Source organism: Thiothrix eikelboomii (genome assembly GCF_900167255.1).
In the GTDB taxonomy this organism is placed as follows: domain Bacteria; phylum Pseudomonadota; class Gammaproteobacteria; order Thiotrichales; family Thiotrichaceae; genus Thiolinea; species Thiolinea eikelboomii.
This window is the reverse complement of the sequence record NZ_FUYB01000020.1, coordinates 1-56204: the sequence shown is the minus strand read 5'-3', so window position 1 is coordinate 56204 and position 56204 is coordinate 1. Positions and strand designations below refer to the sequence as shown.

Sequence of the window (56204 nt, the reverse complement as noted above, 5' to 3'; positions counted from 1 at the left end):
ATTCGAGAAACTATTTTAGAAATGACGCGACATGGTTTCGGTATGACTGCCATTGTCGATGCAAGTGAATATTTGCTAGGTGTCTTCACCGATGGTGATTTACGGCGCTCGTTTGATCATGGTCGTGATTTGCAAGGTCGCCCCATCGCTGAGTTAATGACCACCAGCTCACATACCATTGCCCCAGATGAACTCGCGGTCACCGCCTTAAATCTAATGCAAGAGCATAGTATCACGGTGTTGCCTGTAGTGCAGGCAGGGCAAATAGTGGGTATTATCCATATGCATGATTTATTACGCGCAGGAATTGTTTAATGAAAGTAACTAAAGAGCTGGCCAGCCAGATTCAACTCTTGATCCTTGATGTGGATGGCGTACTCACTGATGGCAGCCTGTTTTATGATAATCATGGTCAAGAATATAAAGCCTTTAACTCACGCGATGGTCACGGTCTACGCATGTTGCAAGAGGCAGGTATAAAAGTTGCCTTGCTCACCGGGCGACAATCTGAACTAGTTCAACATCGAGCGCGCAACTTAAATATTCCGGCTGAACTAGTTTTTCAAGGCTTTCGGGATAAACGCCCTGCCTTTGAAGCCTTACTTGCGCAAACAGGTCTTACCGCCGATCAGATTGCTTATATCGGTGATGATGTGGTGGATCTACCCGTGATGACCAAAGTCGGCTTAGCGATTGCGGTTGCAGATGCCCATCCTTTTGTGAAGCAACATGCCGCTTGGGTTAGTCATTTATCCGGCGGGCGCGGTGCAGTACGTGAGGCCTGTGAAATGTTATTGGACGCACGAGGTGAACTACAGACGATTTTAGACCGTTATTTGCAATGAGATTTTTGCTAGTTCTAGTCAGTGTCTTATTAGTTGTCATCCTGCTGCATAATTTAGAAGATTATTTAGCCCGCCCTGACCTCGAGCCGACCCAGCAAGATTATGTGGCAGTGGATTATTATCTCACCGACTTTAGCTTAAGTGCGATCACGGCTAGTGGGAGCGTCAGTCATACAGTAGATGGCTTGTATCTAGCGTATTCGCAAGACACGAAGGTCAGTCAGATTGTGATGCCGCGCATTATCAGTAAAGACACCCAAGCCACGCAAGCAGTCGATGCAGCCACGTTAACCGCTGATGAAGCGGTGCTACATCATGCTACCCAAGAGGCCGATCTGAATGGGAATGTGCGCTTACAGATGGCGAGTCAGGCAGAGCATGCTTTTGATTTGCAAACCTCTTTTTTACATTACCGCTTTGCTGATCAACAGGTCAGTACCGATCAAGCGGTGAGCATCACTAGCCCACAATTGGTTTTACAAGGAACCGGGCTAGAAGCTAAACTGGACGAGGCTTATTTGAGACTAAATGCTAATGTTAAATCAACCTATCAAGCGGCCCCTTAAACTACTCGTTTGCCTACTATTCTGCACCGGCTTAACGGCCCAAGCACTCAGCACCGATGTCGAAAAACCGGTGACGATTGAGTCAGACTCGGGGGTGTTTAATAAAGAAGCGGGCACGGCTGTGTATGCAGGCAATGTAGAAATTAAACAAGGTACTCTGAGTATTCGTGCCAGCCGGATTGAAATTTCTGCCCCCGGCAATGAAATCCAACTGATTAAAGCCACCGGTTCGCCAGTTAATTTTCAACAAACCATGGACAGTGGCAAGCAGACCCTAGGGCGTGCGAAAACGGTGCAATATTTGGTCACTCAAAAGAAATTAGTCATGGATGGGGATGCAAGCCTCAGCCAAGATCGAGATAATTTTGCGAGTAATCACATTGAATATTCTATTGCAAGTGGCGAACTCAAAGCCGGAGGTCAAGCCACAGCGGCGGGCGAAAAGCCGGGACGAGTCCGAGCTATTTTCTACCCTACGAATAAAGCACAATAATTTGCTATGGCTATTTTACGGGCTGAACACTTACAAAAAAACTATAAAAAACGCCAAATTCTCAAGGATGTTAATCTAGCAGTACATAGTGCCGAAGTGGTGGGTTTATTAGGTCCGAATGGGGCGGGTAAAACCACATGCTTTTATATGATTGTCGGCTTAGTGGGGGTTGATGGCGGCAAAATTTTTATTAATGATCATGATATTACCCAAGCACCGATGCATAAGCGGGCGCGAGCAGGTCTTGGGTATTTAGCACAAGAAGCGAGTGTATTTCGCAAACTAACGGTGACGCAAAATATTCTTGCCATCCTCGAACTACGCAAAGATCTTAATCGCAACCAGCGCCAAGCAAAACTGGAGCAACTCTTAGCCGAATTTCAAATTAATCATTTACGCGACAGCTTAGGCATTAGCTTATCAGGCGGTGAGCGTCGCCGTCTTGAAATCGCCCGCGCCTTAGCTACCGAACCCGAATTTATTTTACTGGACGAACCCTTCGCTGGAGTTGATCCGATTTCTGTTTTAGAAATCCAAAAAATCATTCGCCATTTAGTAGCGCGGAATATTGGCGTGCTCATCACAGATCATAATGTGCGCGAAACCCTTGGTATTTGCCACAGAGCCTATATCCTCAGTGAAGGACGTATCCTCACTGAAGGTTCACCGGATGAGATTTTAAACAATGAACAAGCCCGTAAAGTTTATTTAGGTGATAAGTTTCAACTTTAACCCCCGCTGCTTCACTGAGGATTTACCACCGATGCGGCATTTTTGCAGTTGTGTGGATTTAGGGCTACCATGTGACTTATGGTGCGACCCAACTGTTCAATCTGGAAAAAAGAATAACTAATGCTCAGACAAGGACTCGATATTCGTATTGGACAAACATTGTCCATGACCCCTCAGTTGCAGCAGGCTATTCGCTTGTTACAACTTTCCTCTATCGAACTACAGGAAGAAATTCAGCAAGCCCTTGAAGAAAACCCCTTATTGCAACTGGCTGAGGACGCTGATTCAAACGGCGATGTGTACTTAGCAGAAGCCTCCACTCAGGCTGAACTCCCAGCTGCCAGCACTGAAAGCCTCAGTGAGCATGATCCAGAGCAAGAACTAACTGCCCTCAGTGAGCTTGACACTAGCAGCCAGATGGAGAGCGATATTCCCGAAGATTTGAGTCTGGATACTGCTTGGGATGATGTTTATGACAGCAGCACAGGAGCAGGCAGCCATCAAGATAGTGACAGTGATAACCAGTCTTTCTTAGAAAACCAAGGTAGCTTTTCTGAAGATTTGCAAGAACACTTATTGTGGCAAATCACCATGAGCCAACTCTCCGATATCGATAAACGCATCGCCTTGACTATTGTGCAGTCATTGGATGAAGCAGGCTATTTATGCGAATCTATTGAGGATATTTTAGCAAGCCTAGTGGATGAGCTACCCATCGAATTAGAGGATGTGGCCTCGGTTTTAAAATATATTCAACATCTTGATCCGCTCGGTGTTGCTGCGCGTAATTTACGTGAGTGTTTACTGATTCAATTGTATCGGCAGCCCGCCAGTGAGTTACAAAAACTAGCGGTCAGTTTAGTCGAAAAGCATCTAGACTTATTAGAGAAACGCGACTATAAAGAAATACAGAAGAGATTAAAAATCAATCAAGACACTTTCGAGGCAACGATTACTTTGCTAAGAACCTTACAACCGAAACCCGGCAATGCCTTCTCTGACACCGCCACCGACTACATCACACCAGATGTATTTGTGCATAAATTGCGTAATGCTTGGGTTGTGTCGTTGAATCAGCGAGTCACGCCTGAGCTGCAAATCAATCAAATGTATGCAGACCTGATTGGGCAGGTTAAGACCAGTAGCGACTCACATTATCTAAAAAACAATCTTCAGCAAGCACGCTGGCTCATTCGTAGCCTTGAAAGCCGTAACACGACAATCTTGAATGTGGCAAAAGCGATAGTTGAACGCCAATCAGCTTTCATGCAATATGGAGAACAGGCCATGAAGCCGCTGATTTTACGTGATATTGCTGAAGAGTTGGAAATGCACGAATCGACTATTTCTCGCGTCACCACGAACAAATACATGTATACCCCTCGGGGGATCTTTGAATTCAAATATTTCTTTTCTAGTCAACTAGACACCGATACCGGATCTAGTTGCTCATCCACTGCCATTCGCGCCATGATCAAACAATTAATTGCGAAAGAAGATGCACGCTCACCTTTGAGCGATAGCGGCCTCACTCAGCTACTCAAGGAGCAAGGCATCAATGTCGCACGGCGCACAGTTACCAAGTATCGTGAAGCCATGTCTATACCGTCCTCGCATGAACGGAAGGGCCTGGTGACGACCTGAGTCAGCCCCCTAAGGGGTTGGCTATTTTTATAGACCTTGTTTTAAGGAGTCTGCACATGCAACTAGAAATTACCGGTCATCACATTGAAGTAACTCCTGCTTTAAATAGCTATATCAAAGAGAAATTTGAGCGCATCAAGCGCCATTTTGATCAAGTCCTCAATGTGCACGTTATTCTGGAAGTAGAAAATAAGACCCTGCATAGTGCTGAAGCGACCATTCACGTCAGTGGTAATCAGATTTACGCCAATGCTAAAGAAGATAATATGTATGCCTCCATTGATGCACTCTGCGACAAACTGGATCGCCAAGTGCTGAAACACAAAGACAAGCTCAAAAATCATCATCGTGATGAAAACCTACGGACGATTCAACTGCAAGCCGCAGATTAAACGAGACTAAAAGATGGATATTGTTACCCTATTATCGACGGATCGAATTGTATGTGAACGCGAGTTATCGAGTAAAAAGCGTGCTTTTGAAAAACTTGCCGCATTGCTCAGCCATGAAGGTCACGAAGACGGCTTTGAAAATGAAGCTGTTTTTAATGCGCTGATCGCCCGCGAAAAATTGGGTAGCACGGCATTGGGGAATGGCATTGTCCTTCCCCATGCCTCTTTAAGAGTCAGCTATGCTAAAGCAGCCCTCTTACTTTTAGATGAAAGCATCGACATGGATACACCGGATAAAAAGCCGGTGCATTTATTATTGGCGCTGATCGTCCCTAAAGGCCAAGCCGAAAGTTATCAACCCTTGTTAAGCGAGTTAGCCATCGTTTTAAATCGTAAAGGTTTGGCTAAGTCCTTACTCGAGTTGGGTGAGCCGGAACTTATTTTGAGTTATTTAAGCTCGTTATTTGAGCAGAAAATTGCCGCCTAAGCGGATACCACATGCAGATCGTCATTATTAGCGGAATGTCAGGAGCAGGTAAGAGTTATGCCCTCCAAACTTTGGAGGATACCGGCTATTACTGTATTGATAATCTACCCTCGCAACTGATTGAAGCACTGATTCAAACCCCACAGATCACCCACTTAGAGCGCTTAGCGATTGGTATTGATATTCGTGGTGGCAAATCCAGTCTGCAAGAAATTCCAATGACCATCGCACGGATTCGCCAGCAATATCCTAAAACCCATTTGATTTATCTCTATGCGCAACGCGCTATTATTCAAAAACGCTACAATGAAACCCGTCGCAGCCATCCTCTTATCCACGAAGAAAAAGAGCTGGCTAAAGCGATTGAATTAGAAGAAAACTTGCTAGGCTTCTTGGCAGAGCAGGCCGATTGGCGAGTGGACACCTCACAGACTAATGTCTATGAACTAGGACTATTATTGCGCACCCGCTTAGGTGAGGCGCATTTGCGCAATTTCTCGCTCATGTTTCAATCCTTTGGCTATAAACACGAAGCCCCTTCTGACTCTGATTTTGTGTTTGATGTCCGTTGCTTGCCTAATCCTTATTGGATACCTGAATTGCGACCCCTCACCGGTCGTGACCCCGCCATTATCACTTGGCTACAACAGCATCCACGGGTGCACGAATTATATACAGGTATTCAGGATTTTTTAGAGCTATGGATGGCTGATCCAGAATCCTGCCAACGTACCTATTTAACGGTTTCGATTGGCTGTACAGGGGGGCGACATCGCTCCGTTTATATCGCTGAAGCCCTCTATCAACATTTCCGCCAAAAACTCGGCGAATGTGTGCTACTGCGCCATCGAGAGCTTAACTATTTGAGCTAAGCAGAATAAGCACTTGATTATTTGTGATTTATTTCTGTCTAGTTTATCATCCCCTCCCCGATCTTTGGTTGGTAGAGCAACTGGCTTAATGACTAGATCTTCATCATTAAGCTTAATACCAGCTTAACAATCTCTATTTGCATCTTAAGCAATTGATTATTAAAAAGATGATAGGTATTCGTAATACTTAAGCAAATTCATTAGCGAATACTAGTTTTATTTTTAAGCAGAGAGAACTTATGGATAAGTTAAACCCTTACACGGCTAGCTTTGTACTGGCTACCGCTTTTGTGTTCACCCAAAGTTTCCAGACGGCCACCGCCGCTGGTTGCCAAGTGTTGAGCAAAGAAACTTTAGAAAAAAAAGCTGATCCTTATGATCAGTCGATCCGCTCAGCAGCACAAAAATATGGCGTTAAAGAAGATTTAGTCAAAGCAGTGATCACGGTTGAGAGCTGTTTTAAAAAAACCGCCCGAGGCAGTTCAGGTGAAAAAGGCTTAATGCAATTGATGCCTGCCACTGCACGCCGCTTTAATCTGAAAAATGGCTACAGTGCTTGGCAAAATGTGCATGCAGGTACGAAATATTTAAGCTACTTATTAGCCCGTTATGACGGAGATTTAAGCCGTACCGTCGCGGCTTATAATGCGGGCGAAGGCAATGTGCGTCCCGGTGGAAAAATTCGTAACCATTACTATGTCAGCAAAGTGATGAGTGCGTATGGAAAATTTAGAGGCGGCAAATCGACTCCACGCCTGCTCAAAGCTAAAGCTGAAACCCTAACGACCAGCAGCAAAAAAAGAGGTAAAACGAGTCTAAAACTTACTCAAGCAGACATCAGTGTGTTGCCTTGGTCAGAAAAAGTTAAACATCGCACCGCTGATGCCTCAAAAGTTCGTACTAGCGGGTTTAAAGTAAAACCGGGGTATACCGTGTATGAGGTCATGCGCCAAACTGGGGTTCCGGTTAAACGTCTGATTCGTTTGAATAAACTTACCTTACCTTATCACTTACAAGCAGGGCAAACCCTACGTTTGAAATAAACCCAGTCTTGAAACTTACTCCCATCAGCCGAGTTTTTAACTCGGCTGATGGTGACTCAAACGCTAAAATAAACCTTCAATCTGCCCTTGTGCGTTAATCCCAATCTGATTGGCCGCTGGCAATCTTGGTAAACCCGGCATGGTCATAATATCGCCGCAAATCACGACCACAAACTCAGCACCTGCAGCTAAACGCAGCTCACGAATCCCCACCATATGCCCACTGGGCGCACCCCGTAATTGTGGATCGGTGGAAAAGCTGTATTGAGTTTTGGCGATACACACGGGTAAATGGCCAAATCCCTCCTCTTCAAACCGAGCAAATTCAGCACGGACTTTTTTATCGGCAATAATATCATCCGCACCATACAGTTGAGTCGCAATCGTTCGTACCTTCTGCCACAGCGATAAACTATCATCATACAGCGGCGCAAACTGACTGGCTCCACTCTCGGCTAGAGCAACGACTTTATGAGCTAACTGTTCAGCGCCCTTTCCACCGTCTGACCAATGCGTACACACGATAGCCTCGACACCATAAGCAGCTGCTGATTCTCTAATCGCGGCCAATTCAGCATCCGTATCGGTATTAAAACGATTGATCCCCACCACCACCGGTACGCCAAAGCTTTTCACATTACGAATATGCCGCGCTAAGTTGGCACAACCTTTTTTTACCGCTTCGACATTTTCTTGACCCACCTCGGTAAAGGCAATTCCGCCATTCATTTTTAAAGCTCGCACTGTTGCTACGATCACAGCAGCAGCAGGCGATAACTTGGCTTTGCGGCATTTAATATCAAAGAACTTCTCGGCACCTAGGTCTGCACCAAAGCCTGCTTCTGTGACTACATAATCAGCTAATTTTAAAGCTGTTTTCGTGGCCATTACAGAGTTACAACCATGCGCAATATTGGCAAACGGACCGCCATGAATAAAGGCTGGATTATTTTCTAAGGTTTGTACCAAATTAGGTTGTAAAGCATCTTTTAAGAGAGCCGCCATTGCGCCATCGGCTTGCAAATCACGGGCACGAACGGGCTGCTTTTGACGATTAACACCGATAATAATATTGCCTAGGCGCTTGCGTAGATCCTCTAAGCTAGTGGCTAAACAGAGAATAGCCATCACCTCAGAAGCCACCGTAATATCAAAACCATCTTCACGCGGATAACCATTGGCAGCACCACCTAATGAGCTGACAATATTGCGAAGTGCACGATCATTCATATCCATCACGCGCTTCCAAGTCACCCGCCGTGCATCAATGTGTAGTTCATTGCCCCAGTGAATATGGTTATCAATCAAGGCAGCTAACAAATTATGCGCTGAAGTAATCGCATGGAAATCACCCGTGAAATGTAAATTAATATCCTCCATCGGAATGACTTGTGCATAACCTCCGCCTGCAGCCCCCCCTTTCATTCCAAAACAAGGCCCAAGGCTTGGCTCACGTAAGCAAATGGCTGCTTTTTTACCAATATAGTTCAGCGCATCACCTAAACCGACGGTAGTCGTAGTCTTACCCTCACCCGCAGGCGTGGGGCTAATGGCAGTCACCAAGATCAATTTACCATTCGGTTTATCTTGCAAGCTGTTAATAAAGTCGAGGTTAATTTTGGCTTTGCTATGTCCAAAAGGGCTGAGAACTTCCCAAGGAATATCTAAGTTTTCGCCAATTTTTTTAATCGCTAACGGTTTAGCGGCACGGGCAATATCAATATCGCTGTTAGACATCAGACTCGATCCTGTGGTGGTATGGATGAGCCTCACTATACACTTAAAATTTTATTGATTGAACAGTCAATCAAAGTAGAGACTCATCATTCTAAACGACCTTCAGCTCGTCGAGCTGCACGCTCAAATGGGTTATCTAAATAAAAACATTTACCTTGGCTGAGTACCCACAAACCTGCCGCCAAATAGATCAAAGGGAAGAAAAATCCCCAGCGTTCAAATTGGCGTACATGCTCACGTTCATGCACTCGGGTTCGATTCAGATAATCAGGCGAGATACCGATCACAATATGCCCTAAGGTAATCGCCGCCACAGCCCCCAATAAGGGCAAACCTCGATTTAAGCCCTGTCCTAATTTGCCACCCCAAATTTCTAAGACACCGGAATGCAGCGCATAAGCTCCCCCGGTGCAACTTGCTAACCAAGCCAAAGGTAAAAATAATACCGTAACCGGAGCTACCCACAGATATTTAAGAACCCGCAAACCCTGAGCACTTAATCCTTGCAACATCGAGGACTATCCTCTTGAAAGAGATTGACAGAAATGAACATTCATTCTAGCTTAATCAGTTTAAGCAGCCATCAGTCTATAATAGACTTTATCCTTCTCTAACTAATAAGGAGCTACTCTTATGAAATGTAAAGCCGCCGTCGCTTGGGAACCCAAAAAACCATTAGAAATTGAAGAGGTTGAAGTTGAAGGGCCTCGTTCAGGTGAAGTACTCCTCAAAGTTCATGCCTCGGGCGTTTGCCATACCGATGCTTTCACTTTATCCGGTGATGATCCAGAAGGCGCCTTCCCCTGCATCCTTGGCCATGAAGGTGGCTGTGAAGTCGTTGAATGCGGCCCTGAAGTTAAAGGTTTAAAACCCGGCGATCATGTCATTCCTTTGTATATTCCAGAATGCGGTGTTTGTGAATATTGTCTCTCCACTAAATCGAATCTTTGCCAGTCGATTGCATCGACCGTTTGGACGGGATACATGCCTGATGGTACGCGCCGTTTCTCAAAAAATGGACAAGCCATTTATCATTATATGGGTTGCTCGACCTTCTCAGAATATACCGTTGTTCCAGAAATCGCCCTCGCTAAAATCAACCCCACCGCTCCATTGGATAAAGTTTGCCTATTAGGTTGTGGCGTCACGACAGGGATTGGAGCGGTGTTGAATACCGCTAAAGTTCACCCCGGCGCTACCGTTGCTATCTTTGGCTTGGGTGGTATTGGTTTGTCCTGCATTCAAGGTGCAGTGATGGCACAAGCAGGACGGATTATCGCGGTAGACATTAATCCTGATAAATGGCCGATTGCCCAAGCTTTAGGAGCTACTGATTTTGTAAATCCTAAAGGAATCACTGGCTCAGTCACGGATGCGATTAAAGAAATGACCCATGGTGGCGTCGATTACTCGTTTGAATGCATCGGCAATGTGCACGTCATGCGCGAAGCCTTAGAATGTACCCATATGGGTTGGGGCGTTTCGACTATTATTGGGGTTGCAGGGGCAGGTCAGGAAATTTCTACTCGACCCTTCCAATTAGTCACAGGGCGTACTTGGAAAGGCACCGCTTTTGGTGGAGTCAAAGGGCGTACTGAACTACCCGGTTATGTTGATCGTTATCTGCAGGGTGATATTGAACTCGATCGGATGGTGACACATACCATGCCCTTAGAAGATATTAACCGTGCTTTTGACCTGATGCATGAGGGTGAAAGTATTCGCTCTGTGATTATTTTCTAAGGAGGCGGCATGAAGCAGATCGAACAAATCAAAGAATGGGGTGGCTATCTAAATCGCTATACCCATTATGCTAATACCTGTCAGTGTGAGATGACTTTCTCAGTTTATTTGCCTCCTCAGGCTGCTACACAGCGCGTCCCTGCACTGTATTGGCTGTCAGGCTTAACCTGTACAGATGATAATTTCCGCGTCAAAGCGGGTGCTCAACGCTATGCTGCCGACTATGGCATTGCCTTGATTATTCCTGATACCAGCCCACGAGGTGACTCGGTACCAGATATTCCCGAGCGCTATGATCAAGGTAAAGGGGCTGGATTTTATGTGAATGCCACGCAAGCACCTTGGGCAGAAAACTACCAAATGGATGCCTATATTACCCGCGAGTTACCTGCACTCGTCGAAGAGCACTTACCCTTATTGCCGGGTATTCGCTCGATTAGTGGGCATTCGATGGGTGGACATGGTGCTCTCGTCTGTGCCTTACGCAATCCGGGCATGTATCGCTCCGTTTCAGCCTTTGCACCGATTTGCAATCCTAGCCTTAGCCCGTGGGGTTTGGCTTGCTTTTCGCTGTATCTCGGGGAAGAGCGTGCTTTATGGGAACAATATGACGCGGTTTGCTTGATTAAAGCCGGAGCACAAATACCGACCGAAATCTTAGTGGACCAAGGAACAGCCGATGAATTTCTGGATGCAGGGCAATTGCTGCCAGAAAACTTGAAAGCAGCCTGTAAACTGATGGAGCTACCGCTACGGCTTCGAATGCAAGAAGGCTATGATCATAGTTACCATTTCATTGGTTCATTCATTGGCGAACATATCGCTTACCATGCTCAAGTCTTAGGCTTAAGGCGTTAGCTTACCCATCGTCAAGGCGGCCAAGCACTCAGCTAAGCGGCCGCCTCAGTGGTTGCAAGGCTTGGACTTGACTGATTGAGATTCAGGGTATCGGTATATAAATTAGCAGGGCTAGTGACTAGAGTCGGTACAGCCTTACATAAACCGATTTTAGCGGTTAATAAGACCTCATCGAGATATTCAATTAAAGGGCGTTCGATTTTTCCTTCTAAGCGCAATTGAATCATGCGGATCGCCCCACCAAACATTGCCGAGGCCGCGACCCAAGTATCCATTTGTCGAAACTCGCCACATTCCATACCCTGCTGCACAATAGCTCGCATCTTAATAAAAGCCGAGGAATCAGATGGCTGCGGCTCTTCTGGTAGGAATTCAGCGTGTTTGGGGTGGAAAGCAAAAGCAATAATATTCCGGTGGGATTCCGTATAAGCAAATAGGTCAGCAATCACCCGCTTACACTGCTCTACGGGTGAGCCACCCTCAGCAATCGCATCATCCACTGCCTGATCTAACTCATGGAGGATATGTTGATACAGAGCGCGTGCTACCCCTTCTTTACCCCCAAAATAATTATAAATTGAGCCAATACTGACCTGCGCTTGCTTTTGAATTTCATGGATAGAAATATTGTGATAACCGTGTTGAACGAAGAGATCAAGCGCTGCGGTCAAAATACGGCAATCAATAGGCTCAGGTTGTGGAATGACTTTTTTAAGGTATGGCATACGTTTCTAAAATCTTGGTTATAACGAGTTCATTGGTTTGATGGTCTAGGGAAAGCCCTTCCCTACTTTATCAATCCGCTGTTGATGCTTAAAAGTCTGACCATCCGTGTCGGTGACAACTGCGGCTAGTATACCTGATTTTTCAGGCATGAGATAAAACTGGAAATTAGGATTCTCACTGATGGAAATATCGGTCTCGGCACTAAAGACCAATTGCTCATCGAGGGTGACCTCGATGGTTTTGATATAGCGGGGTGGAATTGGCAAAGTGCTGACTTGATCACGCTGCAAACCCGATAGATTGGGATGCACAATCGACAGGCGCGTAGGTCTCAACTCTGCAGCTGGACTGTCTGCAGATTTCGTATTAAAACGCATCTCACCAATCGTTTGGTCTGCGCGACTATTACTGGCAGGGGCTGAACATCCCCCACTGGCTTTGACATAACGACCACTCATATATAACTTGCCATCATTGGTTTCGGCAATCACCCGCACCGGTGAATAGGCATCGACTCTAATCAGCAACTCCAGATTAGCGCGCGCTAACAGCGGTGTGAGCTTAAACTTACCCGCTAAGGGATTCGGATTATTATCTATAATCAAATGTAAACTTTGCAGATAACGCTCAGCCGATTGAGGAAACCCCGCTTGGATGCGGATTGGTACTAAAGCACCATCTTCCGCCCGAGCAGGGGCTTGCAAACTAATCACCGACTCATCCCATACTATCGTTTTATCTTGAAAATAAAAGCTTTTTAGGCGCGACAACCATGCTTGCTCCTGCTCTGTTGTCAGCGGCACAGAGAGTGAATTGAGCGGGAACTCCGCATAACCGACCTTAGAAATCAAGACAACAAAAACTATCGTGATCAGGCTATAAGTCAACTTCATGATTACTCGCTCCGAATCAGCTGTATAGACGCACTCATGGAATGTTTTTTGACTATTGACAAAAATGAACATTCATTCTAATCTGGTTTTGGCTTAAAAACCAATGAAATAAGCAGGTCAATACCACCTTGGCTAACTAATATTATTTTTATCAGAACATAAGATTTTATTTTCGACCGCTCTGGATTGAAATGTTTGCTTCTGAAAAATGACTCTAGCGGTGGCACTACTTGCTAACAGGTTAGGTCATCTATTTTGGAGGAGCAGCAATATGAAGCAATTAGTAAGGCGTCTGACTTTAGCTATGCTGGTGGCCGGTATCCCAACAGGGGTTACCTTGGCCAATGATTCGGTCATGCAGGCCATCGCAGATCCCAATAACTGGGCTATTTGGGGCGGCAATTATAGTGGCAACCGCTACAGCAGTTTAGATCAGATTAACGCCGGTAATGTCGCTAATCTTAGACCCGAATGGACATTTTCGACCGGTGTACTCCGTGGGCACGAAGGCGGTCCACTTGTCATCGGCGAAACCATGTATATCCAAACCCCCTTCCCTAATAAAGTTTTCGCGATTAATCTCAACGATCAAACCGTTATCTGGCAATACGAGCCTAAGCAAGACACCAGTGTAATCCCCGTCATGTGCTGCGATACGGTTAATCGTGGCTTGGCCTATGCTGATGGCAAAGTTTTCCTACAACAAGCGGACACGACTTTAGTCGCTCTCGATGCGAAAACTGGGGCTTTGGCTTGGAGTGTGAAAAACGGTGACCCGAAAAAAGGTGAAACCAATACTAATGCCCCGATTGTGGTCAAAGACAAAATTTACACAGGCATCAGTGGTGGTGAGTTTGGAGTCCGTGGTTTTATGGCGGCCTATAACATCAAGGACGGTTCTTTAGCTTGGAAATGCTATAGCACCGGTCCTGATGCGGAAATGTGCATGGATCCAGAAAAGACCACTACTTGGGGTGGCACGGATAAAGGTATCGTTCCTGTTGGCAAAGACTCGAGTTTAAGTACTTGGCAAGGTGATCAGTGGAAGATCGGGGGGGGGACGACTTGGGGTTGGTATTCTTATGATCCTGATCTGAATTTAATCTATTACGGGACTGGCAACCCCAGTACTTGGAATCCAGTGGTGCGCCCGGGTGACAATAAATGGTCTATGACTATTATGGCACGTGATGCAGATACCGGGCAGGCCAAGTGGGTTTACCAAATGACCCCCCATGATGAATGGGACTATGATGGTGTCAACGAGATTCAACTCGTCAAAAGCAAACTGGATGGCAAGGACATCAAAGCCTTAGTTCATTTTGATCGGAATGGTTTTGCCTACACCATGAATGCAGAAACTGGTGCTGTGCTGCTTGCTGAAAAATATGATCCAGCTGTCAATTGGGCAACTCATGTCGATATGAAAACAGGTCGTCCTGTAGTCGTTGATCAATACAGTACCCACAAAAATGGCGCTGATGTCAATACCAAAGGGGTTTGTCCTGCGGCCTTAGGTTCTAAAGACCAACAACCTTCCGCCTTCTCTCCCAAAACAGGTCTGTTCTACGTCCCTACCAACCATGTCTGCATGGACTATGAACCTTTCCAAGTCGATTATGTTGCAGGTCAACCCTATGTCGGTGCTACTTTGAGCATGTATCCAGCTGGCAAAGTCACCAATAATGGCACTTCAAATCTTGGCAACTTTATTGCGTGGGATGCGACCAGCGGTAAGATCAAATGGTCAATCCCTGAACCCTTCTCTGTATGGAGTGGTGCTCTAGCTACCGCAGGCGATGTGGTGTTCTATGGTACTTTGGAAGGCTACTTAAAAGCGATTGATGCCAGTACCGGCAAAGAATTATATCGCTTCAAAACACCCTCTGGGATTATCGGCAATGTCAATACTTGGAGTTTCAAAGGCAAACAGTATATTGGCGTATTGTCTGGTATTGGTGGTTGGGCAGGTATCGGTATGGCAGCTGGTCTACAAGGAGATACCGATGGCCTAGGTGCAGTGGGTGCTTATAAAAGCTTGAGTGCTTATACCCAACTAGGTGGTGTCTTGACGGTGTTTGCTTTACCTGATGCCCCCAAAGCCGCTGCCGCAGAAACACCTGAGTTGAAAAAAGTGGCTGAATTAAAACAGCCTCAGTAAGCAGCATGCTTAGTTTGTAAACTGCGTTCGGAAGCATCTATAGACCTCTAGGATGGGTGCTTCCCCTTTAGCTCAAAAGGAAAAGATGCCAGATGAAACTTGTTAAACCTGCTTCTAACCTAAGTGCCTTATGCATTTGCCTTGGCTTAGTTGGGGTTTGCTTAAACCCTGCTGTGGCGGATGATCCACCGCCAGCACGTCAAGCCCTCAAAGTCTGTGCTGATCCACAATACCTGCCTTTTTCTAATCAAGAGGGTAAAGGCTATGAAAACCGTCTTGCTCAAATCATCGCAACTGAGCTGCAATTACCGATCGAATATACTTGGTTTCCACAACGCTTAGGCTTTATCCGTAACACTCTCCGCCAAGAACTGCCGGATGGCACAGGTTTTTTATGTGATCTAGTGATGGGTCTGCCACAAGGTTACGAGCTAACCGCCACCACTGACCCTTATATGCAATCTACTTACGCGCTCGTGATTCGCTCCGATGGCTCACTTAGCAAGCTCCAACAAGCAACGGATTTACTGACAAGTGATCCAGCTAATGCTGAACAGATCAAAATTGGTATTACTGAAACTAGCCCAGGGGCAGCATGGCTGGCTAAATATCAGTTACACCAATATATGAGTCCTTATGCAGCACAAACAGGTGACCCTGCTGATTTCCCCGGTAAACCCATCTTGACCGATTTATTAGCCGGTCAATTAGATGCTGCTATTGTTTGGGGACCAACCGCCGCTTATTTCACCCGCCATCAACAAGCAGGGCGCAGTTTAAAGATGCTGCCGCTTAAATCCGAGGCAGGTGTAAAGTTCAATTATGCTATTTCTGCAGGTGTACGCTTTGGGGAAAAAGCTTGGAAAGAACAAATCAATACTATTTTGCATAATAAACAGGCTGAAATTCAAAAAATCTTACGGGAGGAGTATCAAATCCCGTTAGTTGATGATGCAGGCGAAGTGCTTGCCGCTACGAGTCAATAGGAGAATCTTAGATGCAATTAACCCAACAAGTATCACTAGCAGCTTGCCTTGGTCTAATGTTTGCCCTGCCCGCTTGGGCAGCCGATGTGCAGCGTCAGCATGTCGAGCAAAGTATTCAATTAACTGCACCTGTCGATAAAGTCTGGGCTGTAGTGGGTAAATTTGAAGGGCTGCATGAATGGCATCCCTCGATCAAGACGACCATTATGAAAAACCCGCTAACCCGTGTGCTCGATTTAGGGGAAGGTCGCTTGCTCACTGAAGAATTAGAGACAAAAAGTGATGCTAATATGTCACTCAGCTACCGCATTACCCAAATGAGCACCGTTGAAACCATTCAAGTAGAGGGTAAACCGGTTGAAAAGAAAGTCCTCCCGGTTAATACCTATTCCAGTACTCTGAGCGTTAAACCTGCTGGAACAGGCAGCCAAGTTGTTTGGAGTGGTGATTTTCACCCTGCATGGTTAGGCACGGGTACTCCACCCGTCGGTATGAGTAGCCAAGATGCAATCAATGTGATGACCAATGTTTTTCAAGTGGGTTTAAATAACTTGCTCAAATCACTGAATAGCACAGCAGCAGCTCCTACTGCGACTGCTTCAGCTACACCAGCTACTCCAACAGCTGCTGCACCTGCTCCAACAACTGCTGCGCCTGCTCCAACAACTGCTGCTCCAGCTCCAACAACTGCTGCGCCTGCTCCAACAACAACTGCTGCTCCAGCTCCGGTTACCGTCACAGCAGCCGGAGGGACTCCGTATGAAGGGCATGTCAAATGTGAAGGTAGTCAGTGCAAAGTAGATACCTTTCTTATCAAAGGTTTCCGTACATTTGGCCAATGTCAGGTCTGCCACGGTATGGATGGGGGTGGAAGTACAATTGCCCCTAGTTTATTAGTTAAACTCAAAGAACTGGATCACCCTACCTTTGTGGATCGAGTGACTAATGGCTATAAAGGGCAAATTGGGGTGATGCCCGAGTGGAAAACCAACCCGAATATCATGAATAACCTCGAGAACCTTTATGCTTACTTAAAAGCGCGGGCTGATGGCGTGATTCCCGCAGGAAACTTGGAGCGCTTTTAATGAAAACCCTGCAGTGGGCTAACAGCCGGAGACAGTTTGCCCAGCCTATTATTACTCGAGGACTTAATGTGTTTGTCTGTGCTGCACTGGTATTATCAGCACCTCTCCATGCTGATAATACCAGCGCCAGCCCAGATGCTAATGCCTTTTCCCCTGCGAACACTGCGCTATTTGCGACCAATCATATGCAACAGGTTAAACCCGAACAAACCCTCGTGTATGCAGTTCAACAAACGGGGAGTATGGTTCCCAGCATTCAAGATACCGTTACCCTCAAATTAGCAGCTGCTCAAGCCGGGCATACGGAAGCGCATCTTGAGTTTATGACCGGTGAAAACCATCGCTGGACACCACCTTTTGCCGACCCAACTGGTAATCCGGTCTTAACCTTATTTCTACAAAGTGATATTCATGAAATGGAACGCATTAATGGTGGGCAATGGCGGCATTTCCAAAAATACATTAAGTTTGCCCTAGAAAAGGCCGACTTCAGTGCGACTAGCTTTGAATATGCAGGGCAGCACTATCAGGGTAAAAAAATCAGTATCCAGCCTTATCTTGATGACCCTGAGAAGAGCAAATTCATCAACCCAGCCTTCATCAAAAAACAATATGAATTCATCCTTGCTGATGAATTACCCGGAGGGATTTATAAAATTACAACTGAGGTACCCGGTACAAGTGCTGACCAACCGGTTGCTCATAAAGAGTTGCTGCTGCGTGCGCCCTAATCCGCCGCCCTCAGTAACAAGCGGTCTGCTATAGCGGGCTATTCTTCAATCTTGATTAAACAGGAATCCTTATTATGAAAAAGTGGACTAAGCCTAGTTTCAAAGATCTGCGTTATGGCTTTGAAATCAATTTGTACATTATGAATCGTTAATTAAACTTTGATTAACTAACGAGCAAACTTCCCCTGCTGCAAGGTAGGGGAAGTTGCAGACTCTAGCAGGATAGCTCACATGCTTACCGCTCGAACTGGTTGGATTTGGCCGTTTTACTCGCTTGTTTCTGCTCTACAGTATCTACTGCTCATTGCTTGTGTTTTATCAACTCCAGCACAAGCGCTGCCGACTAGCAATACCGAGGCTAAGAGTTTGGCGATTTTAGCTTTTGAACTGCATGACCTAACCCTATTGCCTGCTACTCCAGCAGAACTAGAGCGAACTCAAGCCGCTCAAGGTATCTTAGCCAAGGCACTGCAAACAGCAGGCTACCGAATTATTCAAGTTGATCCAATCCTACAAAACCAAGCGAATCAAGGAGTGGGCTATTTAGTCGCTCATCCTGAAAAAGCAGCCGCCCTCGGTAAAACCCTCCAAGCTGACTATGTGCTAGTGGGGCGCATACAAAAACCTAGCTTTTTATTCGCTTATTTATTTATACAAGTCATTGAGGTTAACACGGGTCAACAGCTAGCTGAATTGAGTGTAGAGGCCAAAGGTCAAACCCTCGAAGCGAGCCACCGCGCTTTATTACAGCTAGCGAGCTCAGTTCAAGCGCTGCTTCCGTATCCCAAGCAGTCCCTCGCTCATACCCCAACCGTTACACCCAGTTTTAACGCCCCGATCTATCAAAAAACTACCCAGAAAGCTTTTACCGCAGTGATTGATGACTTAGTGTTTGCCATCAGTCAGCATAATTTTCGTCTGACTGAGCAGGCGAATATTGGACGTGCGATTGCAGAACGTGAGGAAAAAGATTTCCCGCAGTTAACCGTCCTCCATTTCTGTAATCTAACCTATGCTCAAGCCTTGCTAGAAAAACAGCTGGCTTCATCTTTGCAAATGCCCTGCCGAATTAGTGTACGGCAAGTAGGCGATCAAGTTGTGATTGAAACACTGTTGCTAGCCGATAATGCGGTGCAACAAGCCTTAATAGATGAAATTAATCAAATCCTGCAAGCCATCGTTGATACGGGAGCCGCTTAAGCTCTTTTCTTGTTTTATTTCAGAAGGACTCACCCATGCAATCAGCTGATCATCAACTCCGTATAAGCCTCAACCGGATCTTGAGTGGGCTTATCTTAGGCTTTTGTCTGCTTAGCAGCTCATTAGCGGATTCCCCAGCACCCACTCCAGCTCCAAGCGCCGCTGTCCCAAGCAATGACTACCCGACACAAGCACGGGTCGAATATGTCTTTGGCTGTATGCATAAATACGGGGGCGAAAACTATGATCATCTCTATGGTTGTGTCTGTGCCATCGACAAAATCGCCGAAAAAATCCCTTATGCCAATTTTGTTGCCACCAGTACCCTCGCTGTGATGATTAAAACCCCCGGTGAACGGGGCGGGGCTTTTCGAGATGCGGCCGGCGGCCGTGAAGCGATCAAAGCCTTTGATAGTTTTATCGCCGAGACAGAGGCCACCTGTGGGCTAAAGAAAAAGAAACCAGCGGCTAACTAACCACCTAACTATCTAGCTACCATAGATAGTAGCAAAGGCTTGAAGCTGGCTAGCTCAGTTAGCCGCTTTAGAGTTGCTCTAAATACGCGACTCCACCTAATTGGCGCATTTGACGCAAAATAAAACGCTGGCGCTTTTGAATATATTTCGAAGGCTTCACCACACTATAAACTTCAGGCAAAGGTAAGACGGCCGCAAGCAGAGCCGCATCCTGTTCAGACAAACGAGCGACAGGTTTCTTAAATAAAAATTCACTGGCCGCCCCCACCCCATAATCTGCCTCACTGAACTGGGCAATATTCAAATAAACCTCCAGAATACGTTCTTTACTCCAAAGTGTTTCAATTAAAACTGCCAAGCCCCATTCCAGTCCTTTCCGTAAATAGCTACGCCCACCCCAGAGAAATAAATTCTTCGCCACCTGTTGAGTAATGGTACTACCGCCACCACTGGACTCACCGTCTAAAGCAGCTTGAATCGCACGTTCAGTCGCCCCCCGATCAATGCCCCAATGTTCAGGAAATAGCTGATCCTCAGCAGCAATCGCAGCTAAAGCTACTTCTGGGGGAATTTGCTCCATACTCACCCATTGATGGCGTACTTGCGGAACAGTTTCGTCAAAGATACGGGCCATCGACTGCTGCAACATAAAAGAGGAACTCGGTAAAGGGGCAACACGAAAAATCAGCAACAACAAAACAATCAGCAAGAATAGCAGCAAAGGCAACCGCCAGAGCCAATGCAAATAACTTAATTTAAAATCGGGCACTACCCAACCAGCCTTGGTCAATTCAGGAGAAAACAGCACTCTAGCGAATTCACTGCTTGGGAACAATCTGTGTTTCAACTCGGCAATTACCCGCAATTGCACAGGCTTGGGTTGCAGAAAAGCTTCGTAATTGCTGATCCCATTGTTGCTGATGGGCTTGTAGGCTATTAAAGGTTTGCGAATAGACCTGCTGCTGTAATTGCAATTGCTGTAAAATCAAAGCTTGTTGCTGTTGTTGCTCCAGCAGCATTTGTTGCTCTGCCGTTAGAGTGGGTGGTTGTACAGTCGGTTGTACGATGGGTTGTTGTTTTTGCTCGCAGGCATTCACTAGCAGGCATAAGCTTAGGAATAACCCGTTTTTTAGATAAGTCGACATGCCTTAGCTCCTTGGCTTTGATCAGGATTTCTCAGTGATCACTGGATCATGTTAAGATCCGCGCTCTCGCCAATGGGGAAAATCCATGACAGCTGCACTTGCGATCACCGCTTTACGCAAAACTTATGACAATGGCTTCACTGCGCTCAAAGGGATTGATTTGAGCGTACAGCAAGGAGATTTTTATGCGCTCCTAGGGGCGAATGGCGCTGGTAAATCCACGACAATTGGTATTATTAGCTCCTTAGTGAACAAAACCTCCGGCACGGTGACTATCTTTGGCTATGACCTCGATACTCAGCGCGAACAGGCTAAAGCTCAGCTTGGGTTAGTCCCGCAAGAATTCAATTTCAATGTGTTTGAGCCAGTCGGTGAGATCTTAATTAATCAAGGGGGTTATTACGGTATTGAACGCACCATCGCTACGGAGCGAGCTGAAAAACTGTTAAAGCAACTCGGTTTATGGGACAAACGTAAAGAACAAGCACGTACCTTATCCGGCGGCATGAAACGACGCTTAATGATTGCTCGTGCCTTAATCCACGAACCGCGTTTATTGATTCTAGACGAACCCACGGCTGGCGTAGATATTGAGATTCGGCGCTCGATGTGGGAATTTCTGACCGACTTAAATAAATCAGGCCTGACGATCATTCTCACGACCCATTATTTGGAAGAAGCCGAAAGCTTATGCCGAAATATTGGGATTATTGACCAAGGCCAACTCATTGAAAACACTAGCATGAAAAGCTTGCTAGGGCGTTTAGATACAGAAACCTATGTCTTTGACTTAGTTAAACCCATTGAACACATCGAGGATCTAGGAGCTTGCCATTTTCAACTACGCGACCCGACCACGCTTGAAGTGTCTTATCACAAACAAGATTTTTCTTTGAATCAAATTTTTGCCTTTTTAAATGAACAAGGCTTACACGTATTAAGTATGCGCAATAAAACCAACCGCCTCGAACAACTCTTTATAGATTTAGTAGAGGGTAATAAAGCATGAATGCTCAGCAAAAATGGACCGCTTATTACACTATTCTGATTCGTGAAGTTTTGCGCTTCTCACGCATTTGGATACAAACCATCCTGCCACCCGTGATCACCACTGCCTTGTATTTCATTATTTTTGGTAATTTAATTGGCCCTGCGATTGGTGAAATGCATGGCTTCTCTTATATGGAGTTTATCGTCCCCGGCCTAATTATGATGGCAGTGATCACCAACTCCTATGCCAATGTGGTGTCTTCTTTCTATGGCAGCAAATTCCAAGGCAATATTGCGGAAATGCTGGTTTCACCTGTACCGAATTGGATTATTTTAGCGGGTTTTGTCAGTGGTGGCATTGCACGCGGAATGGCAGTAGGGGTGGCAGTCACCCTCGTGTCTTTAATCTTTAGCAAGCTATATATCGAGCATTTATGGGTTATGTTTACGATTGGCTTATTGACCTCGACCTTGTTTTCTTTAGCGGGTCTAATCAATGGGGTTTACGCGAAAAGCTTCGATGATATTTCTATTGTGCCAACCTTCGTCCTCACGCCTTTGACCTACTTAGGCGGTGTGTTCTACTCCATTACTATGCTACCTGAAATTTGGCAAAAAATTTCTTTGCTCAATCCGGTCTTGTATATGGTGAATGGCTTCCGCTATGGGGTATTGGGGATTGCAGATCTACCTATTTGGATTAGCTATCTGATTATTCTAGGCTTTATTTTTATTCTAGCGAGTTTCAGTCTGTATTTGTTGAATCGCGGGATTGGGACTAGAACTTAAACAGTAGCCGACATCAACCTCCTTACATTAAACTTTCAACTAATTGAAGATCAGCTTCCGTATCTACCCCAGGTCCTGGAATGGCTTGGGCTAAATCGACATGAATCCGATAGCCATAATACAAAGCCCGTAATTGCTCTAATTTTTCTAATTGCTCTAATGGACAAGGTGCTAAGCGGGCAAAAGCTTTTAAAAATTCGGCTCGATAGGCATACATACCAATATGGCGCAGCGCATAGTGAGCTGGCTGCTCACTACCTGCTTGCACTGCATCACGCTGAAACGGAATTTGTGCCCGACTAAAATACAGCGCTAGACCATGCAGATCTTTCACCACTTTAACACTATTCGGATCAGCTAATTCCTGCTTGCTCTGCACGGGCGTGGCTAAAGTCGCAATCATCGCCTCAGGATGTGCTTGCAGATTATTAGCGAGTTGATACAAATTTTCGACGGGCGTAAGTGGTTCATCGCCTTGCAAATTGACCACGACCCGATCATCGGCCCAGCCGTAAACCTCGACCACTTCTGCAAGACGATCACTGCCTGTTTCATGCGTGGTTGCAGTCATGCAAACCGTTGCGCCAAAGCCTTCACATACGGCTTGAATGCGTTGGTCATCGGTGGCAATTACAATAGTCTCAAATGCTGCTTGTGCTTGCAGCGCCCGTTCATACACATGCTGCACCAAGGGTTTACCCTTTAATAAACGCAAGGCTTTGGCTGGCAAGCGCGTCGAGTCATACCGGGTTGGAATGACTAAAACCGGTTTCATTCTGCTAAACTCTCCACTTCTGCTTGAGTCAGTTCACGCGCTTCTTCCTCTAACATCACTGGCGTACCCTGCTTAATTGGATAAGCTAAACGGGCTGATTTTGAAATTAATTCTTGAGCCTCTTTATCATAAATCAGCTTCCCTTTCGTGACTGGGCAAACCAGAATATCCAATAATTTTTTATCCATGTACGGTTAACTCCTTAAGGCGTTGCAATAAGTGCTCGGCAAATGCTGTATCTAACTGGGCTTCAATCGGCAAATACCAGGCATTCTTAATCATATCTACCGGAAAGTTTCGACATTTTACCGCATCTTTCTCAGTCATCAGTATCGGTAAATTGTCCTGAAAGCTAAGATCCTTAGCAGTAAAGGCATGATGATCAGGAAAAACATGCTCTAGCAAGCTTAAGCCTGCTGAGGTTAGGCGACTAAAAAAACGCGCTGGATTCCCAATACCCGTGACTGCATGCACGCTTTGGCCTTGAAATAAACTCAAGGCGCGCTGTTCTGTTCCCACTAAAGACTGCAAGTTTTTGCCAAGAATTTGCAGAGTATATTCGCCCTGCTGAGCCTGTCCGTTGGTCACTACAAAATCACATGCTTGTAAGCGCACGGGCTTTTCACGCAAAGGCCCAGCCGGTAAGCAATAGCCATTGCCAAACCGCCGCGCACCATCCAATACCACAATTTCTAGATCACGTGCCATCCGATAATGTTGCAAACCATCATCGGAAATCACCAGATTACAATCGGTCTTTGCCAATAAATGGGCAATCGCAGCAGGACGATCACGTCCAATTACTAAAGGTACAGCGGTGCGCTGGACGATCACTACCGGCTCATCGCCTACTTCAAATGCTTGATCTTGAGCCTGCACTAAATGTACGGCGGTCTGCTTACCACCAAAGCCGCGACTGACCACACCAGGGCGATAACCTGCTGCCCGCAAATGCTCAATTAGCCAAATCACTAAAGGTGTTTTACCCGTACCGCCCACCGTGATATTCCCAACCACCAACACAGGCACAGGAAACTGCTGTTGTTCTACACTGAGTTTGGCTTTGCGCTGCTGGGCTAGATAGCAAAATACATAGCTTAACGGGCTTAAACTTAGGCGAGCCAGTGGGCGATGGTCATACCAAACCGATTCCAGCCAAGCGCTCAGCCATTGCTTGGCCACACTCATAGCGGTGCAGACTCGGTAAATTGCAGCGCATGTAACCGCGCATATTGGCCATTTAACGCCAGTAATTCGGTATGTGTACCGGATTCAATCAATTCACCGTCTTGCATGACTAAAATACAATCCGCACTTTCAATCGTTGACAAGCGATGCGCAATGATCAAGGTCGTTCGGCCTTGCAAGAGATGTTCTAAACCCGCTTTGATATGCCGCTCTGATTCGGTATCTAAAGCTGAAGTAGCCTCATCTAAAATTAAAATCGGTGCCTCTGATAAAATCGCCCGGGCAATTGCCAAACGCTGCCGCTGCCCACCCGAGAGCAATACTCCATTATCACCAATCACGGTGTTTAAGCCTTGGGGCAATTGCTCAATAAACTCTAAAGCATGCGCAGCCTCAGCAGCAGCACGAATTTTGGCAAGCGGTGCAGTTTGCATCTCACCATAGGCGATATTATTCCGAATCGTATCATTAAAAAGCACAATATCTTGGCCAACATAGGCGATTTGCCGCCGCAAATCCTGCAAGCCTAGCTCTGGCAAAGGGATGCCATCTAATTCAATTTGACCCTGCTGATAATCATAAAAACGCACTAATAAATTGACTAAAGTCGTTTTACCACTGCCAGAGCGCCCAACTAGAGCAAACTTTTGCCCTGCTTTAACTTTAAAGGAGATATTTTTTAAGACAGGCTTGTTGGTATAAGGATAAACAAAACCAACCTCTTTAAACTCAAGATTACCTTGGCAACTTGTCAGCTGGCGCTGACCTCGGTCCTCTTCCGTTGGTTCGTCTAACAATTGAAAAATACTTTCCCCTGCCGCGATCCCGCGCTGCAATTGCCCATTTAATTGGGTGAGATTACGTAAAGGTGTCAGCAGCATAATCATCGCTAAAATAAAGGACATGAAAATGCCGGGGGATAAACTATCTAAAGTCGCCTCACGGGTGGCAAGATAGACAATCGCCGCTAAAGCCACCGCAACTAAGAATTGCACCAAGGGCGTTGACAATAACTCCGTGAGTAAGCGCTTCATTTCCAGCTGCATATTGTGTTCATTCGCCTTTTGAAAACGCTGTGCTTCGTAGTGTTCACCATTAAAAATACGAACTACTTTATAACCTTGCACTAATTCATTACTGATTTGAGTCACTTCGCCCATCGAGTTTTGAACATGCTGGCTTAAACGACGTAAGCGTTTAGTCGCATAGACAATCACCAATGTAATCAAGGGCAGAATGATTAAGAGCCCCAAACTCAATTGCCAGCTGCGATAAAACATTAAGGCTAGTAGCCCAATAATCGTAGCTGTCTCTTGAATTAATACGGTAATGCCGCGAGTAGCCGCTGTAGCTAATTGATCCGTGTAAAAAGTCAGCTGCGATAATAATTGCCCTGCACTATGCTGCTGAAAATAAGGCACGGGTAAGCGTAATAGATGATTAAACACCTCACCCCGAATGGTTTGTACCACACTACGTCCGACTAGCCCCATGAAATAGCCTGAGACAAACATTGCCACACCACGCACTAGAAAGATGCCCATAATGCCCAAAGGCAACCAAGCAATTACCTCTGGGTCACGTTGAAGGATCGCTTGATCCAGTAACGGCCCCATAATATAAGCAAACAGGGGTTGAGTGAGAGCACCGACCAATAAACCAATAATCGCCAAGACTAAATAAGGCCAATAACGCAGAGAATAACTGGCTAACCGTCGATAGACTTGTAAACCAGCGATGCGTCGGGGTTCAGACATGTCGGCTACTTCTGCCGCTCAGCTTGGGTCGTCGCCATCGAGAAATTCGTTAAACCTAAGCGCCCAGCAATATCCATTGCCGTGACCACAGCTTGATAATTGACATTAGCATCAGCAGAAATCACTAAAGAAGGCGTGCCTTGTAGGGTATTTAATACTTCGGTCATGGCTTGGAATAAAGTCTCGGGTTGGGTATTTAACACTTCGCGTCCATTTACATAATAACGGCCTTGACTGTCAATCAATAACTCAAGTTTATTCTTAATATTCTGTGTTTCTGGGTTTTTACTTGCGGTCGGTAAGGCAATTTTTAAGGCGGAATTATGATTGAAGGTGGTCGTGACCATAAAAAAGATCAACAATAAAAACACCACATCAATCATCGAGGTTAAATCAACATCGACACTATTCGGTTCATGGCTACGAAATTTCATACTTAGCCCCCACTACCCATGCGTTGGCGGGCGGCAGCAATCGCTGCTGCTGCTCGCTCATTCGTAGTGGGTGTATGACTATGACTGCTGACACTCGCAGCGGGCGGACGGCGTTGATTATTTTGATTGACGATTTCAATCAATTTAACCGCTTCTTGCTCCATACCAAACACATAATTGTCTACTTTAGCTTTCAGCAAACGATGAAAAATCACCGCGATTAAAGCCACGACTAAACCCGCAGCGGTGGTAATTAATGCCTCAGAAATTCCGCCCGCAACTGCTGCGGGATCACCTGCACCGGCTTTAGAGATTTGGCTAAACGAACTAATCATCCCAAATACGGTGCCCAATAAACCCATCAGTGGTGCAATCGAACCAATTGTCGCCAAGGCAGGCAAATAGCGCTCCAAGCGATGCACCGCATGGCGGCCTGCTTCTTCGACATTTTCTTTCATGACATGACGCGGCAAATTACTACTGGCTAACCCTGTGGCTAACACACTACCAACTACCGAGCTTGCGCTTAAATTATCAATCGCATTGCTGGATACTTGCCCCGTTTCAGCGAGCTTACGTGCCATTTCAATATCAGCAGCCGGCATAACTTTACTACGACCTAACGCCCAGAAACGCTCAAAGATAATAGCCAGCGCAATAATAGACGCTAGAATGATGGGAATCATCATTACCCCGCCCGCTATGATTATTTCTAACATGGGTTAAGCCTCATACTTTTTATCAATTAGCCTAAAAATTTTACTTGCCCATTTTCCCGATAAACGGTGAAACCCTCGCTGAACACACTTTTAGCGTGTTAAAGCAGCATCCCGCAGCCATTGCGCGACATCTTTGGCAAAGTAACTAAGGATACCATCCGCCCCAGCGCGCTTCATCCCTAATAAAGCTTCTAACACACAAGCTTGCTCATCAATCCAACCATTCATGCCAGCAGCCCTCAGCATCGCGTATTCACCACTGACTTGATAAACATAAGTCGGTGCTTTGAATTGATCCTTCACCCGTCGCACTATATCTAAATAAGGCAGACCGGGCTTGACCATTACCATATCAGCACCCTCTTGCAGGTCTAGGGCGATTTCCCATAAAGCTTCGTCGCTATTCGCCGGATCCATTTGATAGCTATATTTATTACCCTTCCCCAAATTACCCGCCGAGCCAACTGCATCGCGGAAAGGTCCATAGAAACTGGAGGCGTATTTTGCGGAATAAGCCATAATGCGCGTATGAATATGCCCCTCTTGCTCTAAAGCCTCTCGCATAGCACGAATCCGCCCATCCATCATATCGGAGGGTGCAACAATATCCGCTCCCGCCTCTGCATGTGATAAAGCTTGCTTGACCAGTACCTCAACCGTTTCATCATTGACGATATAGCCCTCTGCATTCATCAAGCCATCCTGTCCATGTGAGGTGAAAGGATCTAAAGCCACATCAGTCATCACCCCCAATTCAGGCACTGCTGCTTTTAAAGCCCGCACCGCCCGCTGGGCTAAACCATTCGGATTATAAGCCTCTTCGGCTTGCTCCGACTTCGCCTCAGCTGGAGTAACCGGAAACAGTGCGATCAGCGGAATTCCTAACCGAGCGACTTGCTCCGCTTCTTGCACCAACAGATCAATACTTTTGCGCTCCACACCGGGCATCGAACTGACCGCCTCGCGCCGATTACTTCCTTCTAAAACAAACACCGGATAAATCAAATCATCCGTACTCAAGCGATGCTCACGCATCAAGCGCCGTGAAAAATCATGACACCGCATACGCCGCATACGGGTTAAAGGAAATCTACCGGGGAAATCAGCCATGAGTCAGCCCTGCAACAAGATGAAATGAGGGGTTATTTTGCCTAAAATCCTAGGCAGTGACCAGCCTCTATCTCATGAGATAGTCTTTCGATAATCTTTGCTTAAATTCTTTGCCTCACTCTTAATCCAAGTTAAAGTAGCTAACCTGCCCTCTTTGACAGCGAACCTTATGCCAGTCCAAACGTTTAACCCTGACCGCGAACTACTGATTGCTGCTTTACAGGCGCTTCGTCCGCCGGTCCTGATTTTGACTCGACCGGAAGAGCTCAAACCTTACGAATGCGATGGTTTAAGTGCTTATCGCCGTCTACCTTTAGTCGTGGTCTTGCCGGAAACCATCGAACAAGTGCAGGCGATTTTACAAATATGTCATACACAAAAAGTGCCGGTTGTTGCCCGAGGTGCAGGCACTGGTTTATCTGGAGGAGCCTTGCCACATGAGCAAGGCGTACTCTTAAGTTTGGCTAAATTCACCAAAATTTTAGACATTAATCCCAAGCGCCGTACTGCGACGGTTCAGCCCGGTGTGCGTAATCTTGCGATTACCCAAGCAGTCGATCATTTAGGACTCTATTATGCCCCTGATCCTTCCTCACAAATTGCCTGCACCATTGGTGGGAATGTGGCGGAAAACTCGGGCGGGGTGCATTGTTTAAAATATGGCTTAACCGTTCACAATATTTTACAAATTAAGCTGGTCACGATTGAAGGTGAACTACTCACCATCGGTAGCCACAGCCTTGACTCGCCCGGTTATGACCTATTAGCCCTGATGACAGGCTCGGAAGGCATGCTCGGGGTGATTGTTGAAGTCACGGTTAAATTGCTACCCAAACCTGAGCGAGTGCAAGTGCTGCTAGCCGCATTTGATGATGTGATTAAAGCGGGTGCTGCCGTGGGTGCAATTATTTCCGCAGGGATTATTCCGGCGGGCTTAGAAATGATGGATGGCCCTGCGATTCAAGCAGCGGAAGCATTTGCACAAGCGGGCTACCCTACCGAGGCAGCCGCGATTCTATTGTGTGAACTCGATGGAACGCATGCAGAAGTATCTGAGCAACTTCTGCGCGTACACGAGATTTTAATCAAGAGTGCAGCCACTGAGGTACGCACGGCGAAAGATGCTCAAGAACGTGCCATTTTATGGAAAGGTCGGAAATCAGCCTTCCCTGCGGTCGGACGGATCTCACCCGATTACTATTGCATGGATGGGACTATACCGCGCAAACATTTACCTCAAGTTTTACAAGCGATTCATGAATTCTCGCAAGAATTTGAGCTAGCTGTAGCGAATGTGTTTCATGCTGGCGATGGTAATTTACATCCTTTGATTTTGTTTGATGCGAATCAGCCCGGGCAATTGGAGCGTGCTGAGGCATTTGGTGGCAAGATTTTAGAGCTGTGTGTAGCCGTAGGCGGTACGATCACGGGTGAACATGGGGTGGGCATGGAAAAAATCAATCAGATGTGTGCGCAATTTAACCGTTTAGAATTGACTCAATTTCATGCCGTGAAAGCTGCATTTGACCCTGAAGGCTTACTCAATCCGGGTAAAGCCGTCCCGACTTTACAACGCTGTGCTGAGTTTGGCGCACTGCATGTGCATCAAGGGCAATTACCGCATGCTGATTTGGAGCGCTTTTAATGAGTGAAGATCTCAGCCAAGCTTTACAAGCACAAGTGCAGGCCGCTTATGCGCAAGGCAGAACTTTAGATATCCAAGCGGGCAAGAGCAAAACTTGGTATGGCAATCCGACTGAAGGTGAAATCTTAGCAGTGGCTGGGCACAGCGGTATTTTAAACTATGAACCCAGTGAATTAGTCATTACAGCACGCGCAGGTACCCGTTTAACTGAACTGGAAGCCACCTTAGCCGCACACGGTCAGTGTTTAGCTTTTGAACCACCCCATTTTGCCGAAACGGCTACTCTTGGTGGCACAATTGCGAGTAATTTTTCTGGCCCTGCCCGCCCCTATTTAGGGGCTGCACGTGACTTTGTGCTGGGCTGCAAGCTCATCAATGGCCAAGGTGAAATTCTGCAGTTTGGTGGCCAAGTCATGAAAAATGTTGCAGGCTATGATGTTTCACGCTTAATGGCGGGCGCTTTAGGGACTTTAGGGGTGCTCTTAGAGCTTTCCTTGCGCGTGATCCCTAAACCAGAAACTGAACTCACTTTAGTTAACACCTTAAGCACGACTGACATGCTACAACAAGCCAACCACTCTGCACGCCTGCCCTTGCCACTGAGTGGCTTTGCCTATCTGGATGGTCAAGCTTATATCAGATTGAGCGGGACTGAAGGAGCTGTTAAACAGGCCAGCGCTTTCATCGGTGGAACAGCTTTAGCCGCTGGTACAAATTTTTGGCTCAGCCTGCGTGAGCAGCAATTGGCATTTTTCCAAACCACTGAACCGCTGTGGCGGTTATCACTGCCTGCAGATACAGGTGTCCTTGAGTTGGCGGGGTCAACCCTATATGACTGGGGTGGAGCACAACGCTGGTTAGTCAGTAACTTAGATGCACTGCAGATTCGTAACACGGTGGCCGAATACGGTGGACATGCAACCCTGTTTCGGCGTTCATCGGAGCCAACGCCTGTCAGCCCTAGTGTTTTCCAATCCTTAACACCTGAACTCATGCATTATCATCGGCAATTAAAGCAAGCCTTTGACCCGAAAGGCCTATTCAATCCTAATCGCTTATATCTTGGTCTATAAAGAGAAGCCTTCATGCAAACTAATTTAAGCGAGCCGTATCGTCAGAGCGCGCAAGGTCAAACCGCTGAAGCCATTTTACGAGCTTGCGTACATTGTGGATTTTGCACCGCTACCTGTCCTACTTATCAGTTATTGGGCGATGAATTAGATGGTCCGCGTGGACGAATTTATCAAATTAAACAAATCCTCGAAGGTGCACAGCCGACGGCAGTCACCCGCACTCATTTAGATCGTTGCCTAAGCTGCCGCTCCTGTGAAACCACTTGCCCCTCGGGGGTCGATTATGGACGTTTGTTAGATATTGGACGGGAGATTGTTGAAGAACACACTCAACGCCCTTTTTTAGAGAAATTGCAACGCCAAGCTTTACGGACGATCCTGCCCTATCCACAGCGGGTGAGCGCCTTGCTAGCATTCGCCTATTTAGTTAAACCACTGCTGCCCAAAACCTTAGCTAGAAAACTACCTGCTCAACAAGGTAATCGCTATCAATGGTCGGTGAAACCTCAAGCCCGCAAAGTTTTAGCGTTTGAAGGTTGTGTGCAAGCCGCTGTGACACCTTCCACGACAGCAGCGCTGGCACGGATTTTACACCAGCTGGGGATCGAATTAGTGCGGGTTAAAGCAGCGGGTTGTTGCGGAGCGGTCAGTCAACATCTAGCGGCACCTGAGGCAGCGTTAAATTTCATGCGCCGAAATATTGATGCTTGGTGGCCTCATCTTGAAGCGGGTGCAGAAGCGATTGTGATCAGTGCTAGTGGCTGTGGGCTGATGTTAAAAGAGTATGGGCATTTACTAAAACACGATCCTCTGTATGCGACCAAAGCCCAAACTATCTCTGCGCTCGCCAAAGACAGTAGTGAGTTATTAGCAACAGCCGAATTTAGCCATCCACAGATTCCTGAACACTTAAAAAAAGTCGCGTTTCACAGCCCATGCACCTTGCAGCATGGTTTAAAACTCAATGGTGTGGTTGAGGGTATCTTACAAAAACTAGGGTTTGAGTTAGTACCTGTTGCCGACGCCCATCTTTGCTGTGGCTCAGCGGGTACGTATTCGATTTTACAGGCGGAATTATCTCAACAACTGTTAAGCAATAAACTCCAAGCTCTGCAAGCCTCACAGCCGCAAGTGATCGCAACCGCCAATATTGGTTGCCAGTTGCATTTAGCAAGTGGCACTAAACTCCGAGTCGTGCATTGGTTGGAGTTAGTCGATCAGGCCTTAGCCGATGAGTATCCCTTGAACAATGGATCTGATCAATAGCGGATAAGTATCCGATAAACTGCATAATTAAAGTCAAATAAATTAAGACTTAAGCGGTTTTTTCTGCTAAAAGTCCCCTAGCTTCACCTATACAATAGCGATTAACCTAGCCGTTAGAGGAAACTTACATGAGTAATGAGCAGCTCAGTAAAAAGCTGGATAATTTAGCATGGTTATTAGATAACTCGATCAAAATCCCAGGAACCTCTTGGAAAATCGGTCTTGACGGGATTTTAGGGTTAATTCCGGGGGTCGGTGACTTAGCAGCCGGTGGTTTGTCCACCTATATTTTATACCAAGCGGTTAAGCTTAAAGTCCCGAAAGCGGTGCTGGCACGGATGGCTTTAAATATCTTATTAGAAAGCGTGATTGGTGTTATCCCGATTCTTGGCGATTTATTTGATTTTATCTTCAAAGCCAATCAGCGTAATGTCAATTTAATGCGCAAATACGTGTTAAATCCTAGGGATACCACTAGACAAAGCACTCTGACCCTAATTGCTCTACTTGTATTTTTCATTGTGGTCTTAGGCTTTATGGTCTGGGGTATGTTCGCCTTAGTCGCTGCGATTATTAATGCGTTTTAAACCTCTAAAATTGATGTGTGAATGGGAGTTGCAAGATGGCTAGAACTCGTGAGCAGGCACCGAGTGCTCGTGCTACGGTCAAACAATCGGCAGCACGGGCTGATTATCAAGCAGAAACACTGTATGCGATTATTGATGCTGCCCTCGTCGGTACAGTATCGGTCGCCATAGACGGGCAGCCCTTTGCTCTCCCAATGATGGTAGCGCGCATCGGCGAACATATTTACCTACACGGCTCACGGACTTCACGCATCATTAAACACCTCCGTGCAGGCCATCCAGTCTGTGTCGCTTTCACGCTGATTGATGGGATTGTAGTAGCACGCTCTGGAATGAATTGCTCTGCCAACTACCGTTCCGCAGTCGCCCACGGTCAAGGGGAAGCCGTAGAGGGAACTGAAAAAGCTGAACTCTTGCATCAAATCACCTATACGATTATTCCGGGGTCGAAAGGTGATTATCGTGAACATTTACCCGAAGAATTAAAAGCGACTACCCTCATCCGTATTCCCTTGAGTGAAGCGGCCTGCAAAGTACGTACTGGCGGCCCCAACGATGATAAGGATGATGTGAGTTTGCCGCATTGGGCGGGGGTGATTCCGTTAACACAGGTCTATGGCGAGCCTATCCCTGCTGATGATTTACCAGCAGGCCTTGCAACACCAGATTATGCTTTGAAATTTCCGTTACCAAAGAAGCCGTAAAGCCCCTTTGAGGTGGGGGCTACAAGGCAATCGGCGTGAGCCGATTAAAGCGGTCCATCCTGTTGCTCAATATATTGTTTAAGGACTGATAGAGGCGCACCGCCGACACTCCCAGCAAAGTAAGAAGGCGACCACAGTGAACCTGATTTTTTGCATATCCAGTGCTCACGAATAGAGTCAAATTCTTGTTTCAATTTTCGGCTGGATACCCCTTTGAGTGAGTTAATGAGTTTGGAGAGCTGAACTTTAGGCGGGTAATTAATCAGTAAATGGACGTGATCGTGTTCCCCGTTGAACTCGACCAGTTCGACTTCAAATAGTCGGCAAACCTCTTTCAAGATGGCTTCTAAGCGCTGAAGGCTAGATTCATTGAATACGTTGCCACGATATTTAGTGATAAAAATTAAATGGGCGTGCAGCATAAAGACGCAGTGTCGACCTGTACGAATATTCATAGACTGATTCTTTAATAGTTAGACTAGGCTATTTATAATAAGCTTTATGAAAGAAAAGGCCAATCTCAAAACCTTAAAAGTTCGCATCAAGGTTCAAGAAGTGATTGCAGCTCATCATACAGCCCGTCGCCCATTCAAAACGGATCAGCTGTGCTGGCGGGTATCGGGCGGTGCACAGCGATCCTTGGGCTGGATTCCGTTTAAGATAGGTGCCGCGAAGTGGAAAAGCGGACAAGTTTATTTTGCAGGCCACTACTTCATAATCGTTAAACTGAGTAAGCCTTCATAGCTGACTCAAATCGGTGGTAAAGCGCCTTTTAATAACACCAAAGCCCCGGTCTCAGTCCGCAAGCGTCCATGATATAGGCCTTGCTCAGCAAAATGATAATCACCTGCTTGTAGCTTAAGCTCACCGAGCCATAAATCCCCTTCAAGCATTAAGCATTCTTCAGGATAAGGATGTGGATGCCCTTGCATTTCAAAACCGGGCGCTAAACGAGCCAGATAGGTGAGTAAATCCGAACTCCCTTCTTGATGGAGAATTTTGATTTTTGCCCCCGGCAAAGGCTCTAGCCATTCACCTTCATGAGCACGAATCGTCTTAAAGCCCGGTTGGATAGCTGCTTCTTCGGCATGAACTTGAGCCAGCAGTTTAGTCCGCATACTGGCTTTTAGCTGAGCAGGCAGCGGATAAGCTGCTTGATGCTCAGCTAATAATTCAACCACATCCTGTTCTAGCCCATTATTCATACTTAAATTTAAATTATCATTACTGCTATTCATAAATACCCCCATGCGGGTATGTGGTCGTCAATGCGGTACGCAAGATAGCCTGTGCGCGCCGCAAAACCGTTTTCACTGTTCCAAGTGGCTCTCCCGTATAATCGGCAATGTCCTGATGGCTCATACCCCGATAAAAAGCCAACATAATCCATTGACGCTGCTGTGTATTCAAGAGCTTTAAGGCAGCGGCTAATTGCTCAGTCTGCTCGAGCTGGGTCAGCTGCTCAAGCTGATTCAAACTGTGCTCATCGACCGCATCAAAATCATCGGCAATCGGTAATTGTTGCTGAGTCGCAGTCGCTTCTCTGCGCAAAGCATCAATAGCACGACTATGCGTCATCATCATTAACCAAGCCAAAGGTGCTGCTTGACTAGCCTGATAATTCGCCCGATTCCGCCACGCTTGCAGATAAACATCATTAACTACTTCTTCCGCCAAACTGGGTTTGGAAGTAATGCGCATTGCTAGACCAAATACATAACTGACGGTCAGATCATAAAAGCGCCCTAAGGCAGCCTGATCGCTGTGTTGCATTCGCTCGATTAGAGCATAAAGTTCGGTCTGATTATTCACTACGGCTGACTACTAAGGGCAATGTAAGCTAGCTTAACATAGACAATTATAGGCATTCTAATAATGCGTAGCGGGTTTCAACCGACCCTCGATATTTGTCCCTATTTAGGCGAATAAAGTGGTATCAAAAGCGCGCTCAACTAACCAAATACTGGCTAAAACTAAGGTTAAAGCGGCACTACCATATAAAATCGGCACTTGATAGAACTTAGTCGAACGCAACAGATAAGCTAATGGAAATACCAATAAAACCAACATTAACTGCCCTAGCTCTACCCCTAGATTAAAGCCGAGTAAAGCTTGCACCAAAGTGGCTTGAGGTAGCTCCAGTTCCATCAATACACTTGCAAACCCGAACCCGTGTAATAAACCAAAGCCAAAGGCGAGCCACCCTTGATTGTGTTTAATGACCGGATAAAAAATATTTAAAGCCAACACGATAATCGACACAGCAATCGCGGATTCAACCCAACGTGAAGGCAAACTGACCACCCCTAATACTGCTAAACACAGGGTAATCGAATGGGCAATCGTAAATGCGGTAATCACCTTGAGCAAATTCCATAAAGCAGGTCGAAACGCAGTCACTTGCTGCCAACGATGATCCTTAACCACCAGCACAGCGGGCAAAATTAACAAACTAATAAACAGCAAATGATCTAAACCCATCCAAATATGATAAATGCCTTCATTAATATAATTAACCAAAGTTGACCAACGAGTGAGCTGCTGTGGACTCAGGCTGAGTTCCGGTTGCTCTTTTGAAAAAATCATCGAACTAGCGGCTATTCCTGCACGCTGATCTAAGAGAACGCCACGGTGGCTAGGATCAATATCAAACAGCAATTGATACTTAAAATTCAAGGCAGCATTCGCCGCTAACGAACAGCGGGGTTGCAATAACAAAACGGCATAAGCCCCATCCGTGTGCTCATCAATTTGTAATCGCTGTAAACTCAACGTGCAAACCTGCCCGTCTTGTTGAAGCTGGAGGCGGCTTAGCGCATAAGCACTGATCGCTGCTTGTTGTTGCTTGACCTCACCCCAAGTAACTTGGCCATCTTGATTCCTATCAAGACCGATAGCTTGCTCTAAATCGCGCAAGGCCAAATCCCAACGTAAGCTGGAATCCGTCTGCAAAAACAAATAACTATCACTGGGTTTATGTGCAAAAGCATTCAAACTTAGCAATAAACAGCACACCGTAAAAACACCGGATAAAGCTCGCTTCATGATGCTTGCTCCTTAGGAATTTGCGCTAATAAACCCTCTAAGCGAGTATCTTGCTGTTGGTTTTGTTGCAACCACATTTGAACCTTGCGCGCTGTTGTAAAATCTTGATTAGCTAAAGCAGCGCGGAGCAATAAAGCAGTATCTTCGGCTTCTTTTTGCTCAGCCCAATTCGCTTGCGCTAATTCAAGTGCACGCTGGCTGTTTTCCTCAAAACTCAAGAGATACCAAGCCTCATCACGTTGATGCAGCTTGCTATTCCGTAAATCTGCAGCCTGATAGCGTGCCTGCAATTGCTGCCGATAAAACTGGGTAGCTTCGATGTCCTGAGCCTGTTGACTGGCGAAGGCTAAGCGCAACAGTAAAGCATCATCCGTGGTTTTATCTTTAAGTAACCGAATCACCTCTGCAGAGCGCTGCTGACTTAATAGAAAATCGCTATAAACACGCAATAGATAATGATCTTGTCGCTCGATGGCTAAAGCCTCACGAAAATGCTGTTCGGCTTTAGGGAGCTGACCCAAACGCCAAGCTATTTCAGCAAGATTGGTCTGCACCCATTGTGCTAGCTCAGGGGTGGCTTGCGGTAAGGCTGGCAATAAGCTGAGTTGTAGTTGATAAGCCCGTTCTGCCTCACCCGTAAAACTGAGGACTTGGCTAAAGCAGACTGAACCATACCAAGTAGAGCTATTAGCTAAAGCCTTACAGCTTTGCTTGGCTGCTGCATAATCACCTTGTACCCATTGCACCACGGCGAGCGTTAACCAAGCTTGGCTCGAACCCGCTTGCTGTTGGACTAGCTGCTGTAAATCCTGCAAAGCAGCGGCATAATCATGCTGGTGTTGCCGCAAAAGCGCCCGCAGCAATAAAACCTCAGGCGGCGGCTGGCTAGCTGTCCACCACGGGCTTAACAGCGCTTCGGCATACCCATAATAACGTGGATCAGCTTCACGACGGCCTAAGTCAATATATAAGCGAGCTAAGCCTGTGCTGGCGGCTACTGAGTGCGGCTCTGCCTGTAAGCGCGCCTTAAAACTGCGGATTTCGGCTGAATGGCTTAGTAAAAAATCCGGTAAAACCGTTAATACCGTCTGATCGGAGGGCGGAGTATAAGCGGCCGCTTGTAGCCTAGTATTCAACGTCGTGCTTAAGATCAAGACGCAAAAGATAGAGCCAATAAAACTCCAGCGTGGAAGGGACGTTTTATAAACGACAGGCTTCATTTTACTGACTCCATCTTTGCGAATTGGCAATCAACCGCTGATCACTGCAGTGATTGTGGTGGCTGAGCTTAGTTAGGAGAACCCGCTAGCGGTGTATTCAGATAAGGGAAACTCGCCTTGAATGGCTCAGCAGTTTGCAGAACCCCATCGGTATAAGGCAACTGCCCACTCACCGCTTGCTCAGGTGTGCAGAGGTTTAACCCTAAATGGCAGAGCAAGCCCATCGCTACCCGCAACTCTGCATCAACTACATCATCCCCTGGGCGACGACCATTCGGAAAGCCTGCAGCATCTCCAGCTGCTACACCTAGGTTTTTCTGTGCTGCTTGGGCGGTGGGTTGAATATTCATATTTAAACGAACCATTTCGCCCACGGAGCCATTAGCATTCACACCTTTTAAGCCGGTCAAAAAAGCGGCCACTAAATCAGGTCGACCAGTCACCGTCGGTGCTTCCACTCCAAACAGCGCACTCAACAGAACGGGCAAAGTGGGTTTAGTCACATAGTCAATAAATTGCGCATCATCCTTGGGCTGGCTGGCATTGAAACGATTTTTATCTGGCAGACCAATCACCACTTCATTCACCAAAGGCATGCCTAAACGGGAAACTTGAACCCAAGGCCCGGTCGAGCTTTTTGCTTTAAGGTTTTTTGGCTCTTCGAGTAAGGAGCTGGTTTGCGGCAAACTCGCTGTAGTCCATAAACCGATAATACCCTCACCACTCCCTTTTAAGCAGGCAATCGGTACTTCTAAAGCCAGTGTGGTAACATTTTTGTCAGCTAAAGCATCGGCTTCACCATCGGTAGCACCGACGGGATTCGTATTCACTAAGTCGAAAATTTCACCCAGATTCACCGCAAATGGATCTTTACGTTGCCCAACAAACACCCGCCCAATTTGGGCATTCGCCGGACAACCATTTAAGCGCACAGGTTGAATAAAGGTATGTGCATAATCTTCATAACTCTGTGTACTAAAGGTTTTGCCACCAATATTATCCAACGGCTTAGCAAAGAAACTACGATTATTGTCCGCTTGCTTAGCTCTGATCGCCTCACCTGTGCGACGATCACCTTTAATCAGATTCAGCGTATAAAATTCACGAAAATTCGCATTGGCATGGTCATTCGCTAGAATAGGTCCAATATTGGTTAAGGGGACGGGAACATTTTTTCCATCAATCGGTAAGGCTAACCCTTTCCCTGCATTGCCTAAACGCTGGCTAAAATCGAATTGAAAAGTTAAATCTTCTTTAGCATCACCATTATTATCGACATGAATTTCATAAATCGCGTCAGGCGACAAACTGAAATAATTCGGTCCACCATAAGCATCTTGAAGTGGATTATAATTGGCGATTAAGGTCACAAACCCCTCACGCCCCGGCTCATAACTACGAAAGGCATAAAAATCCGTGGCATCTACTTTAGGATTTTCGGTAATAAACGGCGCTTCACGATGGCTAGAGGCTTGCACAGCACTAGAGATAGCTAAGGCTAAGCAAGTCATAGGCAAGATGATTAAAGGTAGTTTCATGGCGATTTCCTCCGCTTGTAATGATCAAGGTTTAAGTGTTTGTGGAGTCACTTAAGAATCATTACGCACTGCAATCGCAAGTGGATTTAGATTTTTCACCGAAGGCGACCTAGGTCATGGCTTAACCTATTGACAGCCTCTATCCCCAGCGCTTGCCACCAAAGCTAAAGGCTGGGAATAGAAGATAAAGAGGAAAACGATCCTGACAACAAGCAGCTATCCAATACTGGGGCTTACTCACGCCCTTCCTGCAAATGATAACTCCGTACCCGCCGCCCATCGGTTTCGACCGAGTGTAAATGCACATCATAGCCCCAAAGGCGATGCACATGCCGCAACATCTCATAGCAATCATTGCTCAAAGGACGCCGATTATGCATATGATGATAAAGCGTCAGGGAACGATCACCCCGAATATTCACACTTTCCACTTGAATATCCGGCTCTTGCGAACTGAGATTATATTGCTGAGATAAAGTCTCACGCAGTAACCGATAGCCTTCGTCATTGTGGATCGCAGTGACATCAATCACATTGCGACGGTCATCATCTTGCAAGGCAAAGAAATGAAACTCGCGCATGATTTTTGGCGACATGAATTGCAGGATAAAGCTTTCATCACGATAGTTACGCATCACCTGATCGAGGGTAGTAATCCAGTCTGAACCCGCGATATCGGGAAACCAGCGTTTATCCTCATCCGTCGGTTCTTGGCAAATGCGGCGAATATCTTTCATCATCGCAAAGCCAAGCGCATACGGATTAATGCCCGAATAATAGCGGCTATCGAAATCAGGCTGCATCACCACATTAGTATGTGAAGTCAAAAACTCCATCATGAAGCCTTCATTCACTAAACCTTCGTCATATAACTCATTTAAAATGGTGTAATGCCAGAAAGTGGCCCAGCCTTCGTTCATCACTTGAGTTTGGCGCTGTGGATAGAAGTATTGCGCCACTTTACGCACAATACGCACGATTTCCCGCTGCCAGCCCTCGAGAAGGGGGGCGTTTTTCTCAATAAAGTAGAGAATATTTTCCTGTGACTCGACGGGGAATTTCGGAATTTCCCGCTGCTCATCAACATGCAATCTTGGCGGTAAAGTACGCCATAAATCATTGATATGCTGTTGAATATATTGCTCACGCTCTTGCTGGCGCAAAGCTTCTTTCGCCGCTGAAATCGGTACAGGACGTTTATAACGATCCACCCCATAATTCATCAGGGCATGACAAGAATCCAGCAATAGCTCAACCGCCTGCACCCCATAGCGCTCTTCGCATTCGGCAATATAATTCTTGGCAAATAATAGATAATCGACAATCGCTTCCGCATCGGTCCAATTGCGGAATAGATAATTACCCTTAAAGAAAGAGTTATGCCCATAGCAGGCATGGGCAATCACCAAGGCTTGCATGGTGAGAGTGTTCTCTTCCATTAAATAGGCAATACAAGGATTGGAATTAATCACAATCTCATACGCCAAGCCCATACGTCCACGCGAGTAGTTCTGCTCTACATTGACGAAGTGCTTGCCATACGACCAATGATTATAAAAAACCGGCATGCCAATCGAGGCATAAGCATCCATCATCTGGTCAGAACGAATAATCTCGATTTGATTGGGATAAGTGTCTAACCGAAATTTATCACGCGCAATCCGGGCAATTTCACGGTCATAGGCTGCGATCGTTTCAAAAGTCCATTCGGAACTGGTGGAGAGGTAGTTTTTATTCATCTTTTAGTCCTAACCTGTCGGTAAATCTTTATTAGGCTGTCAGCAAACAAGCCAATCACTTCTCACTCTAACAAAGGATACCCGCTGAGAGTAGCAAAATATCATCACCATCCGCCTCAGCGTATCCATACACACAGGACATTGGCCCAGCTATACTGGATGCTTGCTCACTTACTCTTAAATTTTGCTCAATGCTAAGCTACTCAGCATCCAGCCTAACATGACTCAACTAATCTCTACGAATGGAAACCTAGATGCCTTCAAAAACGACCGCCACACCTAAGCTCTGCCAACTAGTTTTAGCCGCTAGTTTGTTCTGTGCCGTTAGCACATTAGTGCATGCTAATCCGATGGATGAACTCCAACAACTCCGTGCTCAAGACCCCAAACTCACGATTACTTGGGATGCAACTCAGCAACACGCACGTTATTTATCAGGTCAACTCTATCTGAATAGTCGTAAAACAGGCAGTGATCTCATTGCTGACTTTATTCAACAGCATCGTAGTTTACTCGGTATACCTGCCGAGACTCAGCTGGTATTTAATAAATCAGCAAACACCCCCGCAGGCCAGATGCTTAGTTATCAACAAACCCATCACGGTTTAGAGGTGGCCGGTGGCAAATTAGTAGCTCGCCTTCAACAAGGACAATTACGCACTATAGCCAATCACTTGGTAACCGATATTACGATTCCCCCAGAACCGACTATCAACCTAACAACCGCCCACCGACTGGCCCAGCAGGCCACTCAGCGTGCAGCCACTAATGCCCCAACCATTGACCAAGCTGATTTAGTTTATTTCCATTGGGAGTGGCAAACCCATTTAGCATGGCGTATACAATTTGCTCCACAACTTAAGCCGACACCAACACGATACCAAATTTGGGTGGATGCACAAGACGGCTCAATTATTCTCAGTGAATCTCGGGTCTCCGGTATCGCTAACCCCTTCCAAGCAAGCTCATTAGCAGCAACCCCAACCCCTGCCCAAGCCTTTAAACCACGCGCATTGCCAGCCTTGTTTAGCCTCACCCTAGCTCAGCATGAGTTTGATACCAGAGAGGCTGCTATGGGCAGTGGCATCGGGCATCAGGGTAAACTCAAAAAGTTTAAAACCACCAAACACGCTAATGGCATTTACCTACTGGCTAGCCAACAAGGTAAAAACCCCAGTGTTCAATATGAAACCTACAAATATACTGTTGGCCTAGACAGAATCGACCTCTTAAAAGATCGAGATAATGTGTGGAAAGACCCCAGCGCAATCGACGCTTATACCTATAGCATTAATGTTATCAACCTCTATAAAGGCTTAGGTGATTTAAGTTGGTGGCAAGATAGCGGCTTAGCGATGGGGGTTCTCTCCGTTGTCCATTACGGAGATGACATGGGCGAAGGCTATGACAATGCCTTTTGGAGTGGTGACTACATGGTTTATGGCGATGGAGAGAAAATATTTAAAACCTTAGCGGGGTCGTTTGATATTGTTTCTCATGAGCTTACCCATGCAGTTATCGACGCAACAGCGGATTTAGTTTATTGCAAAGAACCTGGAGCACTGAATGAATCATGGGCAGATGCCATTGCGATGCTCTTCAGTCTTAAAAGAGGTGCAGCCAATCCTTATCTCATAGCCGAAGATGCGATGAAACCCTACCAACCTTGGCTATACGCGCTACGCCGTATGGATGACCCTAGCTTCCGCTCCGATCAATACCCTGAAAATGATCATTCAGTCAACCATCCCCTGAAGTCTTGGGGGCAGCCCGCCCATACTGACGAGCAATATATCGCAAAGCACTGCACAGAAAAAACCGATAATGGCGGCGTACACATTAACTCTGGCATTCCCAATCATGCTGCCTATTTAATAACTCAAGCTCTCGGCACACAAGCTACTTTAGATATTTATTATCAAAGTCTCTTCTATCTAAACTCAACGGCTAGCTTCAAAGATGCCCGTGCAGCCGTACTTCAATCCGCCACCGATTTGTATGGCTCAGAAACAGGGGTTCTTAAACAGATTAAAACGGCCTTTAACGCTGTGGGCATTACAGATTAAAAATTTAACTGACTCTAGAGCTAGGTTCGAACCTAGCTCTTAAGAACCTAGCTCTTAAGCACTTAAAACTGATCAGTTTTAATCAATCACCATCGTTTTCTTAAACAATTCACGAAATACTGGATAAATCTCTGAATTATCTCTAACCCGTTGAATGGCAAAGCGGTCAGCATAATCACGTTCTAAATGCTGATACAAATGCCATAAGCCTTGTGGGTCACGGTCGCCAATTTCAATATACGTGAAATACTGCACATGCGGTAAGATGCCATCCACTAAAGCTTTATGGCAGCGTTGATTATCTTCTTGCCAATTATCCCCGTCCGAGGCTTGTGCACCATAAATATTCCACTCATCCGGCGAGTAACGTTCATGAATAATATCTGACATTAAACTTAAGGCACTCGACACTACCGTACCACCGGTTTCACGTGAATAGAAAAAGGTTTCCTCATCCACTTCCTGTGCTTGAGTATGATGGCGAATAAATACGACTTCAATCTGCTCATAATTCTTTTGCAAGAATAAATACAGCAAAAAGAAAAAACGTTTAGCCGTTTCTTTAATATCCTGAGTCATTGAACCAGACACATCCATCACGCAAAACATCACCGCTTTCGGTGAGGGTTTGGGTACACGAATATGCAGATTATATTTCAGATCGAAATCGTCTAGAAAAGGTACAGTATTCAAGCGGAAATTTAAACGGCTCAGCTCCTCTTCTAACGCTAAGCGCTCTGCTTCATTGAGCTTTGATTCTTCCTCATCATTTTCTTCTGCTAATTCAGCCAGCACCTCACGCCGCCGCCGCCGTGCTTTACCACTTAAAGCAATCCGTCGCGCTTGTGCACTGCGCATGGTACGCACAATATTGATTTGATTCGGATTGCCCACCTCACTAAAGCCTGCACGATGCGTTTCAAAAGCATCGCTGCCTGCTAATTGGCGCTTAACCATATTCGGTAGAGCTAGATCCTCAAATAGATACTCTAAAAACTCAGCCTGCGAAATTTGAAAGACAAAATCATCTTCTCCTTCGCCTGAATCCGAAGCTTCACCAGAACCCGAACCACCTCCACCGCCCGCAGGCGGACGTTGAATCCGGTCACCTTGCACAAATTCTTTATTGCCGGGGTGGACAATATCGCGTTGCCCCCCCTGACCATGCCGAAATACCGGTTCAGAAATATCCCGCTTGGGGATAGTAATACTATCTCCGCGCTGCATATCCGTAATATTGCGACGGCTCACAGCATCCGAGACAGCTTCACGGATTTGCTCATGATAGCGCTTCAAAAAGCGTTGTCGATTGACTAAGCTTTTGTTTTTACTATTTAAACGACGGTCAACAACATAGGCCATTACGGCACTCCTTTGGACAGTCCATTACCATTACTGTGACTTACGTACCCGCAAATACCATTCGGCCAACAAGCGTACTTGTTTCTCGGTATAACCACGCTTCATCATCCGCTCAACAAAATTATCATGCTTACGTTGTTCATCCGCTGAGGATTTCGCACCATAAGAGATCACTGGTAATAAATCCTCAGTACTTGAGAACATCTTCATTTCAATCACGCGGCGTAACTTTTCATAGCTCGTCCAAGTGGGATTCTTACCACTATTATTAGCACGCGCCCGTAATACGAAATTAACGATTTCATTCCGAAAATCTTTCGGATTACTAATACCCGCTGGCTTCTCAATTTTCTCTAAATCTGAATTTAAAGCTGAGCGATCGAGGAAATCACCTGTTTCAGGATCACGATATTCTTGATCTTGAATCCAGAAATCGGCATAGGTAACATAACGATCAAACAAATTCTGACCGTATTCAGAATAAGACTCTAAATAAGCGGTTTGAATTTCTTTACCGATAAAGTCGACATAGCGCGGTGATAAGTATTCTTTAATGAAACTAATATAGCGAGCTTGCACTTCTGCGGGGAATTGCTCTTTCTCGACTTGCTTTTCTAAGACATACATTAAATGCACAGGATCAGCTGCGACTTCGACCGCATCAAAGTTAAATACTTTGGAGAGAATTTTAAACGCAAAACGGGTTGATAAGCCAGACATCCCCTCATCTACACCAGCGGCATCTTGGTATTCTTGGATAGTCTTCGCTTTAGGGTCAATGTCCTTAAGATTTTCACCATCATAAATTCGCATTTTTGAATAGCGATTCGAATTTTCTGGTTCTTTCAAGCGCGATAAAATCACAAATTGCGCTAACATTTTTAAGGTATCAGGGGCGCAAGCTGATTGAGCTAAGGAGCTATTAAACAATAACTTCTCGTAGATTTTGATTTCTTCCGTAACACGCAAGCAATACGGGACTTTAACAATCGAAACCCGATCAATGAAAGCTTCATTATTGCGATTATTTTTAAAAGTTTGCCATTCTGACTCATTCGAGTGTGCCAAAATCACCCCCGAGAATGGAATCGCTCCGATGCTTTCCGTCCCGTTATAATTACCTTCTTGTGTCGCCGTCAATAAAGGATGCAGCACCTTAATAGGTGCTTTAAACATCTCAACAAACTCCATTAAACCTTGGTTAGATAAGCATAAACCACCGGAATAACTATAGGCATCGGCATCATTTTGTGGAAAATCTTCGAGCTTACGAATATCCACTTTACCCACTAAAGCAGAGATGTCTTGGTTATTTTCATCGCCCGGCTCAGTTTTAGACAAAGCAATTTGATTGAGACGCGAAGGATAGCGTCTCACCACCTTAAACTGGGTAATATCACCACCGAACTCTTTTAAGCGTTTGACTGCCCAAGGTGACATAATGGTGCGCAAATAACGCCGAGGAATCCCATAATCTTCCTCTAAAATTGCCCCGTCTTCTTCGGGATTGAATAAGCCTAACGGTGACTCATTCACTGGCGAGCCTTTAATGCAATAAATCGGCGCTTTTTCCATTAAAGCCTTCAGGCGCTCTGCTAAAGAAGACTTACCACCACCGACAGGTCCTAACAGATACAGCACTTGCTTACTTTCCTCTAAGCCTTGTGCTGAATGACGTAAGAAGGAAACGATTTGCTCAATCGCATCCTCCATGCCATAAAATTCTGAAAATGCTGGATAGCGCCGAATCACTTTATTGGAAAAAATTCGGCTCATCCGTGAATCACGTGAAGTATCTACCAACTCCGGCTGACCAATCGCCCACAGCAACCGCTCAGCACCCGTAGCATAAGTCATCGGCTCTTTTTTGCAGAGTTCAAGGTATTCTTGTAGAGTGTATTCTTCTTCCTTTAATGACTCATACCGCGACTGGTAGTGACTGAAAATACTCATGTTTAACCCCTTCTCAGCTTAGCCGATCCGCTAACCTAGCTAGCTGACTATGATTGAAATGCAATAACAACTTAAGAATGTAGACACGGATATAGGGATTACTCTTGCATGTTTCATACCGAAAACCCAATGACCACAGAACCAATGTAACGAAATGTATCTGCCAATAACAAAGCCACAGTCGTGTTCTAAATATTAGACTATCTAAACTGTAAAAGAGTTTTATTCCGGGGAAAATTGCCCACTGTGCGCCCTTGTCATATTTATTTTATTTATTGTTGACAGCGATTTAGGCTGATCATGGGATCAAGCTGCTGATCACAATCTACCCACAAGACTATGCTGTAAGAGCTAAACATGGCATGAATAAAAGCCCTCATCTAACCTAGTTTTCACTCAAGACCTCTCAATGCCCTTCCCAGCTCTTCCAAAAACCCGCCTGCTGTTCTCGATACGAAGAAATTATCAAGGCCTGCTGTGCTAACCGAGGGAAATTGACCTCAATCGCCCCGGTAGCAGCCGTGTTTAATAGCTCAATCCCTTGGGCTTGATAGCGCTCAACAATCTTTGGATGAGGATGATGAAAGCGATTTAAATACCCACTACTAACAATCGCTAGTTTAGGTGTAAGTGCTTGCAAAAATTTTATAGATGAGGAAGTTTTACTGCCATGATGTGGGACGAGCACCACATCGGCCTGAAGCTTACTCCCTTGTGCCAGTAAAGCTTGCTCAGCTGCCTGCTCAATATCCGCTGGTAAAAGCAAAGCGTGACCGCCATTACTGACTCTAAGCACACAAGCCTGATTATTCTCCTTGCTATGCTTGATCTTGGGTAGCGGATTTAGCACTTCAAATCTCACCTCATCCCAAACCCAAGTTTGCCCAGCCGCACACATTGTTAAGGGCGTATTAACTGACCACGCCTGCCCCGCTGACTTGGGAAAATTAGCCTGATCATTGGTGACTAACTGTTGTACTGAAAAATGCTCCAGTAAGTAATCTGCTCCGCCACGGTGATCATTATCCCCGTGGGATACCATTAACATATCCAGAGAACTAAGCTGCTGTGAACGCAACCACGGTGCCAATACTACCTCGCCCATATCAAATCCATACGGCGACTTCGAGCCTGTATCAAATACCAAACTATGCTCAGCGGTTTGAATCACGGTAGCTAAACCTTGCCCTACATCCAATACAGTTAAACGGAACTCACCTAGTGCGGGTTTTGAAGGCTGCCAAGTCAACAAAGGCAGCAAGCAAATTAAACCTAACCAACGCCCAGGGATACCGCGTGGCAATAAGATCAATAACATCCCCAACATTGCCAGCACCAACCAATACCAAGGCAACTCAGGGAAATAGAGCAAAGCATTCGGCAACTCAGCTAAATAAGTTAACCCCCATTCCAGCCCGTCTAAAGCCTTAGCCGCTAACTGCCAAAGCCCACTCGCCCCCTCAAAGGAGAGTGGCAAAACTAAAATACCCAGCAAAATCAACGGTACGACCACCAGCGTCACCCAAGGAATCGCCACTAAATTAGCAAGGGGTGAATACACAGGTAGACTCGAAAAAAAAGCAATATTGAGTGGAATCAAAAACATCGACAAGCTTAACTGCAGACTAAACAACCTCACCCCTTTCGAGTGAGCCTGATGCTGACTGAGCAAAGCTAAGAGAGCAACCGAGCCGAAAGATAACCAAAACCCTAGCGTCAAGGGAGCAAGTGGATCTAGCATCAAAACCACTAACACGGCCCAAGCAAAACTTACACTAAACGACAAGCGCTGCCTGAGTAATAAACCCAGCATTAAAATTAATACCATCACCAAGGAGCGCTGAGTAGGAATATTAAAGCCCGCCAATAAAGCATAAGCTGTCGCCAAGCCTGCACCCACTATGCCCCCCGCTAAGCGCACGGGTAAATATAAATACAGCGCAGGCAATAGCCACCAAACCAACGACATGGCGAGCCAACCTAAACTTGCCACCATTGCAATATGTAGCCCTGAAATTGACAAAAGATGTGCAGTACCCGTCGCTTTCAAAACTTGCCATTGCTTTTGACTAATGCCCGCTGTAGCCGCTACCGCTAAGCCCTGAACTAGACCAGTACTTGCTTGCTCGCCTAAGGCTTTAGCAATCGCTCGATTAATGTATTCACGTATTGAGTCAACCGAAAAGCGTGCGGGTAGCGCTAAACGGATAGCATCTTCTTTTTCACGCACATAGCCAGTGGCTATAATCCGCTCAGCGAACAGCCAACGCTCATAATCAAAACCACTCGGATTACTTAAACCATGCGGACGCTTAGCCCGAATCACGAATTGCCAACGCTCACCTGCTTGTAGCTCAGGCAGCGCCTCGTTTGGCTGTGAATACCAAGCGAGGCGCACTCGGCCTGCAAAAGCAATTGCAGGGTCTGGCTGACCGTCTACCGCCAAAACCTTTTCTACTTGGAGTAAAAAGTTGTAACCTGTTTTTGAAGCCTCAGGAAGATCCTGTACTAGACCGACCACTTGCAGATTTTTTCCTTCAAAGACCTGTGGTAATTGAGCTTGAGCAATCGTATTTGCTGTCCAGCAAGCATAGGAAAAACTTAGAAAAATACAGATTGTATAGAGTAAGTACTTGCGTCCAAGGGGCAGTAGCCTTAATAATCCTAAGATTAAGATTGAAAACGCAACCATGAGGAAACACCAACGCTTATCGGGCAGGTTGGTGAACCAAGCTAATGCATAAATACCTAAAAAGCTGCTTATTGCAAGACCGTGCATGCTATAAAAACCGGGGGATGCTCATGCGTTGTTATGAGTTATTAAGTTAATAATGCCGAAGCATCTTTTTAAAAAGTTTTCGCCCCATCCAGATACCATCACGCAGAATAAATACATGCGTTATTTGGGTCACTCCTTGTTCTTGCCTGCACTATGGCATTTCAATCGACATAGCGTTGCTCGAGCCTTTGCCATTGGCCTTGCTTGCATGTGGATTCCTTTTCCCGGACAGTCCATCATTGCAGCCGCGTTAGCCATTCTCTTCCGGGCGAATATTCCTATGTCCGTGGCTTTAGTCTTCGTCACTAATCCTGTGACAGGGCCACCGATGTTTTATGGAGCTTACGTAGTTGGTGCCCGCTTACTCGATCAGCCTGAAATTCCACACTTTGAAATGAATATAGAGTGGTTAGAACAAACTATCGGTCAGATCTGGGAGCCTATGGTAGTGGGTTGTTCAGTGGTTGCGCTAGTTTCAGCGCTAATCGGCTATTATGGTATTCAAGCTTTTTGGCGGTTTCATATCAGCCAAAAGGTTAAAGAACGGCGCGAACGCCAAGACACGAACTCGCTTAAAGCTCAAGCGCTGAACACACCCTCCGCTAAAGTGGATCAAACCACTGTAACAGCGACTCAACCTAGCGACGAGCAGCGCTCTAAGCTTAAATAATTAGGCTGCTTGTAAGCGACCTTCCACTAAGCGATACACTGAATCCATCCGCCGCGCTAGACTCAAGTCATGGGTAACAATCACAAAGGCCGTTTGCAAGGATTCATTTAAGTTTTGCATCTGCTCAAAGACTTGCTCTGCCGTATGTTGATCCAGATTGCCGGTTGGCTCATCCGCAAGCACTGCATTCGGCCGCGTCACTAAAGCACGGGCAATAGCTGCACGTTGACGCTCGCCACCTGATAACTGCCCCGGTTTATGATTAAAGCGCTTGCCTAAACCCACTTTACTCAGCATGTCTTCGGCTTGTGCACTCGCCTCACTCACTTTAATGCCACGAATCAAGAGGGGCATGGCTACATTTTCTAAAGCTGTAAATTCCGGCAGTAAATGATGAAATTGATAAATAAACCCCAAAGATTGATTACGCAGCAAGCCACGATCCTTATCAGATAATTGCTCCATGCGTTTACCCATCACTTCGACATGCCCTGTCGTTGGAAGGTCTAAGCCACCTAATAAATGCAATAGCGTACTTTTGCCACTCCCTGAGCTACCGACAATCGCAATTCGATCACCCGCACGTACACTCAAATTAATGCCACTTAAAACGGGTACATCCAACTGCCCTTCTTGGAAGCGCTTACTTAAATCTTGGCAATGAATCACCATCGTAGGAGAGCTAACACTATTCATAACGTAAAGCCTCAGCTGGCTGCACTTTAGAAGCACGCCAAGCTGGATAAAGCGTGGCAACAATCGCCATTAATAAGGAAGAAATTGCAATCAAAATCACATCACCGGCATTCACTTTAGATTGCAACTCACTAATTTGATAAGCCTCGGCAGAGATAAAATGGGTATCCAATAACCGCTCTAACCAAGGCACAATGGTTTCTAAATGACTGGCCAGTAACACCCCAAGCACTACCCCTAATAGGGTACCGATCACCCCAATCAAACTACCCTGCACCATGAATACGCCCATAATCCGTGCAGGTGACAAACCGAGGGTACGCAGGATGGCAATATTTGCCTCTTTATCAGTGACCACCATCACCAGTGTTGACACCAAATTAAAAGCAGCCACCGCGATAATCAGCATCAGAATAATAAACATAACGCTTTTTTGGATTTGCAAGGCTTTAAAGAAATTACTCTGCTGATGGGTCCAATCCCCCACCCATAAATTGGGGTTGTCATTCAATAAGCGATTATAAAGATCCTCCGCGACCTTCGGTGCACGCCAAGCATCGGTTAGGCGTAAACGTAAACCTGTCACGGTATCCGTCATTCCCAAAGCTTGTTGGGCATCCTGCAAGTTCACATAAGCAAAACCCGTATCATAGTTTTGCATATCGACCCGAAAAATCGCTTTAATCGTAAAGCGTTGCAGCACCGGTAATTCGCTGGTATCAAGAATATCTTCAGTCGGGCTAATTAGAGTCAATGAGTCACCTAACTCAACTTTTAACTCCTTCGCCAAACCTGCCCCAATAGCAATCCCATTACTACCGGCGGTTAAGGCTTGCATATCACCGGCGATGACATGCTTAAACACATCGGCAACTTGGCTTTCTTGCTCGGGTTCAATTGCCTGTAAGAGGACGCCCCGCGCTTCGTCACCTTGATTAAGCATCACTGGCTTTTCAATAAAGGTAGAAATTGCCTTGACATAAGGATAAGCCTGAACTGTTTCGCGTAAGGCTTGCGCTTCAGTGCTAGCTAGTTGCGCATCCTCTTCCGAAATCGTCACATGCGCAAGCATACCCAACATCCGATCCCGTAAAGTCACTTCAAAGCCATTCATGACTGAAAGCACGGTAATCAGCACTAAAACGCCAATCGCAATTCCCAGCATCGAGGCCAGCGAAATAAATGAAACGAAATGATTTTGGCGGCGTGCACGAGTATAACGTAAGCCAATAAATAGCTCTAACGGTAGAAATGGCTTACTCATACCGTAAGGACTCCGCAGGTTGTACGGCAGCTGCACGTCGTGCCGGATAAATCGTGGCCAACACGGAGAAAATCAAAGCAGCCCCTGCAATCAACCAAACATCGCTCCAGCGCAAATCGGAGGGGACTTCACTGATATAAAAAATATCCGCAGGAAAAACCTTAAAGCCAAAAGCCTGCTCAAGCGCTGGGATAATGGTCTCGATATTCAAGGACAAGAGCACCCCTAAAATCACCCCAACGACCGTGCCAAAAATACCAATAATGCTGCCTTGAATCATAAAAATGCGCATCACTCGATTGGGTTCCATCCCAAAGGTACGCAAAATAGCAATATCAGCCTGCTTATCATTCACCGCCATCACCAAAGAGGCAACTAGGTTAAATAAAGCCACCGCGACGACTAAAAATAGGATTAGTGTCATGGCAATCTTTTCAGTTTTGACTGCACGGAAAAAATTCCCATGCTCCTTACTCCAATCCGCGACTTCATATTGACTGCCCCAGCGCTGTTGCAATTCGCGGGCTAACGGTTGGGCGGCAAACAAATCATCCAGTTTTAGGCGAATCCCACTCACCTGCCCCTGCATTTTAAATAACCGTGCAGCATCTTCTAAATGCACAAAGGCTGTCATATTATCGAATTCTTGCATGCCGAACTGGTGAATACCTAATACCGTGAAACGACGTAATCGAGGCAATACCCCCGCTGGCGTGACCTGAACTTGAGGCACAACAACCGTCACTTTATCACCTGGCACCACTTGCAAGGAATTTGCTAAACCCACCCCCAAAATAATCCCATAGGTACGCGGTTTTAAATCTTTAAAACTACCTTCTAATAACTTAAAACCTTGCTCATTCACTTGATGCTGATAATCAGGATGAATCCCTTGCAACAGAGTACCGCGCAATAAATTGCTATTAGCAATCATCACTTGTTTTTGCACATAAGGTGCGGCCCCAACCACCTGCGGTTCTTTCACCAGCTTTTCGTAATGTTGCAGCCAATCAGTCAGCTTGCCATCTGTCCCTGAAACCGTGACATGCGCGACTACGCCCAGTATTCTGCTTCTCAGTTCTTTCTCAAACCCATTCATGATTGACAGAATAGTGATCAAGACCATGACCCCCAGCATAATGCCAAGCATGGATGCAAAGGAAATGAATGAAATGAAACGGTTACGCCGCCGCGAATGGGTGTAGCGCTGCCCGATGAATAATTCTAATGGTCTAAACATGGGTGGCGATTGTACCTTTTGAACAACAAAATCACAGCTTAATTTGCTGTAATAAAACAGTGTCGTTGTTTTGGAGCATCTTATGAAAACCTCAACTTGGCTCTTATCCTTTGCGATCTGCTTGCCCTTAATTCTCAGTAGCTCCTTGCCTCAAGTAGCTTATGCAGAAAGAGGTGCAGCACCCGCTGCTTTGCAGCACGGTTTTTACAAAAAAACCGTTTACCCACGCCGTGGTTCAAGCATGCAACAAGTACGCAAGCGGTTTGGCAAACCCCATTCGGTGAAAGTATCCCAAGGCAAATCTAAAAAGAAATGGCCGAAAATCACCGTTTGGAATTATGGCAGCTATAGCGTTTACTTTGAACGTAATCGGGTCTTACATACGATTATTCGATAAGGGAGGTCAGTCACTGAATCGCGAACCGCTAAAATGGCTTAGTGTTTTAGTTTGAGAGCTTTAATGACTGACTAGAAACAGTTAAATGGTCGGAGTGAGAGGATTTGAAAACGTCGCTTATACATATAAATCATTGTTTTTATTGATATTTAAATATAATAGTCGCCGCCAAAGTGGCGATAAATGGCGTTTTTTGGCGATATAAACCGCCAATTTACCGCCACTCAATACTTACTAAATCGGTGCATATTTGATCGCATCAGCAAGGTATTCCGGTGCTAGCTGTGCATAGCGCAGCGTCATTTTAATGTCAGCATGTCCTAGAATCTTTTGCAGAGTCAGTATGTTGCCTCCGTTCATCATAAAATGAGCTGAAAATGAGTGCCTGCAGATGTGTGTCAGTTGACCCTCTGGCAGCTCAATATTAGACCTGCCAATCGCATGCTCAAACGCTTTGGCGCAATTACAAAACACCCGATCATTGGATCCACGTTTGCCTATATGCACCAGCAGTGCATGATAAAAAGCAGGGTCAATAGGTACAGAACGTGCCTTTTTGCTTTTAGTGCGTACAAACGTTAGTTTTGCATCGCGCAATTGCTTCCGCTGCATTTGTTCGACTTCGCCCCAGCGTGCTCCCGTGCGAAAGCACAACTGAGCGACCCACCATGTATCTTTGTTCGTGCCATTTTTTTGGATCTCATCCAATAATCTGGATATTTCATCCTTGCTTAAATAGGAGAGCTGTTCTTCCTGCAAGCGAAGAGGGTCAACGCCATTGATCGGATTTTCATAGTCAATAATTTTCAGCTTGCGCAAGCGGTTATAGACCGACTTTAGCAAACCAAGATTATTGTTCCACGTTTTTGGTTTGATAGTTTGCAGTCGGTGAGCGCGCAATTTTAAAACCTGTTCGGGTGTCAATTCAGCTGCTATCGGGTTTTTCATGATAGCTGCCATTTCAATTAGCGTATTTTTACGAGCGATGCCCTCCGAAAGGGTAGACCCGTGGTAGTCATACCAGAGTTCAATCAAGTCTTTTAGTGTTCGCCTGTCTTTGTTTTTCTGCTCCTGACGTTCGCGTATATATTTATCTTCAAATGCGAGGGCTTGATACTCAGACTTGAAAGTTTTTCGCACGCGAGGCATATCCTTACGATCAATCTGGCAGCGCCACGCACCGTTTTCTAATTGAGACACTGACATCACAACACTCCAATAGTCTACTTTGTCAGAGTGTAGACAATTGCTTGCCCTGTCGGTTTCAAAGCCGCATAATTCCCACTAAAAAATAACCCCAGAGTCATAAAAAACTTTACAAAAAATAACCCCAGAGGTATAATGGCAGCCATCAAGACAAGGGAATGAGGTGTGAACAGCAAAGACTTGATCAAGATGGTGGAAGAAGACGGTTGGTACGAGGTCAGGGTTAAAGGAAGTCATCATCACTTCAAACACCCAACCAAAGAAGGACTAGTAACGATTCCCCACCCTAAAAAAGACTTACCGCAAGGAACAGTCAACAGCATACTGAAACAAGCGGGACTCAAGTAGTCCCGCCGCTACACAAGGAGTTGATATGAGATACCCAGTGGTTATTCATCAAGAAGGCGATAGCGCCTATGGTGTAACCGTCCCTGATATTGCAGGCTGCTTTTCAGCGGGCGATACTTTGGACGAGGCTCTACAAAATACCAAGGAGTCTATTGAAAGCCACTTAGAGCTGTTAGCCGAAGACGGGCAGGTTGCACCTGCTGCAACTAATATCCAACAGCACAAAAATAATCCTGATTATCAGGACGGTATGTGGGCGTTAGTTGATATTGATGTTACGCCATTTACTGGCAAAAGCGAAAAAGTCAACGTCACACTCCCAGCTCTATTGATTAAAAAAATCGACGACGCAGTAACTGCAGGTTACGGGAAAAATAGATCCGCGTTTCTGGCCGACAGCGCCTTAAAATATTTAAGTGCTATTTAGACTAGTGGGATACCTATAACAAAAAAGCCCGCGATAGCGGGCTTTAATCTCTTAATCAATAATATAAAAAATCTCTTCAAAATCAAAACTTTTAGTTTTAGTAAAACTAAAGCCAATTTCATTCAATTCTAAAACAATACTAATATCCTTAAAATAAGCTGCTTTAAAACAAAAGTCGTTTAATAACTCGCAGTGCTTATTAGCGACACTTTTAAATTTATTTAACTTATCTAACATTTTAATTACCTGCTGTTGTGTTATTTGATAAACACAAGACCTCTTGCGAAAATAATTATCCCCCAATCATCCGATTAACAAGAGCGGCGATCAACCGTAAGCGTAGCTCAAACCGTCGTCGCCGTCCTCGGTAAACCCCCTTCAGAATCCGAAAAATTTTCAGTG

The 56204-nt window shown here is 45.9% G+C and carries 60 protein-coding genes and 1 pseudogene (1 of these 61 running past the window's edge); 32 read left to right on the top strand and 29 right to left on the bottom strand.

What is annotated here, in order from left to right; translation table 11 throughout:
• From B5D50_RS16165 to B5D50_RS16120, 10 genes are all read left to right on the top strand, one after another.
• Window positions 1–315, top strand: partial view of a KpsF/GutQ family sugar-phosphate isomerase gene (locus tag B5D50_RS16165; protein ID WP_078923693.1) — the end only. 657 nt of this gene lie to the left of the window's left edge; 315 of the gene's 972 nt are visible here — the last part of the coding sequence; its start codon lies beyond the left edge, outside the window; it ends in the stop codon at window positions 313–315.
• Window positions 315–845 (top strand): 3-deoxy-manno-octulosonate-8-phosphatase KdsC, encoded by a 531-nt coding sequence (gene kdsC, locus B5D50_RS16160; RefSeq protein ID WP_078923692.1) that lies wholly within the window; start codon window positions 315–317, stop codon window positions 843–845. Before B5D50_RS16165 ends, kdsC begins: the two co-directional genes overlap by 1 nt.
• A gap of 5 nt (window positions 846–850) precedes the next feature.
• Entirely contained in the window at window positions 851–1411 is a 561-nt protein-coding gene (gene lptC, locus B5D50_RS16155; RefSeq protein ID WP_159448657.1) for an LPS export ABC transporter periplasmic protein LptC, read from the top strand.
• A complete protein-coding gene (gene lptA, locus B5D50_RS16150) occupies window positions 1380–1904 on the top strand; it encodes a lipopolysaccharide transport periplasmic protein LptA (RefSeq protein ID WP_078923690.1) in 525 nt (174 codons plus the stop codon). The genes lptC and lptA overlap by 32 nt, the downstream gene beginning before the upstream one ends.
• Window positions 1905–1910: 6 nt before the next feature.
• Complete coding sequence (gene lptB / locus B5D50_RS16145) at window positions 1911–2636, top strand: LPS export ABC transporter ATP-binding protein (protein WP_078923689.1); 726 nt, start codon at window positions 1911–1913, stop codon at window positions 2634–2636.
• Window positions 2637–2756: 120 nt separating this feature from the next.
• Window positions 2757–4280, top strand: coding sequence for an RNA polymerase factor sigma-54 (locus B5D50_RS16140; protein WP_078923688.1), 1524 nt, complete (start codon window positions 2757–2759; stop codon window positions 4278–4280).
• Window positions 4281–4336: 56 nt separating this feature from the next.
• A complete protein-coding gene (gene hpf / locus B5D50_RS16135; RefSeq protein WP_078923687.1) occupies window positions 4337–4672 on the top strand; it encodes a ribosome hibernation-promoting factor, HPF/YfiA family in 336 nt (111 codons plus the stop codon).
• A gap of 13 nt (window positions 4673–4685) precedes the next feature.
• Window positions 4686–5159, top strand: a complete 474-nt coding sequence (locus B5D50_RS16130) for a PTS sugar transporter subunit IIA (protein WP_078923686.1) — start codon at window positions 4686–4688, stop codon at window positions 5157–5159.
• A gap of 11 nt (window positions 5160–5170) precedes the next feature.
• Window positions 5171–6031 carry an RNase adapter RapZ gene (gene rapZ, locus B5D50_RS16125; RefSeq protein ID WP_078923685.1) on the top strand — a complete coding sequence of 287 codons (861 nt, stop codon included), beginning with the start codon at window positions 5171–5173 and terminating at the stop codon, window positions 6029–6031.
• Window positions 6032–6270: 239 nt separating this feature from the next.
• Window positions 6271–7074: a transglycosylase SLT domain-containing protein gene (locus B5D50_RS16120; RefSeq protein ID WP_078923684.1), complete on the top strand. Its 804-nt coding sequence runs from the start codon at window positions 6271–6273 to the stop codon at window positions 7072–7074.
• Between the two features lie 63 nt (window positions 7075–7137).
• Here the strand turns inward: B5D50_RS16120 and B5D50_RS16115 are convergent, their stop codons facing one another.
• Entirely contained in the window at window positions 7138–8811 is a 1674-nt protein-coding gene (locus B5D50_RS16115; RefSeq protein ID WP_078923683.1) for a formate--tetrahydrofolate ligase, read from the bottom strand.
• Between the two features lie 86 nt (window positions 8812–8897).
• Complete coding sequence (locus B5D50_RS16110) at window positions 8898–9323, bottom strand: hypothetical protein (protein WP_078923682.1); 426 nt, start codon at window positions 9321–9323, stop codon at window positions 8898–8900.
• 121 nt (window positions 9324–9444) lie between these two features.
• Here B5D50_RS16110 and B5D50_RS16105 point away from each other — a divergent pair, with 121 nt between their 5' ends.
• Both B5D50_RS16105 and fghA read left to right on the top strand, forming a co-directional pair.
• Window positions 9445–10554: an S-(hydroxymethyl)glutathione dehydrogenase/class III alcohol dehydrogenase gene (locus tag B5D50_RS16105; protein ID WP_078923681.1), complete on the top strand. Its 1110-nt coding sequence runs from the start codon at window positions 9445–9447 to the stop codon at window positions 10552–10554.
• Window positions 10555–10563: 9 nt separating this feature from the next.
• On the top strand, window positions 10564–11412 hold the full coding sequence (gene fghA, locus B5D50_RS16100; RefSeq protein ID WP_078923680.1) for an S-formylglutathione hydrolase: 849 nt from the start codon (window positions 10564–10566) through the stop codon (window positions 11410–11412).
• A 32-nt stretch (window positions 11413–11444) separates the two neighbouring features.
• Here fghA and B5D50_RS16095 read toward each other — a convergent pair whose 3' ends face one another.
• The gene (locus B5D50_RS16095) at window positions 11445–12137 is read right to left on the bottom strand and encodes a TetR/AcrR family transcriptional regulator (RefSeq protein ID WP_078923679.1); all 693 of its coding nucleotides are present in this window, start codon (window positions 12135–12137) and stop codon (window positions 11445–11447) included.
• Between the two features lie 45 nt (window positions 12138–12182).
• Window positions 12183–13031 carry a quinoprotein dehydrogenase-associated SoxYZ-like carrier gene (locus B5D50_RS16090; RefSeq protein ID WP_159448656.1) on the bottom strand — a complete coding sequence of 283 codons (849 nt, stop codon included), beginning with the start codon at window positions 13029–13031 and terminating at the stop codon, window positions 12183–12185.
• Between the two features lie 271 nt (window positions 13032–13302).
• Between B5D50_RS16090 and B5D50_RS16085 the strand changes: the two genes are divergently transcribed.
• The 7 genes from B5D50_RS16085 to B5D50_RS16055 all read left to right on the top strand — a co-directional run bounded on the left by B5D50_RS16085 (window position 13303) and on the right by B5D50_RS16055 (window position 19670).
• Window positions 13303–15192 carry a methanol/ethanol family PQQ-dependent dehydrogenase gene (locus B5D50_RS16085; RefSeq protein WP_078923677.1) on the top strand — a complete coding sequence of 630 codons (1890 nt, stop codon included), beginning with the start codon at window positions 13303–13305 and terminating at the stop codon, window positions 15190–15192.
• A gap of 92 nt (window positions 15193–15284) precedes the next feature.
• Window positions 15285–16178 carry a quinoprotein dehydrogenase-associated putative ABC transporter substrate-binding protein gene (locus tag B5D50_RS16080; RefSeq protein WP_078923676.1) on the top strand — a complete coding sequence of 298 codons (894 nt, stop codon included), beginning with the start codon at window positions 15285–15287 and terminating at the stop codon, window positions 16176–16178.
• Between the two features lie 11 nt (window positions 16179–16189).
• Window positions 16190–17263, top strand: a complete 1074-nt coding sequence (locus B5D50_RS16075) for an SRPBCC family protein (RefSeq protein WP_078923675.1) — start codon at window positions 16190–16192, stop codon at window positions 17261–17263.
• Window positions 17263–17994, top strand: coding sequence for a hypothetical protein (locus tag B5D50_RS16070; protein WP_078923674.1), 732 nt, complete (start codon window positions 17263–17265; stop codon window positions 17992–17994). Before B5D50_RS16075 ends, B5D50_RS16070 begins: the two co-directional genes overlap by 1 nt.
• Window positions 17995–18068: 74 nt before the next feature.
• Window positions 18069–18146: a pyrroloquinoline quinone precursor peptide PqqA gene (pqqA, locus tag B5D50_RS20880; RefSeq protein WP_078923722.1), complete on the top strand. Its 78-nt coding sequence runs from the start codon at window positions 18069–18071 to the stop codon at window positions 18144–18146.
• 79 nt (window positions 18147–18225) lie between these two features.
• The gene (locus B5D50_RS16060; RefSeq protein ID WP_078923673.1) at window positions 18226–19194 is read left to right on the top strand and encodes a DUF2380 domain-containing protein; all 969 of its coding nucleotides are present in this window, start codon (window positions 18226–18228) and stop codon (window positions 19192–19194) included.
• 35 nt (window positions 19195–19229) lie between these two features.
• Window positions 19230–19670: a hypothetical protein gene (locus B5D50_RS16055; protein ID WP_078923672.1), complete on the top strand. Its 441-nt coding sequence runs from the start codon at window positions 19230–19232 to the stop codon at window positions 19668–19670.
• Between the two features lie 67 nt (window positions 19671–19737).
• Here the strand turns inward: B5D50_RS16055 and mtgA are convergent, their stop codons facing one another.
• Entirely contained in the window at window positions 19738–20439 is a 702-nt protein-coding gene (mtgA, locus tag B5D50_RS16050) for a monofunctional biosynthetic peptidoglycan transglycosylase (protein ID WP_078923721.1), read from the bottom strand.
• A gap of 49 nt (window positions 20440–20488) precedes the next feature.
• Window positions 20489–20815: a hypothetical protein gene (locus tag B5D50_RS16045; RefSeq protein ID WP_078923671.1), complete on the bottom strand. Its 327-nt coding sequence runs from the start codon at window positions 20813–20815 to the stop codon at window positions 20489–20491.
• Window positions 20816–20900: 85 nt separating this feature from the next.
• Between B5D50_RS16045 and B5D50_RS16040 the strand changes: the two genes are divergently transcribed.
• Window positions 20901–21824 (top strand): ABC transporter ATP-binding protein, encoded by a 924-nt coding sequence (locus tag B5D50_RS16040; protein WP_078923670.1) that lies wholly within the window; start codon window positions 20901–20903, stop codon window positions 21822–21824.
• Window positions 21821–22594, top strand: coding sequence for an ABC transporter permease (locus B5D50_RS16035; protein ID WP_078923669.1), 774 nt, complete (start codon window positions 21821–21823; stop codon window positions 22592–22594). The genes B5D50_RS16040 and B5D50_RS16035 overlap by 4 nt, the downstream gene beginning before the upstream one ends.
• Window positions 22595–22616: 22 nt before the next feature.
• On the opposite strand, the gene kdsB is transcribed toward B5D50_RS16035, so the two are convergent.
• The 7 genes from kdsB to hemB form a co-directional block, all read right to left on the bottom strand.
• Window positions 22617–23369 (bottom strand): 3-deoxy-manno-octulosonate cytidylyltransferase, encoded by a 753-nt coding sequence (kdsB, locus tag B5D50_RS16030; protein ID WP_078923668.1) that lies wholly within the window; start codon window positions 23367–23369, stop codon window positions 22617–22619.
• Window positions 23366–23557, bottom strand: a complete 192-nt coding sequence (locus tag B5D50_RS16025; RefSeq protein WP_078923667.1) for a Trm112 family protein — start codon at window positions 23555–23557, stop codon at window positions 23366–23368. The genes kdsB and B5D50_RS16025 overlap by 4 nt, the downstream gene beginning before the upstream one ends.
• Window positions 23550–24557, bottom strand: a complete 1008-nt coding sequence (gene lpxK, locus B5D50_RS16020; RefSeq protein WP_078923666.1) for a tetraacyldisaccharide 4'-kinase — start codon at window positions 24555–24557, stop codon at window positions 23550–23552. The genes B5D50_RS16025 and lpxK overlap by 8 nt, the downstream gene beginning before the upstream one ends.
• Window positions 24554–26314 (bottom strand): lipid A export permease/ATP-binding protein MsbA, encoded by a 1761-nt coding sequence (gene msbA / locus B5D50_RS16015; RefSeq protein ID WP_078923665.1) that lies wholly within the window; start codon window positions 26312–26314, stop codon window positions 24554–24556. The genes lpxK and msbA overlap by 4 nt, the downstream gene beginning before the upstream one ends.
• Before the next feature lie 5 nt (window positions 26315–26319).
• On the bottom strand, window positions 26320–26748 hold the full coding sequence (locus B5D50_RS16010) for an ExbD/TolR family protein (RefSeq protein WP_078923664.1): 429 nt from the start codon (window positions 26746–26748) through the stop codon (window positions 26320–26322).
• A 2-nt stretch (window positions 26749–26750) separates the two neighbouring features.
• Entirely contained in the window at window positions 26751–27467 is a 717-nt protein-coding gene (locus B5D50_RS16005; protein ID WP_078923663.1) for a MotA/TolQ/ExbB proton channel family protein, read from the bottom strand.
• Window positions 27468–27557: 90 nt separating this feature from the next.
• Window positions 27558–28577, bottom strand: coding sequence for a porphobilinogen synthase (hemB, locus tag B5D50_RS16000; protein WP_078923662.1), 1020 nt, complete (start codon window positions 28575–28577; stop codon window positions 27558–27560).
• A gap of 169 nt (window positions 28578–28746) precedes the next feature.
• Between hemB and B5D50_RS15995 the strand changes: the two genes are divergently transcribed.
• The 5 genes from B5D50_RS15995 (at window position 28747) to B5D50_RS15975 (ending at window position 33852) form a co-directional block, all read left to right on the top strand.
• A complete protein-coding gene (locus B5D50_RS15995) occupies window positions 28747–30222 on the top strand; it encodes an FAD-linked oxidase C-terminal domain-containing protein (RefSeq protein WP_078923661.1) in 1476 nt (491 codons plus the stop codon).
• Window positions 30222–31295: a glycolate oxidase subunit GlcE gene (glcE, locus tag B5D50_RS15990; protein ID WP_078923660.1), complete on the top strand. Its 1074-nt coding sequence runs from the start codon at window positions 30222–30224 to the stop codon at window positions 31293–31295. The genes B5D50_RS15995 and glcE overlap by 1 nt, the downstream gene beginning before the upstream one ends.
• Before the next feature lie 12 nt (window positions 31296–31307).
• Window positions 31308–32561, top strand: a complete 1254-nt coding sequence (gene glcF / locus B5D50_RS15985; RefSeq protein WP_078923659.1) for a glycolate oxidase subunit GlcF — start codon at window positions 31308–31310, stop codon at window positions 32559–32561.
• Between the two features lie 128 nt (window positions 32562–32689).
• Entirely contained in the window at window positions 32690–33148 is a 459-nt protein-coding gene (locus tag B5D50_RS15980) for a DUF4112 domain-containing protein (RefSeq protein WP_078923658.1), read from the top strand.
• Window positions 33149–33183: 35 nt separating this feature from the next.
• Window positions 33184–33852: a pyridoxamine 5'-phosphate oxidase family protein gene (locus tag B5D50_RS15975; protein WP_078923657.1), complete on the top strand. Its 669-nt coding sequence runs from the start codon at window positions 33184–33186 to the stop codon at window positions 33850–33852.
• A 44-nt stretch (window positions 33853–33896) separates the two neighbouring features.
• Here the strand turns inward: B5D50_RS15975 and tnpA are convergent, their stop codons facing one another.
• The gene (tnpA, locus tag B5D50_RS15970; protein WP_078923656.1) at window positions 33897–34307 is read right to left on the bottom strand and encodes an IS200/IS605 family transposase; all 411 of its coding nucleotides are present in this window, start codon (window positions 34305–34307) and stop codon (window positions 33897–33899) included.
• A 46-nt stretch (window positions 34308–34353) separates the two neighbouring features.
• Between tnpA and B5D50_RS15965 the strand changes: the two genes are divergently transcribed.
• Window positions 34354–34596 (top strand): hypothetical protein, encoded by a 243-nt coding sequence (locus tag B5D50_RS15965; RefSeq protein ID WP_200807116.1) that lies wholly within the window; start codon window positions 34354–34356, stop codon window positions 34594–34596.
• A gap of 5 nt (window positions 34597–34601) precedes the next feature.
• Here the strand turns inward: B5D50_RS15965 and B5D50_RS15960 are convergent, their stop codons facing one another.
• The 6 genes from B5D50_RS15960 to B5D50_RS15935 form a co-directional block, all read right to left on the bottom strand.
• Window positions 34602–35090: a cupin domain-containing protein gene (locus tag B5D50_RS15960; RefSeq protein WP_159448655.1), complete on the bottom strand. Its 489-nt coding sequence runs from the start codon at window positions 35088–35090 to the stop codon at window positions 34602–34604.
• On the bottom strand, window positions 35083–35664 hold the full coding sequence (locus B5D50_RS15955) for a sigma-70 family RNA polymerase sigma factor (RefSeq protein ID WP_143594390.1): 582 nt from the start codon (window positions 35662–35664) through the stop codon (window positions 35083–35085). Before B5D50_RS15955 ends, B5D50_RS15960 begins: the two co-directional genes overlap by 8 nt.
• Before the next feature lie 105 nt (window positions 35665–35769).
• The gene (locus tag B5D50_RS15950) at window positions 35770–36897 is read right to left on the bottom strand and encodes a HupE/UreJ family protein (protein ID WP_078923654.1); all 1128 of its coding nucleotides are present in this window, start codon (window positions 36895–36897) and stop codon (window positions 35770–35772) included.
• The gene (locus tag B5D50_RS15945; RefSeq protein WP_078923653.1) at window positions 36894–38117 is read right to left on the bottom strand and encodes a tetratricopeptide repeat protein; all 1224 of its coding nucleotides are present in this window, start codon (window positions 38115–38117) and stop codon (window positions 36894–36896) included. Before B5D50_RS15945 ends, B5D50_RS15950 begins: the two co-directional genes overlap by 4 nt.
• 68 nt (window positions 38118–38185) lie before the next feature.
• Window positions 38186–39655: a DUF4331 domain-containing protein gene (locus tag B5D50_RS15940; protein WP_078923652.1), complete on the bottom strand. Its 1470-nt coding sequence runs from the start codon at window positions 39653–39655 to the stop codon at window positions 38186–38188.
• Between the two features lie 233 nt (window positions 39656–39888).
• On the bottom strand, window positions 39889–41394 hold the full coding sequence (locus B5D50_RS15935; protein ID WP_078923651.1) for a SpoVR family protein: 1506 nt from the start codon (window positions 41392–41394) through the stop codon (window positions 39889–39891).
• A gap of 254 nt (window positions 41395–41648) precedes the next feature.
• Here B5D50_RS15935 and B5D50_RS15930 point away from each other — a divergent pair, with 254 nt between their 5' ends.
• A complete protein-coding gene (locus tag B5D50_RS15930; RefSeq protein ID WP_078923650.1) occupies window positions 41649–43460 on the top strand; it encodes a M4 family metallopeptidase in 1812 nt (603 codons plus the stop codon).
• Window positions 43461–43538: 78 nt separating this feature from the next.
• Here the strand turns inward: B5D50_RS15930 and B5D50_RS15925 are convergent, their stop codons facing one another.
• From B5D50_RS15925 to B5D50_RS15915, 3 genes are all read right to left on the bottom strand, one after another.
• Complete coding sequence (locus tag B5D50_RS15925) at window positions 43539–44822, bottom strand: YeaH/YhbH family protein (RefSeq protein ID WP_078923649.1); 1284 nt, start codon at window positions 44820–44822, stop codon at window positions 43539–43541.
• A 30-nt stretch (window positions 44823–44852) separates the two neighbouring features.
• The gene (locus B5D50_RS15920; protein WP_078923648.1) at window positions 44853–46775 is read right to left on the bottom strand and encodes a PrkA family serine protein kinase; all 1923 of its coding nucleotides are present in this window, start codon (window positions 46773–46775) and stop codon (window positions 44853–44855) included.
• 406 nt (window positions 46776–47181) lie between these two features.
• Window positions 47182–49554, bottom strand: coding sequence for a DNA internalization-related competence protein ComEC/Rec2 (locus B5D50_RS15915; RefSeq protein WP_078923647.1), 2373 nt, complete (start codon window positions 49552–49554; stop codon window positions 47182–47184).
• 52 nt (window positions 49555–49606) lie between these two features.
• On the opposite strand from B5D50_RS15915, the gene B5D50_RS15910 reads away from it, so the two are divergent.
• A complete protein-coding gene (locus tag B5D50_RS15910) occupies window positions 49607–50224 on the top strand; it encodes a DUF2062 domain-containing protein (RefSeq protein WP_078923646.1) in 618 nt (205 codons plus the stop codon).
• On the opposite strand, the gene lolD is transcribed toward B5D50_RS15910, so the two are convergent.
• From lolD to B5D50_RS15895, 3 genes are read right to left on the bottom strand one after another with little or no spacing between them, the layout of a single operon-like run.
• Window positions 50225–50920, bottom strand: a complete 696-nt coding sequence (gene lolD / locus B5D50_RS15905) for a lipoprotein-releasing ABC transporter ATP-binding protein LolD (RefSeq protein ID WP_078923645.1) — start codon at window positions 50918–50920, stop codon at window positions 50225–50227.
• Window positions 50913–52184, bottom strand: a complete 1272-nt coding sequence (locus B5D50_RS15900) for a lipoprotein-releasing ABC transporter permease subunit (protein WP_078923644.1) — start codon at window positions 52182–52184, stop codon at window positions 50913–50915. Before B5D50_RS15900 ends, lolD begins: the two co-directional genes overlap by 8 nt.
• On the bottom strand, window positions 52177–53424 hold the full coding sequence (locus B5D50_RS15895; RefSeq protein WP_078923643.1) for a lipoprotein-releasing ABC transporter permease subunit: 1248 nt from the start codon (window positions 53422–53424) through the stop codon (window positions 52177–52179). The genes B5D50_RS15900 and B5D50_RS15895 overlap by 8 nt, the downstream gene beginning before the upstream one ends.
• An 82-nt stretch (window positions 53425–53506) precedes the next feature.
• Here B5D50_RS15895 and B5D50_RS15890 point away from each other — a divergent pair, with 82 nt between their 5' ends.
• Entirely contained in the window at window positions 53507–53821 is a 315-nt protein-coding gene (locus tag B5D50_RS15890; protein ID WP_078923642.1) for a hypothetical protein, read from the top strand.
• Between the two features lie 234 nt (window positions 53822–54055).
• On the opposite strand, the gene B5D50_RS15885 is transcribed toward B5D50_RS15890, so the two are convergent.
• The gene (locus B5D50_RS15885; RefSeq protein WP_078923641.1) at window positions 54056–55027 is read right to left on the bottom strand and encodes a phage integrase; all 972 of its coding nucleotides are present in this window, start codon (window positions 55025–55027) and stop codon (window positions 54056–54058) included.
• A 165-nt stretch (window positions 55028–55192) separates the two neighbouring features.
• Here B5D50_RS15885 and B5D50_RS15880 point away from each other — a divergent pair, with 165 nt between their 5' ends.
• Together B5D50_RS15880 and B5D50_RS15875 are read left to right on the top strand one after the other, a co-directional pair.
• Window positions 55193–55375 (top strand): type II toxin-antitoxin system HicA family toxin, encoded by a 183-nt coding sequence (locus B5D50_RS15880; RefSeq protein ID WP_078923640.1) that lies wholly within the window; start codon window positions 55193–55195, stop codon window positions 55373–55375.
• Between the two features lie 25 nt (window positions 55376–55400).
• Complete coding sequence (locus B5D50_RS15875) at window positions 55401–55802, top strand: type II toxin-antitoxin system HicB family antitoxin (RefSeq protein WP_078923639.1); 402 nt, start codon at window positions 55401–55403, stop codon at window positions 55800–55802.
• Between the two features lie 51 nt (window positions 55803–55853).
• Here B5D50_RS15875 and B5D50_RS15870 read toward each other — a convergent pair whose 3' ends face one another.
• Window positions 55854–56039, bottom strand: coding sequence for a hypothetical protein (locus B5D50_RS15870; protein WP_078923638.1), 186 nt, complete (start codon window positions 56037–56039; stop codon window positions 55854–55856).
• A gap of 55 nt (window positions 56040–56094) precedes the next feature.
• Window positions 56095–56204, bottom strand: a pseudogene (locus tag B5D50_RS20215) (IS5-like element ISAba27 family transposase); the annotation flags it as partial.

What these genes read in the sequence shown, in the direction of transcription:
- B5D50_RS15930 (WP_078923650.1), top strand. Translation starts at nt 41,649, where the DNA reads ATGCCTTCAAAAACGACCGCCACACCTAAGCTCTGCCAACTAGTTTTA.
- B5D50_RS15915 (WP_078923647.1), bottom strand. Translation starts at nt 49,554, where the DNA reads ATGCACGGTCTTGCAATAAGCAGCTTTTTAGGTATTTATGCATTAGCT.
- B5D50_RS16035 (WP_078923669.1), top strand. Translation starts at nt 21,821, where the DNA reads ATGAATGCTCAGCAAAAATGGACCGCTTATTACACTATTCTGATTCGT.
- B5D50_RS15950 (WP_078923654.1), bottom strand. Translation starts at nt 36,897, where the DNA reads ATGAAGCGAGCTTTATCCGGTGTTTTTACGGTGTGCTGTTTATTGCTA.
- fghA (WP_078923680.1), top strand. Translation starts at nt 10,564, where the DNA reads ATGAAGCAGATCGAACAAATCAAAGAATGGGGTGGCTATCTAAATCGC.
- B5D50_RS16105 (WP_078923681.1), top strand. Translation starts at nt 9,445, where the DNA reads ATGAAATGTAAAGCCGCCGTCGCTTGGGAACCCAAAAAACCATTAGAA.
- rapZ (WP_078923685.1), top strand. Translation starts at nt 5,171, where the DNA reads ATGCAGATCGTCATTATTAGCGGAATGTCAGGAGCAGGTAAGAGTTAT.
- B5D50_RS16085 (WP_078923677.1), top strand. Translation starts at nt 13,303, where the DNA reads ATGAAGCAATTAGTAAGGCGTCTGACTTTAGCTATGCTGGTGGCCGGT.
- B5D50_RS15980 (WP_078923658.1), top strand. Translation starts at nt 32,690, where the DNA reads ATGAGTAATGAGCAGCTCAGTAAAAAGCTGGATAATTTAGCATGGTTA.
- B5D50_RS16130 (WP_078923686.1), top strand. Translation starts at nt 4,686, where the DNA reads ATGGATATTGTTACCCTATTATCGACGGATCGAATTGTATGTGAACGC.
- B5D50_RS15870 (WP_078923638.1), bottom strand. Translation starts at nt 56,039, where the DNA reads ATGTTAGATAAGTTAAATAAATTTAAAAGTGTCGCTAATAAGCACTGC.
- B5D50_RS15935 (WP_078923651.1), bottom strand. Translation starts at nt 41,394, where the DNA reads ATGAATAAAAACTACCTCTCCACCAGTTCCGAATGGACTTTTGAAACG.
- B5D50_RS16115 (WP_078923683.1), bottom strand. Translation starts at nt 8,811, where the DNA reads ATGTCTAACAGCGATATTGATATTGCCCGTGCCGCTAAACCGTTAGCG.
- B5D50_RS15900 (WP_078923644.1), bottom strand. Translation starts at nt 52,184, where the DNA reads ATGAGTAAGCCATTTCTACCGTTAGAGCTATTTATTGGCTTACGTTAT.
- B5D50_RS15925 (WP_078923649.1), bottom strand. Translation starts at nt 44,822, where the DNA reads ATGGCCTATGTTGTTGACCGTCGTTTAAATAGTAAAAACAAAAGCTTA.
- B5D50_RS16055 (WP_078923672.1), top strand. Translation starts at nt 19,230, where the DNA reads ATGCAATCAGCTGATCATCAACTCCGTATAAGCCTCAACCGGATCTTG.
- lptB (WP_078923689.1), top strand. Translation starts at nt 1,911, where the DNA reads ATGGCTATTTTACGGGCTGAACACTTACAAAAAAACTATAAAAAACGC.
- pqqA (WP_078923722.1), top strand. Translation starts at nt 18,069, where the DNA reads ATGAAAAAGTGGACTAAGCCTAGTTTCAAAGATCTGCGTTATGGCTTT.
- B5D50_RS16110 (WP_078923682.1), bottom strand. Translation starts at nt 9,323, where the DNA reads ATGTTGCAAGGATTAAGTGCTCAGGGTTTGCGGGTTCTTAAATATCTG.
- hpf (WP_078923687.1), top strand. Translation starts at nt 4,337, where the DNA reads ATGCAACTAGAAATTACCGGTCATCACATTGAAGTAACTCCTGCTTTA.
- B5D50_RS15885 (WP_078923641.1), bottom strand. Translation starts at nt 55,027, where the DNA reads ATGTCAGTGTCTCAATTAGAAAACGGTGCGTGGCGCTGCCAGATTGAT.
- glcE (WP_078923660.1), top strand. Translation starts at nt 30,222, where the DNA reads ATGAGTGAAGATCTCAGCCAAGCTTTACAAGCACAAGTGCAGGCCGCT.
- lolD (WP_078923645.1), bottom strand. Translation starts at nt 50,920, where the DNA reads ATGAATAGTGTTAGCTCTCCTACGATGGTGATTCATTGCCAAGATTTA.
- hemB (WP_078923662.1), bottom strand. Translation starts at nt 28,577, where the DNA reads ATGGCTGATTTCCCCGGTAGATTTCCTTTAACCCGTATGCGGCGTATG.
- B5D50_RS15875 (WP_078923639.1), top strand. Translation starts at nt 55,401, where the DNA reads ATGAGATACCCAGTGGTTATTCATCAAGAAGGCGATAGCGCCTATGGT.
- B5D50_RS16090 (WP_159448656.1), bottom strand. Translation starts at nt 13,031, where the DNA reads ATGAAGTTGACTTATAGCCTGATCACGATAGTTTTTGTTGTCTTGATT.
- B5D50_RS16040 (WP_078923670.1), top strand. Translation starts at nt 20,901, where the DNA reads ATGACAGCTGCACTTGCGATCACCGCTTTACGCAAAACTTATGACAAT.
- B5D50_RS16060 (WP_078923673.1), top strand. Translation starts at nt 18,226, where the DNA reads ATGCTTACCGCTCGAACTGGTTGGATTTGGCCGTTTTACTCGCTTGTT.
- kdsC (WP_078923692.1), top strand. Translation starts at nt 315, where the DNA reads ATGAAAGTAACTAAAGAGCTGGCCAGCCAGATTCAACTCTTGATCCTT.
- B5D50_RS15940 (WP_078923652.1), bottom strand. Translation starts at nt 39,655, where the DNA reads ATGAAACTACCTTTAATCATCTTGCCTATGACTTGCTTAGCCTTAGCT.
- B5D50_RS16095 (WP_078923679.1), bottom strand. Translation starts at nt 12,137, where the DNA reads ATGCCATACCTTAAAAAAGTCATTCCACAACCTGAGCCTATTGATTGC.
- glcF (WP_078923659.1), top strand. Translation starts at nt 31,308, where the DNA reads ATGCAAACTAATTTAAGCGAGCCGTATCGTCAGAGCGCGCAAGGTCAA.
- B5D50_RS15975 (WP_078923657.1), top strand. Translation starts at nt 33,184, where the DNA reads ATGGCTAGAACTCGTGAGCAGGCACCGAGTGCTCGTGCTACGGTCAAA.
- B5D50_RS16140 (WP_078923688.1), top strand. Translation starts at nt 2,757, where the DNA reads ATGCTCAGACAAGGACTCGATATTCGTATTGGACAAACATTGTCCATG.
- B5D50_RS16045 (WP_078923671.1), bottom strand. Translation starts at nt 20,815, where the DNA reads ATGTCGACTTATCTAAAAAACGGGTTATTCCTAAGCTTATGCCTGCTA.
- B5D50_RS16025 (WP_078923667.1), bottom strand. Translation starts at nt 23,557, where the DNA reads ATGGATAAAAAATTATTGGATATTCTGGTTTGCCCAGTCACGAAAGGG.
- msbA (WP_078923665.1), bottom strand. Translation starts at nt 26,314, where the DNA reads ATGTCTGAACCCCGACGCATCGCTGGTTTACAAGTCTATCGACGGTTA.
- B5D50_RS15965 (WP_200807116.1), top strand. Translation starts at nt 34,354, where the DNA reads ATGAAAGAAAAGGCCAATCTCAAAACCTTAAAAGTTCGCATCAAGGTT.
- B5D50_RS16010 (WP_078923664.1), bottom strand. Translation starts at nt 26,748, where the DNA reads ATGAAATTTCGTAGCCATGAACCGAATAGTGTCGATGTTGATTTAACC.
- B5D50_RS16075 (WP_078923675.1), top strand. Translation starts at nt 16,190, where the DNA reads ATGCAATTAACCCAACAAGTATCACTAGCAGCTTGCCTTGGTCTAATG.
- kdsB (WP_078923668.1), bottom strand. Translation starts at nt 23,369, where the DNA reads ATGAAACCGGTTTTAGTCATTCCAACCCGGTATGACTCGACGCGCTTG.
- lpxK (WP_078923666.1), bottom strand. Translation starts at nt 24,557, where the DNA reads ATGAGTGTGGCCAAGCAATGGCTGAGCGCTTGGCTGGAATCGGTTTGG.
- B5D50_RS15920 (WP_078923648.1), bottom strand. Translation starts at nt 46,775, where the DNA reads ATGAGTATTTTCAGTCACTACCAGTCGCGGTATGAGTCATTAAAGGAA.
- B5D50_RS15995 (WP_078923661.1), top strand. Translation starts at nt 28,747, where the DNA reads ATGCCAGTCCAAACGTTTAACCCTGACCGCGAACTACTGATTGCTGCT.
- lptA (WP_078923690.1), top strand. Translation starts at nt 1,380, where the DNA reads ATGTTAAATCAACCTATCAAGCGGCCCCTTAAACTACTCGTTTGCCTA.
- B5D50_RS16080 (WP_078923676.1), top strand. Translation starts at nt 15,285, where the DNA reads ATGAAACTTGTTAAACCTGCTTCTAACCTAAGTGCCTTATGCATTTGC.
- B5D50_RS16005 (WP_078923663.1), bottom strand. Translation starts at nt 27,467, where the DNA reads ATGTTAGAAATAATCATAGCGGGCGGGGTAATGATGATTCCCATCATT.
- B5D50_RS16120 (WP_078923684.1), top strand. Translation starts at nt 6,271, where the DNA reads ATGGATAAGTTAAACCCTTACACGGCTAGCTTTGTACTGGCTACCGCT.
- B5D50_RS15910 (WP_078923646.1), top strand. Translation starts at nt 49,607, where the DNA reads ATGCCGAAGCATCTTTTTAAAAAGTTTTCGCCCCATCCAGATACCATC.
- B5D50_RS15895 (WP_078923643.1), bottom strand. Translation starts at nt 53,424, where the DNA reads ATGTTTAGACCATTAGAATTATTCATCGGGCAGCGCTACACCCATTCG.
- B5D50_RS15945 (WP_078923653.1), bottom strand. Translation starts at nt 38,117, where the DNA reads ATGAAGCCTGTCGTTTATAAAACGTCCCTTCCACGCTGGAGTTTTATT.
- B5D50_RS15960 (WP_159448655.1), bottom strand. Translation starts at nt 35,090, where the DNA reads ATGAATAGCAGTAATGATAATTTAAATTTAAGTATGAATAATGGGCTA.
- B5D50_RS15890 (WP_078923642.1), top strand. Translation starts at nt 53,507, where the DNA reads ATGAAAACCTCAACTTGGCTCTTATCCTTTGCGATCTGCTTGCCCTTA.
- tnpA (WP_078923656.1), bottom strand. Translation starts at nt 34,307, where the DNA reads ATGAATATTCGTACAGGTCGACACTGCGTCTTTATGCTGCACGCCCAT.
- B5D50_RS16070 (WP_078923674.1), top strand. Translation starts at nt 17,263, where the DNA reads ATGAAAACCCTGCAGTGGGCTAACAGCCGGAGACAGTTTGCCCAGCCT.